Below are 57,671 nucleotides of genomic sequence, written 5' to 3' on the forward strand. Positions count from 1 at the left end.
GAAGTGAAACAAAACAGCGTCGATGATAGTGTGGATTACCCATGTGAAAGTAGAACATCGCCAGGGCCAAATAAGAGAAACCCGTTGCAGCAATGCGACGGGTTTTTTGCTGTTTGGGGTATAGAAAACCTCGCAAGCCAATTAAAACCTCTCGAGGTAAACTCGCTCCTACCACTGTATAAACATGTATCGTAGGAGGTGGTTCACCCGCCGATGGGTTGCAATGAAAATTTCGGTAAAAAAACCATGTATTTCAAAGCCAGTTTCAGCAATGTGATGGTTTTTTGCTATTTGAGAAACATAAAATCTCGCGAGACGCACTTCACTCCCACCATAAACACAGTAACGTGGGAGATCGTGGTAACTTAGAGAGAGTAAGGTGGTTAAATAACGCGAGAGAAGCGGGTGTTTTTGATTTGGTTTTGTAAGTAGGCATCAAAGCACATGCAAATGATACGAATAAATAAATTACCGCTACTGGTAACTTTTATGGTGTGTTCATTCAGCTCTACCAGTCCATCTGCTGCTAGCGGCTCGAGAGCGTTAAGAGCTTGAACGAAATATTCGTCAAAATTTATATCATAACGTTGCTCGAACACCTTTTTATCTAACTCAAAATGACAAATAAGCTGTTTGATCACAGCCGCGCGTATTTCATCATCACCACTTAAAGTTATCCCTTTAGTGATCGCACACCTTTTATCACTTAAAGCCTGATAATAAGGTTTTAACTCTTTTTCATTTTGCAAAATCATGTGACCAATTTGAGAAATGGATGACACACCAAGACCTAACAGGTCACACTCGCCATGAGTGGTGTAGCCTTGAAAATTACGATGTAGATGCCCTTCATTTTGCGCCATAGCCAGTTCATCGTCTTTTTTGGCGAAGTGATCCATACCGATGAATTGATACCCAGCAGAGGTCATCTGTTCCAGTGTTTGCTTAAAGATTTCAAGTTTTTCTCCCGCACTCGGCATGTCGGATTCTTTTAGTTTACGCTGTGCTGCAAATCTATCTGGAAGATGGGCATAGTTAAATACAGAGACTCTATCAGGAGAAAGCGCGATAAGTTGCTCAACCGTTTGCTTGTAGCTCTCTACTGTTTGAAATGGTAGCCCATAGATCATATCCATATTGATAGATTTAAAACCGAGCGTTCTCGCTTCCGTTAAGATAGCTAGAACTTCATCTAGATGCTGTGGGCGATTTACCGCAGCTTGTACTTCATCATTAAAATCTTGTACGCCAAAAGATACACGATTAAATCCGAGATCGTGTAGATGTCGCATCATATTTGGTGCAAGTGATCTTGGATCTATTTCAATACCACGCTGTGCACTTTGAGAGAAATTAAATGCACTATTCAGCATTTCGATTAGACGTGTCATTTGCTCGGTAGTTAAGAAAGTTGGTGTCCCACCGCCTAAATGAAGTTGTTCTACACGATACTCAGAAAATAGCGGCGCTTTTGCTGCTATTTCTTGTTCTAAGTAGTCTAGGTAAACGTCAGCTTTGGATTGATGACGAGTAATGATTTTATTACAGCCACAGTAGTAGCATAGTTGATGACAGAAAGGGATATGAATATACAGCGAGAGTGAGCGAGATTTAGAGCCCGTAATCGCCGCTTGTAACTCTTTTTGGCTGTAGCCAGATTCAAGCGACAAGGCCGTTGGATATGAGGTATATCTAGGACCAGATATATTGTACTTGTTGATAAGGGAATCATTCCAAATAGGTAAATTAATCACGATACGCACTCTCGAGTTTTATTAAGAGTGTCAGTGTACTTTTTACCGCTTGGGTTAGGTTTGCCTCAGATCAAAACACGCCGCGATTGCGACGTGTTTTAGTGTTTGATTAAAGCTTAAATTGGTTGACCGTTGAGTTAAGCGCCTTGGCTAAGTCGTTCAAGTCGCGGGCTTCATCTGCCAGTACATTGGCATGGTTGGCAGTGCTATTAACGAGCTCATTAATTTGGTTAAGGCTATTGTTAATATCTTCTGCAACAACGGTTTGCTGCTCTGTTGATGTGGCAATTTGATGACTCTGGTCTTGTACTGTCGTGACCGATTCCGTGATTTCTTTCAAGGCATCAAGCACGGCCTGAGTTTCCTCTACGGTTCCCTCTGCGCGGTCTTGACCTTGTTGCATCATCACTGAAGCTTGTTGTGCAATTTGCTGTAAACGAGAGATCATATTGCGGATGTCATCGGTAGACTCTTGCGTGCGGCTTGCAAGCGATCTTACTTCATCAGCAACCACCGCAAAGCCTCGACCTTGCTCGCCCGCTCTGGCGGCTTCTATGGCGGCATTGAGTGCCAGTAAGTTCGTCTGTTCAGCAATACCGTTAATCACATCGATAACAGCACCTATGTTGCTGGTTTCTTGTTCAAGCCCGGCAACCACTTTTGCGGCCTCACCAATATGAAGTGCAAGTTCAGTCATGACTTCTTGGGCTTGTGATGAACGTCCTGCACCTTCATTGGTAATACGTTGCACGACATCAGCGGCTTGGTTGGTCTGTTGTGCATTACGTGAGATTTCAGTCACAGTAGCTGCCATCTCGGTCACTGCCGCGCTTACGCTATCCACCTGTTCTTTTTCGCGCTGAATCTCACTGTTAGTATTGTTTGAGACTTCACGCAACTGGGCGGAAGCATTACTTAATTGCTCAGCTTGTGCTGCGGTATCGAGCATCATTGCTCTAAGTTTATCGATGAAGGTATTCATATGCAGCGCGAGTTGACCAACTTCATCTTTACTGGTGATATCGATACGTCTAGTTAGGTCGCCTTCACCCGATGCGATGTCTCGCATGGTTTCGGTAAGCGCTACAATCGGTTTGGTGATCATTTGCGTGGCGAGCAAGATCATTGCCACGATAATGGCTAAGATAATAATCAAGGCTGTGATTGTGCTCATGACGGCGTCATTTACTGGCGCTTCGATCAGCGACACCGGAATGAGTAGGCCAACGTGCCAATCCAATAGGGGGTTGTCTAATTTCACATTGTCATAAACAACATAATACGCTTCCCCTTTGAACGTGACCGTACTATTGCCAACGGGGTTACGCTTGATAGCGGCGTTTAGATCGTCAAAGCCTGATGTATTGGCAAACTGGGATTCAAGGCCATCTAGACCTTCTTTGCCTTTCTCGCCTTCATCTGTGGTAGAGAGTGAATGACCAGTACGCTTGGATAAATGCACAACATTTAAATCACCATCAAGCAAAAAGCCAAAACCTTTATCTTGAAACTTGATACGTTCAACCATATCGTTCAATTTATTGATCTGTAAGTCGACGCCACCCATGGCGACGAGTTTGCCGCCGTTATTGTAGATAGGTTGACGGATCACAGCAGACACCGCACCGGTATTGATATCGGTTGCAATTGGACCAACATACAATTTACCTACATCAAGCGTATCCTGCCACCATGGGCGTTTATAAGCATAGTAAGGTCGACCATCTGAATATGCTGATGTACGATCATTTTCTTTAAAATATTCACCGGTGTTTGCTGAGGCAATAAAAGCTGAGAGAATATTTTCATCACCTTTGGCGATTCTAACTAAGTCTTCATTGACCTCTTGATAGTCTTTATCTTTAGTCAGATCGGCGCCACGGGTATTATAATTTTCAAACCAATGAATGTTGTGAGGCGTAGAAACAAAGGTTTCAACTACTTTGCCGTATTGGCCAAAGAATGCTTCCATCGCCAATTTTTCGGCTTGAATATAGCTTTGCGTTTCTCGTTCAATTCCATCTCGAGAGAGTGTTGCAATATGGCTGACGAAAAAGCTTGATGCAATAATTAATAATACGGAAATGGTGCCGCCAATTAGCAGCAATATTTTCTTTCTAAGGGATAAATTCTCAAGCATGACACTTCTTATTTTTAGCTTATGCAAACGGTAATCAAACCATAGATAACAGGAGAACGCCACCGTTTGCGTTAACTTCTTTTACATTGATAATACAAGGTAACTTCATAGTTAAGGTAATATTCATATGAAAGTATTAAATCGCAGTCTGGTCGTACTGGGCGCGGGTTGGCTCGGTGAAGCGTTGTGTCGCGAAGCCGAGTTGCAAGGGTGGCAAATTGAAGGCACCAGAACTCAAGTTAATGAGGTGCATAGCTGGTCAAGGCAGCTGGTCTTAACTGAAAGCGGCACCTTAGCGCACTCAATTTCTTTACACAACGCGTATTGGGTGTGTGCGATCCCACCAAGAGCTAGGCATGTTGATAGTAACTATTTAAAAACGTTAGAACAGGCGTTGTTACTTGCAAAGAAGATGTCAGCAGCAGGCTTCTTATTGTGTTCTACCACTGGCGTTTATAGCACCGAAAATGGTGAGTATGATGAGCAAGGTAAGTTAGCTGATAAAGCCAACAGGCGTGTTGATATACTAAGAACTGCTGAAGAGATGGTGCTTAACGCAGGCGGCAAAGTTGTGCGCCTAGCAGGTCTTCAAGGTCCCGATAGGGAACCTGGGCGATTTGTAGCAGGTAAGGCTTTGTCTAGCTCAGCGAATGGTAGAGTGAATATGGTTCATCGGGGCGATGTTGTTACTGCAATAAATACCGTGATCGCACAGTGGCAGGATGCAGCAGACATTTATAATGTTTGCTATCCAGCACACCCCACGAGACAGGCGTTTTATCAATATCACTGTGAAAAGTTAGGGAGTGAGATGCCAAGTTTTGCTTCGTCAAAAGAAGAAGCGCGTATAATTAAAGCCGAGCGTATTACCGAACTCGGCTTTGCCTACCATCATCCGATTGTTAATGAATCTGAGTTAGGCTGAAGGTAAGAGTTGTGCTGGTAGTAGGTGCGCCAGTGCAGCTTGACCCAATAACGCATTGGCGCTTTCAATATCAGGTGCAAAATACCTATCTTTGTCATAAAAGCTCACGACTGCTCGTAATATTTGCTGAGCTGCAGCCACTTTGTCAGATGGCTTAAGTGGCGCTCTAAAATCTAACCCCTGCGCTGCAGCAAGATATTCAACTGCGAGTACACCTTGGGTGTTGTCAGCCATTTCCTGTAAGCGTCTTGCCGCAAAGGTTGCCATGGAAACATGGTCCTCTTGGTTTGCGGAGGTTGGGAGGCTGTCAACACTACCAGGATGTGCGAGTGTTTTGTTTTCAGAGGCCAGTGCTGCAGCGGTGACTTGCGCAATCATAAAGCCCGAGTTTACACCGCCATTGTTAACCAAGAAGGGAGGCAATTTTGATAAGCTCGAATCAATAAGCAGCGCGATACGACGTTCAGCCAATGCACCAATTTCAGCAATGGCAAGCGCTAGGTTATCAGCCGCCATCGCGATAGGCTCAGCGTGGAAGTTGCCGCCAGAAATAATATCCCCAGCATCAGCAAATACCAGCGGGTTATCTGTTACCCCGTTGGATTCTACGAGGATCACCTCAGCGGCTTGACGGATCTGAGTTAAACAGGCTCCAAGCACCTGTGGTTGACAACGCAAGCAATAAGGATCTTGTACCTTTTCACAATCAACATGCGCATCACTTATTTCTGAGCGAGTTTGTAAGATATCTCTAAACGCCATTGCGGTGTCAATTTGGCCTTGCTGACCACGGACTTCGTGAATACGCGCATCAAATGGTGAGCGACTGCCCATAGCCGCTTCAATGCTCATTGAACCAACGACACAGCTTTGCGCATAAAGATCTTCAGCTCTGAATAGGCCCTGCAGTGCAAAGGCTGTAGATGCTTGTGTACCGTTAAGTAGTGCGAGGCCTTCTTTTGCAGCTAAAGTAAGTGGTTCAAGTCCTGCTATTTTTAACCCATCGATGGCATCGATAAGCTCACCACGATAGCGAACCTGGCCTTCGCCAAGGATTGGTAAACACATATGCGATAGTGGGGCGAGATCGCCTGATGCCCCAACTGAGCCCTTTTTGGGCACGCAAGGATAGACTTCGGCATTAACCAAGGCTGCTAAGAATTCAATTACATCCAAGCGGATCCCAGAGAAGCCACGAGAGAGTGAATTGATTTTTAGCACCATCATGAGTCGAACGGTACTATCGTCCATTAACTCGCCAATACCGGCTGCGTGCGACAGTACAATAGAGCGTTGTAGCAACTCTAATTCGTCTTTTGCAATTTTGGTGTTGGCCAGCAAGCCAAAACCCGTATTAATGCCGTAAACGGTGCGCCCTTCTTTGATCACTTGCTGAACTGTGTCTGCACTGTTAGCAATAGCGGCTTTCGCTGATTCGTCTAAGCTGAGATGAACAGGCTGTTGATTGATTTTTCGTAACGTGTTTAAAGTCAATTGGCCTGGGATTAAATTTAGTGAGTACATACTTACTTTCCTTCCAGCATAGGTAAATCTAGTTTTTGTTCTTTTGCACAGTCTTTGGCTATGTCATAGCCGGCATCGGCATGACGCATTACACCGGTACCTGGGTCATTCCATAATACGCGAGATAAGCGAGCATCAGCTTCGTCTGTGCCATCTGCCACAATAACGACTCCCGAATGTTGGCTGAAGCCCATACCAACGCCACCGCCGTGATGCAGCGAGACCCAAGTTGCACCGCCAGCCGTGTTTAACAAGGCATTGAGTAACGGCCAGTCTGATACTGCATCTGAACCATCCATCATCGATTCCGTTTCACGGTTTGGACTGGCTACAGAGCCGGAATCTAAGTGATCACGACCAATCACAATCGGCGCTTTGAGTTCTCCATTTTTGACCATTTCGTTGAATGCTCGTGCTAAACGCGCTCTGTCCTTCAGTCCAACCCAGCAAATACGAGCAGGCAGGCCTTGGAATTGAATGCGCTCACGCGCCATGTCTAACCAATTGTGAAGGTGTGGGTCGTCTGGGATAAGCTCTTTAACTTTCGCGTCTGTTTTATAAATATCTTCAGGATCGCCAGACAGCGCAACCCAACGGAATGGACCTATACCTTGGCAAAACAGTGGACGAATATAGGCTGGAACAAAGCCTGGGAAATCAAAGGCGTTATCAACCCCTTCTTCTAAGGCCATTTGGCGAATGTTATTCCCGTAGTCAGTTGTTGCGGCCCCGCGCGATTGCAGCGTTAGCATGGCTTGTACTTGCACCGCCATAGATTGTTTTGCGGCTTTTACAACGGCTTGTGGATCACTTTCGCGAAGCGCGGCTGCCTGAGCCATTGTCCATGTTTGCGGCAAGTAGCCGTTTAATGGATCGTGCGCAGAAGTTTGATCTGTCACTACGTCAGGCGTGATATTGCGCTCAACCAATTCAGCATACACATCCGCAGCATTGCCCAACAGGCCAACTGATACCGGTTGCCCAGCAGCTTTAGCTTCATCAATGATAGCTAACGCGTCATCAAGTGTGGTTGCCTTTTGGTCAACATAGCGTGTGTTAAGGCGAAAATCGATTCGTGACTCATCACATTCAACAACGAGGGCGCTAAAGCCTGCCATAGTTGCTGCGAGTGGTTGCGCGCCACCCATGCCGCCAAGGCCACCGGTTAAGATCCACTTGCCTTTTGCCTCACCATTAAAGTGTTGCTTTGCCATTGCTACAAAGGTCTCGTATGTGCCTTGTACTATGCCTTGTGAGCCAATATAGATCCAAGAGCCAGCGGTCATCTGGCCGTACATCATCAGGCCTTTTTTATCGAGTTCGTTGAAGTGATCCCAGTTAGCCCAATGTGGTACTAAATTTGAGTTAGCAATTAATACGCGAGGAGCGTTGCTATGAGTTTTGAATACGCCAACAGGTTTACCTGATTGCACCAGTAAGGTTTCATCTTCTTCTAAGCGGTCTAACGTTTCGACAATTTTATCGAAGCATGCCCAGTCGCGAGCGGCACGGCCAATACCGCCATAAACTACTAGTGCATTTGGGTGCTCAGCAACTTCAGGGTCAAGGTTATTCATCAACATGCGCTTTGCGGCTTCAGTAAGCCAGTTCTTTGCGGTAATGTCTGTACCTCGTGGCGCACGGATCTCGCGGCTAGGGTCTAATCTTGGGTTGTCACTCATTCTGCTCTCTCCTGTTGTATATACAACCTAAGTGAAACGTCTAGTTGCAGCTATTGCTTAGTTTCGCTAGGTTGTTAGTTTATTTGTATTGCATGGCAGCCTAGGCCGCCAGGTCGTTTTGATTTACCTGCCGCGATGTTTGGCGACACTTTATGTGTTATGACCTTTGCTTAAAGGTGAGATGACCACCTAAGCGATATTTACTGCCTGGCGAAATTAACCTCGCGAAGCTAACAATGCCTTTTGCAGACCAAGTTCGGCGGATCATTTGTAAGCATGGTTCTTCATTATAAAGCCCAAGCCACTGGCAAACCTCTCGTGATGGCATAACAGCTTCAACGGTGTGTCTAGCCTCTGTGAGCGGCGCGACTTGAGATAAATATTCATGAGGGGTAGTCAGTTCAAAGTTTTGGTCTAAATACTCCGGTGCCAACTGTGGATTGACAAAGCGCTCTTCGACTTGCAGTGGTTGTTCATTTTCATTATGTACAATCACGCTTCTGTAGACTGGCGCGTCCGCTTCTACACCGAGTGCAATGGCGATAGGCGCTACTGCTGCAATAAGTTCAAGCGTTAGTACGGTACATGAGTATTTGCCATTGCGTGCGTTGACCTCGTCGGCAATATTGCGGATCTCAAGTAACGAAGACTGAGATTTAAAACTGGCAACAAAAGTACCTAGGCCTTGGCTACGAGTTAAAATTCCGGCTTCAGTTAGCTCGCTTAGTGCTCGTCTTGCGGTCATTCGGCTAACATTAAATTGGTCAGCTAACTCATTTTCCGACGGTACGCGCTCGTTTTCGAGCCAGCGCGCGGCGCGAATATTATCGATAATATATTGTTTTATCAGCGCAAATTTAGGAAGCTCAGGCACAATTGTTGTCTCGAGTTCATATTTATGTAAATAAAGATGGCACACTTCTCTTGTATATACAAGTATCCCTGATAGACTCAATGAATAAATCTCGCAGTGAGCGAGTTTCTTTCAATGTGTTGGCATATGGATTTGATTTAGATTAGGACAAGTATGATGTTAGAAGCCGATTTGCTTATTATCGATGTTAATATTGCAACTATGGATCCCAATTTGGATACCCCTTATGGTGCGATAGAAAACGCAGCGATCGCCATTAAAGATGGCAAAATTAATTGGTTAGGCCCTCGTAGTGAATTACCTGAGGTTGACGCCATTGCAACACCTATTCATAAAGCCAATGGCCAATGGTTGACCCCAGGGTTAATCGACTGCCACACGCATATTTTATTTGCAGGCTCTCGGGCCAACGAATTTGAGCAACGATTACTGGGGGCGTCATATCAAGAGATTGCCGCGCAAGGTGGTGGTATCGCAAGTACTGTTAAGGCGACACGATTGGCAGACAGAGAAACGCTGTATGTTAACGGTAAGAACCGCTTGAATAGTCTACTCAAAGAAGGGGTTACAACGGTTGAAAGTAAATCGGGTTACGGCCTCGACGTTGAAAATGAGCTAAAACTGCTAGAAATTAATCAACTACTTAATGAGCATCACCCGATTGATGTGCATAGCACGTTCTTGGGCGCACATGCATTACCCCCAGAATACAAAGATAATAGCCAAGCCTACATTGATTTAGTCTGTGATGAGATGCTGCCACAAGTTGCTTCGCGCCAATTAGCAACGGCTGTTGATGTATTTTGTGAGAACGTGGGATTTACCTATCAGCAAACTGAGCAAGTATTTACTCGAGCACAACAGTTGGGATTACAGGTTAAATGTCATGCTGAGCAGCTATCTAATCAGCATGGCAGCGAGCTGGTGGCAAAGTTTAAAGGGCTTTCAGCGGATCATATTGAATATCTTGATGAAGCAGGTGTGGAAGCAATGGCGAAAGGGGACGTTACTGCGGTGCTTTTACCTGGTGCTTTTTATTTCTTACGAGAAACGCAATTACCACCAATTGACTTGCTCAGAAAGCACAAAGTAGCAATGGCACTCGCGAGCGACTTCAATCCGGGTACTGCGCCTTTGTGCTCACTGCGATTAATGCTAAATATGGCATGCACATTATTTAGAATGACACCGGAAGAAGCGCTTTGCGGTGTTACGGTTAATGCTGCGAAAGCCTTGGGGTTGAGCGATCGTGGAGTATTGAAAGTTGGAACGCGGGCGGACTTAGCGTTATGGGGCATTACCCATCCTGCACAGTTAAGTTATCAATTTGGTGTAGCGGACCTGTCAAATTTGTGGATCTTAGGTAAACTTAATCAGTAATGATCCTTTTATAAGCAACAAATTATGCTTTCAATTTCAACAGCTAGTGGCGGAGCCACGGAATTATTGCTGTCTGAAGGAATAGCGATACTAATTACGCCAATGATGGCTGGCATGGCTGGAGCCATTGTAATGGGGGCGTTAGCATTAATGCTGCAGTGCCCCTCAGGTATGCTCAAGCTGGCTCACCTTAGCAGTGCAACACTTGCAATACTGCTCGCCTTTACGGGCAATATCACTACATTACATTTACTTACTCTGACGATACTCTTATATTTATTCCATGGCTTACAGGAGCACAAAAGTGGCTTATTGTTGATAAGTGCTGCGGCGATAGTCACTTTGGTAATGTGGACTGTGTCTGAATATCTATGGACATTTCCTGCCCAGCATGGCGCAATTGTCATTGTGTTTATGTATATTCTTTTCCTTGCCTATCAAGCGTATAGCAGCGCAAATGAATTTGAATTGAAAGAACACAATGATGACCACACCGAGCATGAAAGTTTGGGGTTACCTGGTCGGCAAAGTTTTAAACGTGCTTTTAATGAATATCGCCAAACGGAAGGGAGCCCTTGTATGCTCGTGCTAGTCCGTCTCATGGGTTTCGAGCAGGTAAATTTTCATTTGGGGCGTGAGTTTGGTGACTTGCTGTTAGCTCAATCGGCTAATCGTATTGCGCAATGTTTGCAATCCGGTGATGTTATGGCCATCACTCATGGCAATGAAACTGCGAAAATGGCGCATCTAGGTGGTCTTAACTTTGCGTTTATATGTTCGTTAAAGCATGGTAAGCACTTTCATGAGCAGCTGATAGAGGAAATATCAAACAGCACTTTAAAGCCATTCAATGTTGGTAGCTGTACGTTAGAGATCATGATGCGTGCGAGTTACGTAAATTGCGATGAAGAAATGGGGCAACTTGAGAACCTGATTTCTTGCGTGTTTTTAGCGCTAGATACACAATCAGAAGCGCATCAGCATAGCCATCAACAAGTCGTACCGTATCAACAACGTATGCAAATTCATCGACTGGAGCAACAGGTTAGGTTGTCGGAGTTAGCTAAAATCAACTTTCGATCTGAATTTGAGCTCTATTTTCATCCAGTCGTTCGTCATGAAGATAACAGTATTGAGTTTGTGGAATTACTGTTGCGCTGGCAGCATCCAAAGCAAGGGATTTTAAGTGCCAATGAGTTCATTGATGATATTCGTTTAGTTGGACTTGCTATTCCCGTTGCTGAATATGTACTAGAGCGCGCTTGCGAAATCGCATTGGCACTGAAAATGGAAGGGATCAGCGTTCCCATCAGTATAAATGTCTTTGGTGCTGAGCTGTTGAGCGAAAGCTTTATCGAGTTTATTGATTACACCATGCTCAACCATCAGTTAAGCCCCGGTGCTATCATTATCGAGTGTCCAGCTAGTATGCTTGCCGAACTAGATGAGCAAGAAATTGCGATGATCAGTCGTTTGAAGAACTTGGGTGTAAAAATGTGTGTCGATAGCTTTGGTGATGCACCGCTGGTGCTTGCTAAATTACCGGCACTGCGTTTTGAGTACGTGAAACTGTCGCGCAATATGACGCAAGAACCTGAGCATATGGGGCATACCAAATCCTTGGTAAAAGGCATTGTAGAGATGCATCAAGAAAAGCACTGTCGCGTGATTGGCGAGGGTATTGAATCTCTCGGGCAACTCGAGTTTGTAAAAAGCATTGGCACGGTGGCAGCGCAAGGGTTTTACTTTTCTCGACCACAGAACAGCAATATTTTGATCAGTTGGCTCAAACAAAGGCTGCCTCAATAATTAGGAGCGGCTTACCTTTACATTGGTTTTGGCTGTGACAGTGTTTAGCGTTTCTGTTGACGGGTACTTAAATAAGCGTTTGTAAGGTTTGTTAGTATTTGGCCACAATGTTCGATACCTGCCTGCTCACCAAGTGGGTGTCTAGCTGGGGCTGCTTCACATAAGTGCAAATATTTAGCATTTCGAGTCTGAGCCATACGGTAAACAAAATATTCGGCATCGCTAGTTGTGAAGCCTTGATAGGTCAGGGCACTTGCAGGCATACCGACGATGGCATCAACGTCTAACTCTACGCCTAATGGAATGTCACTTGGCATCGTCGCCAACGCTTTATCGAGTGATGCGGATAAGCTCTGAGTTTGTCTGGTTTTTATTGCTTGATAACTTGAAAATCCGAATCCAGCGTTTTGCAATTGAGTAAGGATTGTTTGGTTGTTTTTGTGCTCGTGCAAGCCAATGACATGATAATGTGACAAGCTACCAGCTTGATGCGCGTAACTGAAGCCATTACCGCTATGTCTACCTTCACAAGCTCTAAAGTCAGCGTGAGGGTCAAAGTTGATAGCACCTGCAGCACGCTTGCTGGCTTCAAAATGTGCCTGCAAAATACCAAAAGCATTATTGTGGCCACCACCGATGATGATCGGCTCTAAGCCTGCTGCAAAGATAGGTGCTAGGGTTGCAATAACTTGGTTGTCGAGGTCAGCACAGAGAGTGCGTAACTGTGCTAGCTGTTCGCTATTAGTATTATCGAGCGATAGTGCACGTGTTTGAATAGCGTGGGTATCCACCTCGCCTAGCAACAAAATCTTATCGCCCGACAAAAACTGGTTATCGGGCTGATTTAAAAAGCGTTTTAAGAAGGCTCGCCAACCGAGCTCGGCGCCGCCTTGCCCGCAATTGGCGCGCGGACCTATATCTTCAGGGATCCCCAACAACACATAACGGATCCCAAATTGGGCCGCGTCTCTAAGCGAAGCCGCGTAGTCATGATCACATTGTAAAAAGCTTATGCTTTGCCAAATTCTGGTTTCACCGGCTCTTGCACTGACAAAAGTGGCAATATCACTTTCATCATATATACGGACTGCTGTACTCATGACTGTTACTTCTAGCGCTTAATTGTCTTCGTTATCATCTTCTAAAACTAACTCTTCTGCAGAGATGATAATGCCGGTGGAATCGGCGTAAACAAAATCATCTTCGTAAAAAGAGACACCTGCGAAATTAACGGGAATGCCAACTTCACCGCTGCCACTGCTATCTGCTGCCACTGGGATAGAAGCGATCGCTTGAATGCCAATATCGCTTTCTTCTAGCTCATCAACATGGCGCACCGCACCGTAAACGATGATACCTTGCCAGTTGTTCTCGACCGCTAGCTCAGCTAAATCAATATCAACTAGTGCACGACGAGTTGAACCTCCACCATCAACAAGCAGCACACGACCAGTACCGTCTTGTTGTAGTACATCTTGGATTTGCTCATTGTTTTCAAAACATTTGACGGTAGTGATACGACCACTAAATGACGTCTGGCCGCCAAAATTGATGAACATAGGCTCTAGCACATCAACCACATCAGCAAAGTGGTCGCAAAGATCAGAAGTGCTGTATTCCATATTGAATCCTCGAATATTGATTGTCGATAACCAGTATACTCTCATACTTGTGCTTAGCAATGCTTTGATTCAACTTACATATTTGTGTCTTAAAAGTGTCACCCATTTGTTATTTTGCTCTTCTATGCTGATATTGTGAGCAATTAGGCGTGACTCGAATGATGAAAGCAAAACTAGCCGAGCTGGACGCTGCATTATACTTTGTGGTGTTTTGCCCTAAACCAAGAAACTGGTTTAGATTGATAGCATTAGGTCTATCCAAAAGTGGCAACGGTGGACTCTATGTGTTGGTCGCAATTGCGTGTGCTCTGTTTTTGGAGCAGTTAGGTCAGCAATTTGCACTCACCGTGATTTTGGCTTTTGCAATTGAAAGGCCGCTTTACTTCTATCTAAAAAATCGTTTTGCACGATTACGACCATGTGACTGCTACGCAGTGAAGGCCTTGTTGACGCCGAGCGACAAATTTAGTCTGCCCTCGGGGCATAGTGCTGGCGCTTGGCTATATGCGACTTGCTTGATGGAGCAAATTCCTCTGGCTGCGTTTCCGTTGATGATTTGGGCTTCAGGAGTGTCATTGTCACGCGTAATTGTAGGGGTACATTATCCACTTGATGTGGTGCTTGGTGCGGCAATGGGTGTCGCCTGTGCAAGTTTAGCGATAGTGATATTAGGAAGCGTATGAAAATACTATATGGTGTTCAAGGAACGGGAAATGGCCATACTACTCGGGCTCGGGTAATGGCAAATTGCTTTCGCAACATGGGAATTTCTGTTGACTACTTTTTTTCTGGACGTCCTTCGGAAAACTATTTCGATATGCATGACTTTGGTGATTATCGCAGTTGCCGAGGGTTGTCATTCGTTACCGAGCGTGGCCAGTTAAATCGTTTAAAAACTTTTCAGTCGCTCAAGTTTGGTGAGTTTATTCGCGACGTTAGAAAATTAGATGTATCAGGTTATGATTTGATCTTTAACGACTTTGAGCCTGTCAGTGCGTGGGCAGGAAAGCTGGCAAAGGTTCCAGTGATAGCAATGAGTCATCAAGCGTCATATTTATATGATGCTGTTCCACAATTTGCCGTACAGCCTTGGCACAAAGCCCTGATCCGGTATTTTGCACCAGCTGATATTCATCTTGGGGTGCACTGGCAACCGTTTGATAAGCATATTATTCCGCCTTTTATTCCTTATGAGGCTGAGCAGGAGCAATGTGCATCGATAATTAACAAAGTTTTGGTTTATCTGCCGTTTGAAGCATTGGATAGCATTATTGAGTTGTTAAAAGACTTCCCCGATAAGGAATTTTACTGCTATCACCCGGATGCCGACAATGCTTCGTTGCAACATATTCACCTGAGAAAACCGAGTCGTTCTGGGTTTATTCAAGACTTAAGAAATACCAGTGGCGTGATTGCAAATGCTGGGTTTGAGCTTTCTAGTGAAGCATTAAAACTCGGTAAGAAACTGCTACTTAAACCATTAGATGGTCAATTTGAACAGCAGAATAATGCGCAGACGCTAGCGGAGCTCGGTCATGCCCAAGTGATGAATTATCTCAATGCTGGCGCGCTGGAAGAGTGGCTGCAAACAGACGCGAAGGCATCGTTTTATTTTCCATCTGATCCTAGCTTGCTAGTGGAGTGGTTGATGGGAGGTCAATGGCATAATATTGATTTATTACACAATCAACTCTGGAACGGTGTTAATAATTTGTATGTAAAAGCGGCGTAAATATATTAATTTGTAATATGAACCCAGAATAATTACCTATTATGAGGCAAGGGCGGAAGGCTTCAGCTATACTTTAGCCAGTCTATTAACATTGTAGGTAAGCCGATGGCGGTATTAGAAAATCTGACTATCAGACGTCGTTTGCAAGTGAATGCATTAGTGGTAGGGATTGCCTTGGTTGTTATGTTAATTATGATCATGTACGAAGCTCGTACTATGCTGAAATTGAATGAAACCATTCAATATGCAGAAGAGCTCGACATTCATGAATTAGCAATGCGCAAACACGAGAAAAATTTCCTTTTTTACAAGCAGGTAGATTCACTCGATGAGTTTGAAAACGAGTATCGTGAGCTGCAAACTAAGCTTGCTTTGTTACAAGGTACTTTTTCTGATTTTGATATCGATTTAGGTCGGATCAACGAATTTGAACGCTTAGCAAAAAGTTATTACGATGACTTTCAAAAAGTGGTGCAATTACAAAAAACAATTGGTTTGCATCCAAAGGATGCTCTTTACGGTGAGCTTCGTGGTGCGGTACACGAGGTAGAAACACTACTAAAAGAGCAGCAGAATTATCAACTCCTTTCAACCATGCTGCAGCTTCGCCGAGCCGAAAAAGACTTTATGTTACGTTTTGATACCAAATATCTTAAGCGTTTTGACGAGCTTGTTGCACAGTTTTCACAGGAAATTCGTAGTGCTGGGTTTAACGCTCAATATCAATCTAAGTTGCTCAGCTTATTGAACACCTATCAATCCAAATTTGCGAGTTTAGTCCGAGCACAAGAAGCACTTGGCTTAGATTTGACGAGCGGTGCGCTAGGCAAAATGAAAGTTAGTGTTGAGAAAAGTGATGCTGTAGTCTCTGAGGTTGTTGAGCAGGCAAAGGCAGAGATCAAAGAAAACGTTGATAAAACTCAGATGCTCGCCATTGGTGTGTTTGTTGTAGCTGGCATTATCGTGATGACTTTGGTGTTATCGACTAGTCGCTCAATTATTCAACCTGTAGAGCGCGTTTATCAAACCATTGAGCGCATTCGTCGTGAAAATAATTTAAGTCTACAAATTGAACAAAGCGGTAATGACGAAATCACGATTATGACTCGTGATTTTAATAGCTTAATTTCTGACTTTAGAGATCTCATTGCAGATGTGAATGGAGCGTTGGCAACCATTAATGAAGCCACGGATCATTTAACGGAAACCACTGCCCAAACGAGTACTGGTATGGCTGAGCAGTTGCATGAAGCGGATATGGTCGCCACCGCAGCGACCGAGATGCAAGCGACGATCCAAGACATTTCTCATAATACGGGTGAAGCGGCGCATAAAGCCGAGACAACGAATGAAAATGCGCAACAAGGTCGCCGTGAAGTTACAGCAACAATTGAGCACATCATGCAGTTATCGGAATCGTTAGGTGGTGCTTCAAGCGTTGTTGCTCAGTTAGAGCGTGACGGTGAAACCATTGGCTCGGTATTGGATGTGATCCGTGGCATTGCAGAACAAACAAACTTACTTGCGCTAAACGCTGCTATTGAAGCTGCGCGCGCAGGTGAGCAAGGTCGAGGTTTTGCTGTTGTGGCGGATGAAGTTAGGTCACTTGCGCAGCGTACTCAAGACTCCACACAAGAAATCGAAAGCATCATTTCTACATTGCAACAGCGTACACGAGAAGTGGTGAACATCATGGAACAATGTCGTGAGCAAGGCAATGAAAGTGTGTCGCAAGCCGAAAAAGCAGGGGAGTTGCTCAGCATGATCACCCAAGATGTGCAAACGATTATGGAAATGAGCACACATATCGCGACGGCAATTGATGAACAAAACCAAGTTGCTTCAGAAGTGAATAAAAACGTGGTCAAGATCAGAGACATTGCGCAAGGTGCCTCAGAGCATGCTCACTCTAATGCGCAAAGTAGTGAAGAAGTCGCAGAGCAAGCGCGCGTATTACACGAAGCCGTGGCTAAGTATCAGGTATAAACACCAATTCAACCTGAGGTTCTTAATGTCAAAGCCCCACTTAATTTATAGTGGGGTTTTTTATTAAACCTGAGGCTCGGATAAGAAATGAGCTTGCTTATTATTTTTAAGGTTCAGGTTGATTGTCATTTTGAATATTGAGAAGCGTATTGCATTTAAGGTGACTCTATTCAACATCGTGAGTAATATGTACTGTTGCAGAAATTTTCCGGATCGTCTTAGGTAGGGGTTTGCATCTTTAAAAGGTATGTTTTATAAAGAGAAAATCACATGTTGAAAAGGAATATTTAAATGAAACTCTCCACACGTCATTCTTGTATCCGGGGGCTATTTTTACTTTTGGCTATGGGAAACTTTTCTGTTCAAGCTTCGATGTTATGTCGAGATAGCTTCGATACTGTACGCAATAACATGACTAATATGAATTATAAAAGCTTTGATCAAACACCTAACTCTGGGTGGCGAGTACTGTATAATCAGGGTTGTTATTTAGAAGCTGCAATGCTCATTGAGCAATATAAAACCATGACTGGAGAGCAGCAAGCAAGTTTGCAATGGCATTTATTTCAGAATTACGCTATGGCGGGAAAGCGAGAACAGGCGATAGAGGTTGGAGAGGCACTTCTGCTCTCTGCGAAGAATAATCCTGCCGAGTTCCTTTGGGTAGAGTATATAGCCGCGAGTGTTGCGTTTTTAAAAGAAGATCGAGTGACACTAATGAAGATGCGTAACAAGCTAGCGGCACAAGCCGATTTCTTCCCCAATAAGATGAATTTAAAGGTTTTAGATAGCTTGGTCGATAATGTCAAATCTTCGTATCAGGCTGCTTATCAACAGTAAATTTAAGGCACAAACTTGATAGGTACGCTGTCCTTTTGGGTTTTATACTCTTCTACAGCGTTTACATATTCCTGCCATAGCACATCGTGTTGTGTAGCTATAGTGTATAAGTATTGCCAGCTGTAGAGCCCTGAGTCGTGGCCATCATCAAAAACAAAGCGTGCAGCATAGTGACCAACGGGTTCAATTTTCTTTATGGCGACATTCTGTTTGTTTAGCACGAGTTGCTTTTGCGCCGGACTATGCCCTTGCACTTCGGCTGATGGTGAGTGTGTTCGCAAGAATTCGGCACTTAGCGTAAAACAGCGGCCGTCCTCAAAATAAACATCGAGCACTTTACTGAGCGTATGATAATGAAGTTTGGTGACTTGATACATAATTGGTATAACTCAAAAAGCGGAGCAAGGCTCCGCTTTTGATTTTCATTTACAGAATGAAGCGGCTTAAATCTTCATCCTGAACAAGCATGTCTAAATGCTGTTCAACGTAGGCGGCATCAATCGTCAAGGTATCACCGGCCTTTTCACTGGCATCGAATGAAATCTCTTCCATCAGTTTTTCCATCACAGTGTGAAGGCGACGCGCACCGATGTTTTCAGTTTTCTCGTTGACCTGATATGCAGCTTCAGCCAGTTTGGTGATAGCGTCATCGGTAAAGTCGATAGTGACGTCTTCTGTTTTCAGTAGCGCCTGTTGCTGCTCTGTAAGAGATGCATTTGGCTCAGTTAGAATACGTTTGAAATCACCCGCAGTTAGTGCTTCTAGTTCAACGCGAATAGGTAAACGACCTTGTAGTTCAGGGATTAAATCCGACGGCTTGGCCATTTGGAACGCACCTGACGCGATAAATAAAATGTGGTCGGTTTTTACCATACCGTGTTTAGTATTAACGGTTGAACCTTCGATAAGTGGTAGTAAGTCGCGTTGTACACCTTCACGGCTAACATCTGGGCCAGAAGATTCACCACGCTTACAAATTTTATCGATTTCATCAATAAACACGATACCGTTTTGTTCAACTGACTCAATAGCTTGCTCTTTAAGCTCTTCTGGATTAACAAGCTTTGCAGCTTCTTCTTCAATCAATAGCTTAAGTGCTTCTTTAATTTTCAGCTTACGATTCTTTTTCTTGTCACCCGACATGTTTTGGAACATGCTCTGTAGCTGGCTGGTCATTTCTTCCATACCAGGAGGTGACATGATCTCAACATGAGGCGCCGTTTCTGCGATGTCGATCTCAATTTCTTTGTCGTCTAACTGACCTTCACGTAGTTTCTTACGAAATACTTGGCGTGTTGACGAATTTTCATTTGGCTGCGACTCACCCCAAGCGTCTTTTGCTGGTGGCAAAAGTGCATCTAAAATACGCTCTTCGGCGGCTTCTTCTGCGCGGAATTTGAATTTCTTGGTTTGCTGTTCACGTGTTAGCTTAAAAGAAACTTCGACTAGATCACGGATGATGGTTTCAACTTCTTTACCAACATAACCCACTTCGGTGAACTTAGTCGCTTCGACTTTGATAAATGGCGCGTTAGCAAGCTTTGCTAAACGGCGAGCAATCTCAGTTTTACCCACACCCGTTGGGCCGATCATCAAAATATTCTTTGGTGTAACTTCTGCACGCAGCTCTTCATCAAGCTGCATACGACGCCAACGGTTGCGCAGTGCAATCGCGACGGCTTTTTTGGCTTTGTCCTGACCGATAATGTGTTGATCAAGCTCGTGCACAATCTCTCTTGGAGTCATAGCTGTCATGACGAGTCCTATTACAATTCTTCGATAGTTTGGAAATTATTGGTAAATACGCAGATATCGCCAGCGATCTTCAGGCTCTTTTCCACGATTTCTTTCGCACTTAAGTCTGTATTTTCAAGTAGTGCGGTTGCAGCCGCCTGTGCGAAGTTACCACCACTGCCGATAGCAATCAGGTCATGCTCTGGCTGCACCACATCGCCGTTACCTGTGATGATAAGCGAGGCGGTTTCATCGGCTACCGCAAGTAGGGCTTCAAGCCTTCTTAATGCTCTGTCGGTACGCCAGTCTTTTGCCATTTCTACGGCTGCTTTAGTGAGATGGCCTTGGTGCATCTCAAGCTTTGCTTCAAAGCGTTCAAATAATGTAAATGCATCAGCTGTACCGCCAGCGAAACCTGCCAGTACTTTACCATTGTATAGACGACGTACTTTACGCGCGTTGCCTTTCATAACTGTGTTACCAAGCGAAACTTGGCCATCACCGCCGATAACCACTTTGTCATCGCGACGAACACTAACGATGGTAGTCATAGTAATCCTTATCTGGGCCTGTGCCCGTGTAACTCTAGATTAGTAGGAAATATGGGTGGACTTATAAAAATCAAGTCCAGCCCCAAATCCCACAGCCAAATATCCCGACGCGCTGCAATTTGTTTTTATCGCTTTCCGCTAAACGCTTGGTATCGTAGGGGCCAAGACGGACACGATACCAGACACCGTTACTCCCTTCGGTACGACGGATCTCCGCGATTAACCCTGCAAACGCAACTTTGGCTTTCATGGCTTCGGCTTGGCTATGGGTTCTAAATGAACCACACTGCATTTGATAAGGACCTTTGCTCTCGATCTCTTTAACTTCGACCTTGATTTCATGATTTTTAATTTCTTCAATGAACTCAGGTGGGCGAGGCTTGGGTTTACTAACCTTTTGCTCGGCAACTGGATGCGGGTTTTTGGCTTGCTCTACTTCTTTAGGATCGGCATTGGTTTTTATAAACCAAAGACCGTAGGCAAATCCTCCGATCAGTAGAAATGCAAAAATAGCAGCAATAACAGGAAATTTTGCCGATTTTTCTGGCTTGTCTTTCCCTTTGCCTTTAGGTTTCTTATTGATGTAATCGTGCTGTGCCATAGGTTATTTGATTTTAATAGCTATCCATTGGATCAACATCTATGCTCCAGCGTACTCGATTGGCAGACTCATGCGTAGCGATATAGCGCGCAAGTTGCGAAAGATAGTCCCGCAGCACAGTGCGTTGTTGTGCGTGTATATGTAATTGGTATCTGAACTTTCCAGCTATTCGTTCAAGTGGTGCTGGAATTGGACCCAGCAATTGTATACCAGGATAGGGGGTAGCTGGAACCAAATCCGACAAAAAGCGCAATACTGTATTTATATTTGTTGCCTCGGCGCGGATGATAGCTAAGTGTGCGAAGGGGGGAAGCATTGCTTCTTCACGTTCTTGTAAGGCATATCGTGCAAAGTCACCGTAGCCGTTATTGATTAAATCTTGCAATAATGGATGTTCTGGAAAATGCGTTTGCAATAACACGGTTCCCGCTTCACCGGCGCGTCCGGCTCGTCCAGCAACTTGCGTAATAAGCTGCGCCATTTGCTCGGTTGCTCTAAAGTCGCAAGAGTAAAGTCCTGAGTCCACATCCAAGATAATCACAAGACTGACATCAGCAAAATGGTGGCCCTTGGCAAGCATTTGAGTGCCGACCAAAATTCGCGCACCACCTTGATTAATTTCGTCAAGTGCGCTCTCAAGGCTGCCCTTACGGCGTGTAGAATCTCGGTCAATACGAGTGACGGGAATATCAGCGAAGCGCTCACTTAAAAACCCTTCGAGTTGTTCTGTACCAAGTCCTGTAGGCATGATTTGGGTGCTGCCGCAATCAGGACACTGTCTCGGTACAAAGTCCTGTTCACCGCAATGATGGCATACCAAGCGGTTCATATTTTTATGGTACGTGGCGCTGGTAGAGCAATGTTTACAGGTATTAAGCCATCCGCATTCGTGACACATCAATGTTGGTGCAAAACCCCGACGATTTAGAAACACCATAACCTGCTTACCGCGAGCTAGTGTTTTTTCCATCCAATGTAAACTCATTGGTGAAAACCCGCCTTGTTCTGGCTGACCTTTCATGTCTACAAGATGAAATTGGTTGTCGTGCTGGGTCTGCGCTCGTTTACTCAGTGTGACGAGTTGATATTTGTTGGTTATGGCTTTGTGTAATGTTTCTAATGCCGGTGTTGCTGTTCCCAAAAGTAAAGGGCAGTGTGCCTGATGCGCTCGAAATGCAGCGAGATCTCTGGCGTGATAGCGCAGACCTTCTTGTTGTTTAAACGAGTTGTCGTGCTCTTCGTCAACGATGATCATGCCGAGATTTTGAAAGGGCAAAAAAATGGCCGAGCGCGTACCGATAACCAAAGCACTCAGACCCTTTTCGGCGCGACGCCAAGTATGTAGGCGCTCATTATCGGTTAGATTTGAGTGCCATAAATCAATGGGCAGGTTATTAAAGCGCTTTTTGAAGCGGTTGATCGTTTGTGGTGTGAGTCCAATTTCAGGCACCAAGATCAGTGCTTGCTTACCCGCTTTTATTATGTTTTCAAGGCTCTGTAAGTAGACTTCGGTTTTACCACTTCCCGTTACACCTTCGATTAAAAAGGTACGGTAACCGACTTGAGCATTGACGGCGCTGCAAATAGTCGCTTGTTGGTCGTTTAGGCGCGGCTTTTCGCCTAGCTGTAATTCGTTTTGCGACCAATCACTATCATGCTCAATAGATTGTGAGATAAGCGCTTTTTCTTCCAATGCTTTAATTGTTTGGCTAGCAAATCCGAGTGCTTTGAGTTCGCTTAATTTTATTGCACCACCTTCGTACAATTGAGAAAGCAGTGCTTGTTGCTTTTTGGCTCGCAGTGTTGGTAGCTTTTGCCCTTTTTCCGTTAATCTGACGATAGGGATCTGAGTTTTGTCTGGGCTTCCACCATCTCTAAGTACCGCCGGTAGTGCTGTGAATAAGGTATCGCCAATTGGATGACAGTAATACTGAGAGACAAAGTGTAAGAAGCTAAGTTGTGCTTGATTAAAGACTGGGTGCTCGTCCAACACCTCAATAATTTGCTTGAGCTTATCTTTTGGTACATCGGTGTCGTCTTTTTTAGCAAGCGCTATCGCAGTGCAGCGACGGTTGGCAAAATTGACGATGACTCTCATTCCTGCTTCAACTTGCATGGTTGGTGCTAGCAAATAGTCGAATGTTCGGTGCAGTGGCAGCTTTAAAGCTACTTCAAGAATGAGCATGTATTACAATTCCATAAAGTGAGCGCAGTGACGAAGTATATACCTAAGGTGGTACGAATTGAAAACGTACTCTACGACGGCGATAAAAAACTCTGAAATATTGCTTGTAGATTGTTCAGTTAGGCACTAAAATACGCGTCCACATTTTTGTATAACTACGTATGGTGCCAGACTTCGGGTTTGGAGAGCGATACGGCCTTAACTAGAGGTTGCTATGAAAGAAGGTATTCACCCTAATTACGAGACGATCACTGCATCGTGCTCTTGCGGTAACAAGTTCGAAACTCGTTCAACGCTATGTAAAGATATTCACCTAGACGTATGTTCTGCGTGTCACCCGTTCTACACTGGTAAGCAGAAGATCCTTGACACAGGTGGCCGTGTAGATCGCTTTAACAAGCGTTTCGGTGCACTTAGCAGCAAGAAGTAATCTTGTTGGTCTAGTCGAAAAAAGCACCTTAGGGTGCTTTTTTTGTGCCGGTTTGAAAATACCTTCCCGATTGATACATCCTATTCTGCATCAACAGACAAACCGTCAGTCATCACGCCTTCATTGTGTCTTTTATTCTTCTTAAATAGAAAACTTGCCAGTTTGGCAGCAAAACTTTACTGATCTCTTGGGTAGAGTAAAAACTCTATTTAGTAGATAAATACTGAACATTTACGAGCTTAAGTTGTGAAAATAATCAAAGCTCATATAGTAAATAGTATCAGTTATGAGCACTTTATATAAACTAAAATCAGTATATTGCGATTAAATGCGGGTATCTTGACGTTAAAATTAGTTAAGTTGCAAATTTCTTATTGTTTTTATAATTAGTGTGCATCTGTGCTAATTTTCTGCATTTTGTGCTGGTTTTTGCGTCTTGTTTTTTAAGTTTTAGTCACATTATTTGTGAAATATTTCTTAAAATTGAGCTTATCTTCTCGGAAAAGTATAGAAAATACCGTGCTAGTGGATAGACCTGATTTTACTTGAATAATGAGCAAAACTCGGTATTGTGTGAATACGGTCGATTAACTATATGTCCTATTGACATACCGCGACAGCAAAGCACAAACGCTTGTTGAGTGGTTGAATGTCGTCGCTCATATAGTTAATCGCACTGTGTGTTGCTGTAACCAGCATGATAGGTTGCCAACATTCAGAATGCGAACGTTTACCACACTCTCACATTAACTTCGTAGGAAAATATCGCGCCATGACAGATTTTCGTCAACAAGCTCTAGATTATCACGAGAAGCCCGTTCCAGGTAAAATCAGTGTTGAACTCACTAAACCTGCCGAGACCGTAAAAGACTTAGCACTTGCATATAGCCCAGGTGTTGCAGAGCCAGTACGTGAAATCGCGGCTGATCCGGCGAATGCATACCGTTATACGGGTAAAGGAAATATGGTTGCGGTGATCAGTAATGGTACGGCAATTCTTGGCTTGGGTAATTTAGGTCCTTTGGCGTCAAAGCCTGTTATGGAAGGTAAGGCGCTATTATTTAAGCGTTTTGCGGGTCTTGATTCAATCGATATCGAAGTTAAGCACAACACCACCGAAGACTTCATCAATACGGTGGCAAATATCGCAGACACATTTGGCGGTATTAACCTTGAAGATATTAAAGCGCCAGAGTGCTTTGAAATTGAGCGCGCGCTAATCGAACGTTGTGACGTTCCTGTATTCCATGATGATCAGCACGGCACCGCAATTGTAACCGCTGCGGGTATGCTGAATGCGTTGGAAATCCAAGGTAAAGATATTCATGATGCGATTATTGTGTGTCTTGGTGCGGGTGCAGCTGCTATTGCTTGTATGGAATTATTGATCAAGTGTGGTGCTCAACGAGAACACATCTATATGCTGGACAGAAAAGGCGTGATCCATACTCGTCGTGATGACCTAAATGAATATAAAGAGTTGTTTGCAAACAACACGGATAAGCGTACGTTACAAGACGTGATTGCGGATGCGGACGTATTTGTTGGTGTTTCTGGTCCAGACTTACTTTCTGCTGAAGATCTAAAGTTAATGGCTGACAAGCCAGTGGTATTCGCTTGTTCTAACCCAGATCCAGAGATCAGTCCTGAAGTTGCACACGGTGCACGTAATGATTTGATCATGGCGACTGGTCGCTCAGATTATCCAAACCAAGTAAATAACGTGCTGTGTTTCCCGTTTATCTTCCGTGGTGCGCTTGATGTACGTGCAACTGCTATCAATGACGAGATGAAGATTGCAGCAGTTGAAGCAATTAGAACGATTGCGAAAGAACCTGTGCCAGCTGAAGTGTTAAAAGCGGCTGATGTGGATAGTCTTGAGTTTGGTCCTGAGTACATTATTCCAAAACCAATGGATCCGCGTTTGTTACCTCGTATCGCAAAAGCAGTAGCGGTAGCTGCAATTGAATCAGGCGTGGCACAAATCGATATGCCAGCTGGATATATGGAATAATACCATTGGTATTATCCAAATAAAAAAGCCTCGATTGAGGCTTTTTTTGTGTCTGTATGTCCACAGAGAAAGAGTAGTTATCACTCTTCGTTTATTTCTGGGATCTCCAAACCGCGCTCTTCCATTATTTGTCTTACTTCTAATGGAATACGCTCTGGATTATCTTTTCTCAAGTCTTCATCGCTCGGCAGTGGCTGACCTGTGAAGGCATGTAGAAACGCCTCACATAAAAGCTCACTGTTCGTGGCATGACGTAAATTATTCACTTGGCGACGTGTACGCTCATCAGTTAGCACTTTGAGTACATTCAGAGGTATGCTCACCGTGATCTTTTTTACTTGCTCTGCTTTCTTACCGTGTTCTGCATATGGGTGAATATACTCACCGTTCCATTTTGCCATAATTGTGTACTTGCCTCAGTTACATCAATGCCAATATGACTGGGTTCTGGTCTACATTATTCACCAACCGCATGAATATAGGGATAACCTTACGAATTAAAGATAAATCCCAAACTCAAATAGATGAATAAACTAATCCGCCATAGCGAGATAGAAGAATCTCTGCCATAGTTTTCAATAACTCAGTCGTATTAGCAACGCCTAGAGTGGCGAAATTTTATCGGTTTAAAAAAGATAGTCAAATACTAGTTATTTAGCCATTTAGCAGTATAAATGTTTTGACTTCTAGTTTCTGTTGCTCTAACCTTTTAGACGTCTAAACATCCAACTATCTAGGTGACCTTATGAGTCAAGTTAATAAATCGACGGTTGCAGTGCGTCACGGTATAGAAGCTGATAAAGCACATGGGGCAGTAGTGCCACCGCTTTACCTTTCTACCACCTATTCTTTTGCCGATTTTGATACCAAACGCGACTACGATTATGGCCGCAGTGGTAACTTTAATCGTGATGTGCTTGCACAGGCACTGACTGAACTTGAAGGTGGTGCTCGTGGCATTATTACCGCCACTGGCATGGCTGCTGTTCACCTAGTAACTCAGCTACTTAACCATGACGATACGCTGGTTATTCCACATGACTGTTACGGTGGTAGCTATCGCTTGTTTACATCGCTTGCTAAGCGTGGACTGCTCAAATTAGCCGTGTTGGATCTCACGCAACCTGAAAGTCTTGCACAGCTGCAGCAGATCAAACCTAAATTAGTTTGGATTGAAACACCAAGTAACCCAATATTAAGGCTCACGGATATAGAAACTGTCGTAAATGCAGCACACGCTGTGGGGGCTTTGGTCGCCGCCGACAACACCTTCTTGTCTCCTGCACTACAAAACCCCATTACCTTTGGCGTGGATGTAGTCGTGCATTCAACTACTAAATATATCAATGGTCATTCTGATGTCGTGGGGGGCGCGGTGATCGCGCGTACACAGGAGTTGGGTGATGAGTTAGCTTGGTGGGCAAATAATATCGGTATTACCGGCGCACCTTTTGATAGTTATCTTACTTTACGTGGACTGCGCACCTTAAACGTGCGTTTACGCCAGCATCAAGAAAATGCTCAGCTGATTGCGGAGTATTTAGAAAAGTCGCCGTATGTTAGCCAAGTTTATTACCCAGGCCTTGAGTCGCATCCTCAACACGAACTTGCGAAAAAACAACAGCTCGGTTTTGGTGGTATGGTGAGCTTTGATATCAAAGGCGAACTGCAAACATCAGCGAAGTTTTTAACGTCTCTAACGCACTTCTCATTGGCAGAATCTCTAGGTGGGGTTGAGAGTCTTATTTGCCATCCAGCGACGATGACACACGCAGGTATGGATCCGCAAGCACGTTTAGAAGCGGGAGTGGGCGACACGTTAATTCGTATTTCTGTGGGCATTGAAGATGCACAGGATCTCATTGCAGATCTGGAATCGGGATTTGCATGTATTGATGAAAGTCAGGCGAGTGATGATGCTAAGTCATTCAAGTTAACGCCTGCACATACAGTAGCGTTGTGGTGAGTAAATGGCAAAAGTAGTACATAAGTTTGGTGGTTCGAGTTTAAGCTCGCCAGAGCGTTATCAGGCGGTTGCCAAGATAGTGTTAGAGCAATGTCAACTAGGTGACAGTGTTGTGGTTTCTGCTGCAGGAAAAACAACGAATACCCTAGTGAAGTTATGGCAAAGCTTTGAGCAGCAAGATGTTCGTGCATTCAACGATGTTTTATTACAAGTTGAAAATCATCAACGAGAATTAATTGATGCCCTGTTTGTAGGTGAACAACACAGTGTGTTACTCAAACAGCTTGTCAATGAGCTGCAAGCAATCGCTTTGGGAAGAGAAGAACAACATCTTCACTACGCGAGTTTACTTGCACATGGAGAGCTATGGTCGGCTCGTATATTAGCAAACTGCCTAAGTTCTCAAGGCATTGAAGCCAAAGCTATCGACGCTCGTACGTTATTTGTACAACAAGATGGAGTGTTACTACATGCCCATAACAAAGAAGCGTGTTATCGCACAATTGATGAACACGCTATCTATATCGTTACCGGTTTTATTGCCGCAAATGCACAAGGTGAAACGGTGACTTTAGGTCGAAATGGCAGTGACTATAGCGCGACTTTGTTGGCAAGTTATCTTGATGCCGCTCAAGTATCAATTTGGACGGATACAACTGGCGTATTCAGTACGGATCCACGTAAAGTCGCTAATGCCATAAAATACACTAAGGTATGTCGTGGCCAAGCTGAATTACTCGCACGATTAGGTAATCCGGTACTGCATGCAAAAACGCTGTCTCCACTTAAAGATACCGATATAAAACTACAAGTTCGCAGCAGCTTTGATGCCGATGCGCTTGGCACTGAGATAGTAAAGGCAGGCTATAGCAAAGAGAAGCGCTTTATTACCACTTTTGGACAACTTGACCTGTTACGCGTTGAGCAGCTAAAAAGTGGCGAAGTGAAGCAGCTAAGCCAGCTTATCCAGCATAGCATTCATCATTTTGTTAAAGGTGGAGAGGCACACTTACTGGTGCCATCTGAATTTAGCCATGTTGTGATCAAAGCGCTTGATTCACGTGCCAATATTATTGAGTCGCAAGTACAAGGCTTTGCTATTGTTGCCCCAAGTCAGGATGTTGCTGGGTTACATCAGCAGGCGCTGGAACTATTGGATGAACATGCGATTGTCACCCGTTTTGTGCTGCAAGAGCGTCATTACAGCTTAGTGTTAACCGATCAAGCAATTGATAGCGATCTACTTGCCATATTGCACGAACGTTTGGTGAATAAAGGCAGAGAGCTTGCAGTGATTGTGGCTGGTGTTGGCAATGTGGGTGAAGTGTTTATCGAACAATGCAAAAACCAAGTCGCTAAGCTGAGTGAGCACTTTGATCTTAAGTTGGTTGGCTTACTGCGTTCTAAGCAAATGTTGTTCTGTCCAAGCGGGTTGAACTTAGCATCGTGGCAACAGCAATGGCAAAATGAGGCCATCGAATACAATGAAGCCGAGCTATTCACTCGTATTAAAGAGCTAGATTACGAGCATAAAGTGGTGGTCGATATTACTGCGAGCGAGCGTTTCAGTGAGTTGTATCCACAGTTTGTTGAACATGACTGCCATTTGATCAGCGCTAATAAATATGCCGGCACGGCACAACAAGGTTGGTACTCAAAGCTGCGTCAGCAGTTGCAAGAGCGTAACCTGTTATGGCGTTACAACACCAGTGTTGGCGCAGGTCTTCCCATTAACTTTGCGTTGGCGGATCTGCAAAATAGTGGTGATGAAGTGGTGAGAATTGAAGGCGTCTTTTCTGGCACTTTATCTTGGCTTTGTAGTCGCTATGATGGCTCTGAAGCATTTTCTGAGTTAGTGCTTGGAGCGCAAGAGCTTGGTTTTACCGAGCCTGATCCACGCGAAGACCTATCTGGCCGAGATATGCAGCGTAAGCTTTTGATCTTAGCACGAGAGTTAGGCATTGAACTTGAGCTTGACGATATTGAATTAGAGGCGTTAATGCCTGAGTCCTTGAGTGTGGGTTCATGGCAAACGTTTTTAGAAAATCGCCAGCAACTCGATGACTTTTATGCGACACACTATGCAAAGGCCACAGCGAATGACGCTGCGCTTCGCTATACTGGTGCGCTTGAAATTGCAAGCAATGGCAAAGTGTCTGCAAAAGTAGGCATTGCACAGGTACCAAACGGCTCGGCAATCGCGAATTTAACACCGGGTGATAATATTTTTGTGATCCACACTAAATGGTATGAACAAAACCCACTGGTGATCCAAGGCCCAGGGGCAGGCAAAGAAGTGACAGCCGCGGGAATACATTCCGATTTATTCTGGCTGACGCAAAATCTAAAATAACGCTATTAAGAAAATAGATATAATACAACTGGTATAAGACAAAAATGCCGATACATCTGTATCGGCATTTCTATTTTAGAATAACTCTTCGTGAGTGGGTAGCGGGGCGGTATCGTCAAACGGTGTGCTGCTATCCGTATCTAATACGTATTTGGTTGGGGCTGTACCTTGCTCGAAATATTCAAACCGAGATGTGTAATCGTTCTTACGGGACAACAGCCCTGTCTTTAAATCAATCCGAGTTGAAATAAGCCCTGGAGGTGGCTCTATCGGGGCCAAAGGCTCATCTTTAAGTGCCTCACGCATAAAGTCTATCCAAGCAGGTTGTGCTGAAATCGCACCTGCTTCTGCGCCAACAAGTTGGTTATCACCAAGGTTAGCGTTGTAGGCCGCACGACCCAAGGATTTACTCGCATCGTCAAAGCCAACCCAAACTGTGGTGAGGACATTACGGTTAAAGCCCGTAAACCAAGTATCTACCGAGTCATTGGTGGTACCCGTTTTTCCAGCAAGATCACGACGTTTTAACCATTGACCACGCCAGCCTGTGCCGCTCCAGCCCGTGTCATGTTTCCAGCTACCGCCACCCCAGATTGCACTATGAAGTGCATCAGCAATCAGAAATGCGTTTTGCTCCGAAATCACTTGCGGTGCACAGCGCTCAGGTTGTTCTTCCAGCTGCTGTTCGTCGCAGACCAATAATGGCTCTGCCGAACCCAGCTCAGTGCCGAATGAGTCGGTAATTTTATCGATAAAGTACGGCTCAATCAGGTGACCGCCGTTGGCAAAAGTGGCCATGCCGCGCGCCATTTCAATAGGAGTCAGTGCAGCACTACCAAGCGCCAATGACTCACTGCGATTAATATCTGCGTCTTGAAAACCAAATTTAAGCAAGTGATCAGCAGCCTTATTTATGCCAACGCCTTTGATCAAACGAACAGATACCACGTTTTTCGATTGTGCAAGCGCTCGGCGAATACGGATTGGGCCGTTATACACTTCAGGGCTGTTTTTCGGACGCCAAGCCACGCCAACGCTTCTGTCCCAATGATTAATCGGGGCATCATTAAGAATGGTGGCTAGGGTATAGCCATTTTCTAAAGCGGATGAATAAATAAAGGGTTTGATGTTTGAACCCACCTGACGCTTAGCTTGGGTAGCACGATTGTATTGACTAAGTTCAAAACTGTAGCCACCTACAATCGCCTTTACACGCCCATCCTGCGGGTCGAGTGAGACAAGGGCACTGGATGCCCGTGGCAACTGACTTAACATCCAGCCGTTGTCTTGTTTACGGACAAACACTTGCATGCCCGGCGCGAGGATATCTGCGGTTGTTTTTGGCGGTAAGCTTTGACGCGTTTCACTGATGTATTGTCTGGCCCAACTTAAGCCTGGCCATTCCAATGTAATTTGCTCACCGGTTTTTAAGAGCAGGTCGGCCGTTTTCTCTGCAATGTTTAGCACCACAGCGGCTTTTAAAGGTCCAATTTCATTGACCTTTTTAAGGCGAGTAATAATGTCTTCATGGCTGAGCGGCGATTCCGTCTCAGCATGCCAATAGGTTTCTTCTGCGCCTCTAAAGCCGTGACGCATATCGTAGGCATGTAAATTATCAACTAATGCATGCTGAGCAGCCTGTTGCATGTCAGATTCCACACTGGTGTAAACTTTCATGCCAGAGTTATAGGCTTTATCAGTACCGTAGCGTTCGACCATATAGGCGCGAACCATTTCAGAAATGTAAGGTGCATACAGCTCAATTTCGGCACCATGGAATTTAGCTGTGATGGGAGCTTGTGTCGCCTCATCATATTCTGTGCGGGTAATATACTTTTCAGCAAGCATTCGTCCGAGCACAACATTCCGGCGCAATTGCGCGCGCTCTGGGTTACGAATTGGATTTAACGCAGAAGGCGCTTTTGGCAGGCCTGCAATCATTGCCATTTCTGCTAAAGTTAATTCTGATAGTGAGCGACCGTAGTAGACTTGTGCTGCTGCACCGATACCAAAGGCGCGATTACCCAGTTCAATTTTGTTTAAGTAAAGCTCAAAAATTTCGTCTTTCGTTAATAGCTGCTCAATATGCAACGCAATAAAGATTTCTTTCACTTTACGAATATAGGCTTTCTCTCTTGTTAAGAAAAAGTTTCTGGCAAGTTGCATGGTGAGCGTACTGGCTCCCTGCTTTTTTTGCCCTGTGGTGATAAGCACTAAAGCGGAGCGGACGATACCTATCGGATCAATACCGAAATGATCGTAAAAACGGTTATCTTCTGTCGCTAAGAATGCTTTTCGCATGGGAAGTGGAACATCCTGCAAACGTACAGGGATCCTGCGCTTTTCACCAAACTGATTGATGAGTTTTCCGTCTCGTGTAAAGACTTGCATGGGTGTTTGTAGTTGAACATCTTTCAAAACCTCTACACTTGGTATGTCAGATTTGACATAATAATAAAGACTGATAAGTGTCAACACGCCTAAAAGGGTACAAACAAAAACGAATTGTAAAAATCTTTTCAATAATTTCACGGAATTATCCCTAGTTAGACTCCCAATTACAGGTAGACACTGCTAGTATATCTTGATTAAAAAACGATTAATATTTTTGTGTGCTAAATTTTTATGGTACACAGTCTTAAAAGGAAACAGGCGCTTCACATGCTGAGCCAACTACTAAAAAAACAAGCACCTCTGATGATAGGGATCGATATCGGTTCCCATTGTGTCAAAGCGGTGTTGCTGTCGAAGACAAGTTCCAGCTACCGAGTAGAAGCCGTTGCGATTGAACCTATTCCGAAAGGAGCAGTAAATGAAAGGGCCATTCAAGACATTGAAGCGATCGGCAACGCGATAACTAAAATGAAGCGGCGCATTCCAAAGCTCACGCAATATGCAGCAGTTGCCGTATCCGGTCAGACCGTGATTACAAAAGTGATCTTTATGGATGTGTCATTAACTGATGCTGAACTTGAGTCCCAGATAGCTATTGAAGCAGATAGCCTGATCCCTTACCCGTTAGATGAAGTTAGTCTAGATTTTGAAAAAATTGGAGTAAACGAAGCCGATCCGTCAAAAATGAATGTTCTGCTCTCTGCGGCTCGTACCGAAAGCGTGCAAGCACGGGTAGGCGCATTGGAAGAAGCTGGTTTCAAAGCGAAAGTTGTTGATGTAGAAAACTACGCACTAAGTAGAGCCATGGATGTCATTTACCCTGAACTGCCAAATGATGCCTTTGATAAAATCGTAGCAATGATAGATATTGGCGCTGTGCTTACGTTGATAAGCGTTATTCAATCTGGGAAAACGATTTATACCCGTGACCAAGTGTTTGGTGGTGAGCAATATACCAACAGTATTGTTGCTTATTACAACAAAACCTACGATGAGGCAGAACTGGCAAAAACGACGGGGGATTTACCGCCAAACTATACCTTTGAAGTATTGGCTCCTTTTCAAACTTCTATGCTGCAGCAAATTCGTCGAGCAGTGCAAATGTTTATGACGACTAGTGGTAAAGATCATATTGACTACATCGTGTTGACGGGTGGAACAGCTTTGGTAGATGGCTTAGATAAACTGCTTATTGATGAGCTTGGGATCCACACAATAGTGGCAGACCCGTTTACAGACATGGAGATTGCACCAAAAGTAGATAGGCATGTGCTGCAAAAGCATAAAGCGCAGTTCGCCTTAGCGACAGGCTTAGCACTAAGGAGCTTCTCATCATGCCACATATAAATTTGCTACCTTGGCGCGAGCAGCAAAGGCAAGCGTCGCAACAAATCTTTTTGACTATCATTGCGGTGATCATCGCGGCTTGTCTGTTGTTAATGTACTTGCTTGGCAGCTTCTATGACGGCTTGAAAACCGGGCAAGAAATTAAGAACCGCTATCTCGAAAGTGAGATCTCTCAACTTGATTCCCGGATAGTTGCTATTAACGACTTGAATAAGCAAAAAGAAAACTTACAGCGCCGCATTCGGCTTATTGAAGAGTTACAGCTCAACCGTAGTCTCGGCACGCAAATTATCGATGAAATAGCACGAGTGGTTCCGGCTGGGGTTTATCTCACCAGTCTTGAACGGCAAGACAATATGATCAAAGTCATTGGTCGAAGTGAATCGAACAACCGTTTATCACAAATGCTACGACAAGTTGAATCGTCTTATTTATTAGAGCGACCTGTGATCCAAGGTATAGTAGCCGGTGAGCAAAGTTCAAAATTACTGAGTGATTTTACCATGCATTTTTATGTTAAGTCTCATGAAGACATCCACTTAGCCGATAAAGCGAAATAGGGCGGAGGCACAGTGCATGAATTTTGACTTAAACAGTTTAAAAGAAATCGATTGGAATGAGCTGGAGCTCGATAACATAGGTCATTGGCCTTTTCCTGTAAAAGTTTTATGTTCCATTCTCGTGGTTTTATTAATGATGGTATTGGGTTATAACCTGATGGTCTCAAGCTCAATTGACCGCTACGACCAAGCCGTTAAAAAAGAGCAGGAGCTAAGAACGAGCTACCGAATAAAATACGCAAGAGCAAACAACCTAGAGCTTTATAAACAGCAAATGATTGATATGGAAGCGCAATTTACAGAGCTGTTGAGACGACTGCCAAGTTCCAACGAAACGCCAGGGTTACTTGATGATCTGACTTACGTTGGTACTTCCAGCGGATTAACCTTCCTAAAAATTGGCTGGATGCCAGAGGTACGCAAAGAGTTTTATACTGAACTGCCTATTAAGTTAGAAGTGATTGGTAAATATCATGAATTTGGTCAGTTTGTGAGTAAAGTATCTGAGTTACCTCGAATTGTCAGCCTACACGATTTTAGAATCGAAAATGCAGGAAACGGCGAGCTGGTATTTAGTGTTGTGGCAAAAACTTATCGCTATGAGCAAGGAGGTCAGAAATGATCCGACTGATGCTCTGCGTGACCACATTGATGTTCATCTCAGGTTGTAATGATAGTACGGCAGAACAAAAAGAATTTATTGATCAGGTAAAGGCAAGCTCAACGCCAAAAATCGAGCCTATACCTGAAATGCAAAATTATGAACCGTTTAAGTATAGCGCTTCAGAGTTACGTAGCCCTTTTGTTGCGCCACAGCCCGAAGTGATTGAAAATAAACTCGTTCAAATTAAAAACTGCTTACACCCAGATCCAGATAGAGATCGCTATCCGTTAGAGAAGTTTCCATTGGATAATCTGCGTATGAAAGGCATTATCGCCAAATCTGACGGTCGTTGGGCGCTAATCGAAGCGGCAACGCAGGGGTTATATCGTGTTAAACGTGGCGAATATATGGGTTTATATCATGGCAAAGTGCTAAGTGTGCATGCCGATCATTTAGAATTATTAGAATTGATCCCAGATGGAACGGGATGTTGGAAAGAAAGGCTAACAAAAGTGGAAATGTTAGAAGCGGAACAAGGTGGCGCGAGTGAATACTAACAATAACGTTATAAAATCAACCATTAAAAGCACTCGAACACTATGGCGTTCTGTGCTCGGTGTTGCCTTAGTTGGCCTTTCGTCAATTGCGCATGCCATTCCTATGTTATATGACATTCGCTATAACCCTGTGCCAACAGGGGAAACCCAGCTACAACTGGTGTTTGACGAAAAACTCAATACAGAACCAAAAGTTCGAGTTGTTGGCGAAAGTGCTAGTATTGAATTATTTTTCCAGCAGGCTGAGTTCGAAGAAAGCTTAAAAGCATTGAGCATTAACAAGGCGGGTATTCAAGGCATTGCCAGTGAACTCAGAGATGGCGGTTTTGCCGTTTCCATCAACATGGATGAGCTGAAGCTATATAAAACCGAGGTTAAGAATAATCTTGTGATAGTGGAAGTATCTAACAAACCGATTGTCTCCGAACAAGATCAAAGTCAAAAAGTCACCGCATTTATTAACCAAATTCAAGCTATCGATTTTCGTCGCGGTGAGAAAGGTGAGGCGAAAGTACTCGCGTTTCTAGAGCACAATCAAGCGGCTATTGATGTACAAGAGCGCGGTGGCAAAATCATTGCGGACTTCCACCATATTGATATTGCAGAAGACCTGTTATATGAACTTGATGTGTTAGATTTTGGCACTGTAGTATCTCGTATCGAGACCTTTAAAGAAGACAATAAAAGCCGCATTGTGATTGAGCCAAATGCGGCATTCAAGTTTACCTATCAGCAGCTTGATAACATCTTTACGTTATCAGTTGAAAAAGACGAAGGTAATAAAACCTTTGGCGATAAAAAAGAGTATAAAGGTCAGCCAATCACGTTGAATTTTCAGGATATTCCAATTCGCTCCGTACTACAGATCATCGCCGATACAAACAACTTTAATCTGGTAACGAGTGACACGGTATCTGGCAATATAACCCTGCGTTTAGACGGTGTACCTTGGGATCAGGCGCTTGATGTTGTGTTACGTGTGAAAGGGCTAGATAAGCGTATGGATGGCTCTATTTTGATGGTTGCACCATCAGAAGAACTCGCAGCAAGAGAAGCCAAAGAATTACAAGCGCGTCAGCAAGTGGAAGAGCTAGAGCCATTATATAGCGAGTATATTCAACTTAATTACGCGAAAGCGGAAGAGTTTGCAGACTTACTCAAAACAGATATCAACTCTATTATTAGCCATCGTGGTAGTGTGTCCGTTGACAAACGTACCAATACTCTATTAATTAAAGATACTTCGCGCAGTATTGAAAGTGTGCGCCGGATGGTTGAAACCTTAGATGTGCCAGTAAAACAGGTGCGTATTGAGTCGCGTATGGTTACTGTGGATGATACCGTACAAGAAGACTTAGGTGTCCGCTGGGGCTTTAGCGACCAGCAAGGTAGCGATGCCATATCTGGTACGCTGGAAGGCGCTGATGCTTTGTCCAATGGTAACATCCCATCTTTGGAAAATCGCTTAAACGTTAATTTAGGCGTGAAAGGGGTTCCCGCTGGTAGTATTGGTATGCACATTGCCAAATTGGCGGATGGTACATTGATTGATCTCGAGTTGTCAGCTTTGGAACAAGAGAACAAAGGCGAGATAATCGCAACGCCAAGCATCACTACCGCTAATCAGAAAAAGGCGCGTATTGAGCAAGGTACAGAAATCCCTTACGTAGAGGCCTCGTCAAGTGGTGCCACAACGGTAAGCTTCAAAAAAGCGGTATTAAGCTTGGAGGTGACACCGCAAATCACACCCGATAATAAAATAATTCTCGACTTAGTGATTACACAAGACACTAAAGGTGATACCGTGCAGACGCCGAATGGCCCGGCGACAGCGATCAACACCCAACAGATCCAAACACAAGTACTGGTCGAAAATGGTCAAACTATCGTACTGGGTGGTATTTATCAGCAAGAAGTGAAAACAGCAGTAAGTAAGATCCCAATTTTGGGCGATATCCCATATTTAGGTCTATTGTTTAAGAACTCTCGTGATATTAACGAAAAGCGAGAATTGCTGATATTTGTGACGCCTAAGATCATTCAAGACAGTTTATAGGCCCGTTGACAGTAAAAGTATTACGCTTTTTGCGTGGTTTGACTTGAAATTGTTCACGGATTACTGAGATAATCCCCTCCTTAATTTTGGGGCCAGGTCGTTAGGCGGGGTTTTATTTCAAATTTTAGAGTTCGTTTGTACTAAAAAGATATGGCTGAGAAACGTAATATATTTCTAGTAGGCCCGATGGGGGCTGGTAAAAGCACGATTGGTCGTCACATTGCAGATCAATTACACCTTGAATTTTTCGATTCGGATCAGGAAATTGAGCGCCGCACAGGTGCGGATATTTCCTGGGTGTTCGATATTGAAGGCGAAGAGGGGTTCCGCAAGCGTGAAGAAAGTGTCATCTCTGACCTAACAGAAATGCAAGGCATTGTGTTAGCAACAGGTGGTGGCTCTGTGATCAGCAAAGAAGTGCGCAATAAGTTGTCTGCGCGCGGTATTGTTGTTTACCTAGAAACGCCGATCGAAAAACAGGTAGCTCGTACTCAGCGTGATAAGCGTCGTCCATTACTACAAACAAGTGAAGACTCACGTGACGTACTAGAGCGCTTAGCCGATGAGCGTGAACCACTATATAGAGAAGTGGCAGATCACGTTGTTCGTACGGATGAGCAAAGCGCTAAAGTAGTTGCAAACCAAATTATTGAAAAATTAGATTTCTAATAACAACACCGTAGGAGGGAAGCCATGCTTGAATTAAAGGTTGATTTAAACGAGCGAAGCTATCCCATCTTCATCGGTGAACATCTCTTATCAGATGAAGGACGACTTAAGCAGTATGTTGGGCAAAGTCGTCCTGTTATCATCACCAACACCACCATCGCACCTTTATATTTAGACAGTCTGTTAGCGATATTTGACGCTCAAAAACCGCTACATTTTGTTATCCCTGATGGTGAACAATACAAATCACTAGAGTGGTTTGAAAAGATCTCTGCCTTTTTGCTCGAGCATAATTGTGGTCGAGATACGTGTTTGATTGCCCTCGGTGGCGGTGTGGTTGGTGATTTGACTGGTTTTGTTGCGGCATGCTACCAGCGTGGTGTTCCGTTTATTCAGATCCCTACGACTTTGTTGTCACAAGTCGATTCGTCAGTTGGTGGTAAAACTGCGGTAAATCATCCGTTAGGTAAAAACATGATTGGTGCTTTCTATCAGCCAAAAGCGGTTTTTATCGACACCAAGACCTTAAGTACATTACCTGCAAGAGAGTTTGCTGCGGGTATGGCTGAAGTCATTAAATATGCGTTGATCTATGATGCATCTTTTCTTGATACATTAACGGATCAGCACCCTCAGCTCAGCGCACTAGATGCTGAAAGCCTTCAACAAGTTATTTATAAGTGTTGTGCAATAAAAGCTGAGATCGTCGCCAAAGACGAAACTGAAGCTGGATTGCGTGCATTACTTAATTTGGGTCACACCTTTGGCCATGCGATTGAAGCGCAAATGGGCTATGGTAATTGGTTGCACGGTGAGGCTGTTGCTGCTGGAATGATGATAGCTGCAAACTTGGCTTGCCAGCGTGGCGCGCTTAGTACTGCTGATGTTGAAAAGATCCGTCGCGTTATTGCGCTTTATCAATTACCGACAGAAGCGCCAAGCGAGATGACCGCAGCGCAGTTTTTACAACATATGCGCAAAGACAAAAAGAACAAACAAGGCAAAATTCGCTTTATTCTGCCAACGCAACTAGGTCAATGTGCGCTAGTGGATGATGTTAGCGATGAAACCGTGGTAACTCTAATAGGTCGTTAAATGCAGTCGCAAATTTTACCAAGCAGAGCTGCATTGGTAGATAGAATTGCTATGCAATTCGACTATGGCCAAAACCTGATAACCTTAGTCGGCTCTTCGGGTCTTGGTAAAAGCTACCTTGCAGAGTCGTTTCTTACCGATAAGTATCCAGACTTTAACAAAGCGTTTGTAAAGCTGACTGCAAATACTCAAGAGTTTGATGTAGTGCGGCAACTGCTTGAGCATAGCTTTCGCAGTCCTCTCATTGATCAGAAGTTATCTCTAAGTGAAAACTTCATGTTGCTCCATGATGAACAAGCTTGTGGACCATGCTTATGGGTTTTAGACAACGTTAGGCATTTAACCCAAGAGCTTGCGGAACAACTACAAAAGCTCGCAAAATCTTCTCGCGAAATAATTTACATACTCGCTACGGCGCAGCAGCCTCAGCTGATCCCTGAAAGTTTGGATATTCATATCGAGCCTTTATCCATGCTCGAGAGTAAGCGTTTGATGAGCATGTTTTACAAAGACTTACCACCTGATGAAGATCCTATTTTTAATACGTTTGTAGCTGAAGCTCGAGGTAATCCGAGTGTATTACTTTCTTGGCAGCCGCAGCAACAGAGTCTGAATTTACGTGAACAAAGTTCAAAAGTGAGTAGCAAATCACAATGGCAATGGTATGTCATTGCGCTTTGTTTGATACTGACCGCGTTAATGGTTGCTTTAGTGTATAAGCAAGAATTAAAACGATACTGGACGCCAACTCAAGATAATGAAGAAGCCGTCGCTACTGCTATTGATGCGCAAGCTGTGTTTGAAGCGCCAATTACTACAGTTGAAAAAGTTGAAGTTGAAAACAACGTACAACCAGAGTTGCCAGCCGAAGCGCCAACGCAAATTGAAACAGCGCCTGTTGGTAGTATTTTATCTGCATTAACTGAAGCAAAAGAAACTACTACAAACAACAATAACGCACTATCAGAGCAAGCGACTGAAGCTGAAGAAGCCAATGTTGGTAGTACTCCGGCCACTTTATCGCCAGTAAAAGAGCCTCAGTACGCAGAGCCTGAACCATTGACGGGAAACCCTTGGTATCTCAGTCGTTCAGATGATGAATGGGTTATCCAGTTACTTGCGGTGACAGAAAGTGAGATTGCGGCTGGGTTTATGGCGGAGCATAACGAGGTAGTGACACAGCAGTTTACTGTCTTAAGAAACGGCCGAACTTGGTTTGTAGTTACTACTGATGCTTATGAGAGTTTGGCCTCAGCGAAGCAAGCAAAGGCGGTATTGCCTGAGGCGCTACGAAAAGGTCAGCCATTTTTTAAGAGAATGAGTAAAATTAAACAAGAAATTACTCAGTCTCTCGGTAATTAGCCACATTTAGTGTAAAATCGCGCAACCACTCACGACATAGAACGAGCATGCAACAAAAGACTAGAGCCTTCTTAAAATGGGCAGGCGGAAAATACAGCTTAGTAGAAGATATTTCTAAGCGCCTACAAGCAGCAAGTAATGAAGCCGACACGCTAGTAGAACCTTTTGTTGGAGCGGGATCTGTGTTCCTTAACACTCAGTTTAAGCATTATGTCTTAAATGACATTAACGCTGATCTTATCAACCTGTATAAAGAGTTGAAGCGTATTCCTGATGAATTTATCAGTGATGCTAAAAGGCTATTCGTCGAGTTAAATAACCACCCAGATGCTTATTACGCGTATCGACAACAGTTTAACGAAAGCATTGATGTGTATGAGCGTGCGATTCTATTTCTATATATGAATCGCCATGGCTACAATGGTTTATGTCGTTATAACCTCAAAGGGATCTTTAACGTCCCTTTTGGTAAATACAAAAAGCCTTACTTTCCAGAGCGCGAGTTATATGTGTTTGCTGAAAAGGCTCAACAGGCTACTTTTACCTGTCAAAGTTACAGCCAAGTATTTGAAACCATGCCAAAGAATGCGGTAGTGTATTGCGATCCTCCGTATGTACCTTTGAGCAAAACTGCGTCATTTACTAGCTATGCAAAAGGTGGGTTTAACTTAGACGATCAAGCACAGCTGGCGAATCTTGCGGAAACCGCGGCTTTTGAAAAGCAAACGCCAGTGTTAATCTCCAATCACGATACAGTGTGGACTCGAAAGATTTATAATCAAGCGAAGCTAGATGTGATCAAGGTGAAACGTACAATTAGCCCTAAAGGTAATGGGCGGAATAAAGTTGACGAACTAATGGCGTTATATCACCGTCCGTAATTTGCGCGGCATAAAGGACTAAGCCAAAACCACACCATTTACAAACCAAATTAAGCCAATGACAAAGGCGGCGACAAAAACGATGCCCGCAAAAGCAAACGGCCAAAAATGCTTTTTGTTAAAGTCATATGCTTGTTTTTGACCACTCTGCACACCAAACATTGCTGCACAGACACTTTGAACTAACGCGAATTTACTATTGGAAGAAGCCATAGTGTTTACCTCTTACCAGTTGATTGGCTCAACTGGTATTAGTAAGGAGATGAAACTTTACTACTGCTTTGATTGTCTTTAGAGCCAAGTAATAGCTCAAGCAAATCCAAATAATGGAATTGGCCACTCGAACTACCGCCAGTCAACCACGCAGCCCAACTGGTGTGCGCTTCTTGCTGACATTCCACTGCATTTATTCGACTGCTCAAATTGCCAGTGCTACAAGTACATGCGGAGTAATTTGCGGCAAGACTTTCATCATTGTCGAAAGAAAATACCCCTGCCGACACGGCTAATACCGTCCCAAGCAGAGCAATCCGTGCTTTATATCTAGAAACCATAACCCTATCCCCAGAAGTTAGATATCACATAATGATACACAATGTTCGTTTATTGCACAATCATAAAGCGCCTTAAATCGCAGACATTTTGGGCAATTTACGGTACAGTATCGCGGTCTTACGTTTAGGGGAAAAGTATGTCTGATTTTTTAATTGCACCATCCATTCTATCCGCAGATTTTGCGAGGTTAGGCGAAGATGTTGAAAAGGTACTGACAGCAGGTGCCGACGTGGTTCATTTCGATGTAATGGATAATCACTATGTGCCAAATTTAACTTTTGGTCCAATGATTTGTGACGCATTAAGAAATTACGGAATTACCGCTCCTATCGACGTACACTTGATGATAAAGCCTGTAGATAGTCTAATTCCCGAGTTTGCTAAAGCCGGGGCGAGCATTATTACATTTCACCCAGAGGCCAGTGAGCATATAGACAGAAGCCTTGCTTTGATTAAAGAGTCAGGTTGTAAAGCTGGCTTGGTATTTAATCCGGGCACGCCGCTGCATTATCTCGATCATGTGATGGATAAAATTGATCAAATCCTCTTGATGTCGGTAAATCCTGGTTTTGGCGGCCAAAGTTTTATCCCACATACACTTGAGAAATTAAAAGAAGCGAGAGCACGCATTGATGCTTCCGGTCGCGATATTCGCCTTGAAGTGGATGGAGGAATTAAAGTAGACAACATTGCTGAAGTTGCAGCGGCAGGTGCAGACATGTTTGTTGCGGGTTCCGCTATCTTTAATCAACCCGATTACAAAGCGGTAATAGACGCCATGCGTCAAGAATTAGCAAAGGTAAAATAATGCGTTTTGAGGGTATTTTATTTGACCTCGATGGCACGTTAGTTGATAGCGTCGAGGATATGTACATGGCGCTCAATTTAACGCTGTCTGAGCTTGCTCACCCGATTGTTAGTCATGCTCTGGTGCGTGAATGGGTAGGTAACGGCATCGATATGTTAGTAAAAAGAGGTCTAAGCGGTAGCCATGAAGTTAGCGAAGACTTATCCGAAAGTTTAGCGCACACCGCCATTGAGCGTTTTAAAGTGCATTATGATGAATTAGTTGGTCAGTATGCTGGTTTATATCCGCATGTTGAGACGGGGCTATCTGCATTTGCCACAGTGCCAAAAGCCATCGTGACCAATAAAAATCGTACATTTACGCTAAAGTTGCTAGATAAATTAAATCTCACATCGCATTTTGATTGTATCGTCTGTGGTGATGACACTGACAAAAAGCCATCACCAGCTCCGCTATTGCTGGCTGCCGAGCGTCTTGGAATACCAGCGGATAAGTTAATCATGGTTGGGGATTCTAAAAGCGATATTTTGGCCGCTCAGGGCGCTAAGATACCTGTGATTGCGCTAAATTATGGGTATAATCAGGGATTCGATTTGAAAGAGTTCAATCCACAGTACCTTTGTGATGGATTCTTAGATATTATTCCCATTATCAATCAACGTTAATTCAATGAAGAAATAAAGGAACGACATGAGTAAACCTGTAGTATTAAGTGGTATTCAGCCAACCGGTGGTATGACAATAGGCAATTACGTAGGTGCCATTAACCAGTGGCTTAAACTACAAAACGATCATGATTGTTACTTTATGTTGGTTGACTTGCATGCCATTACGGTTCGCCAAGAGCCACAGCAACTACGCGATCGCGTATTAGATGGTGTAGCACTATATACCGCTTGCGGCATCGACCCAGATAAATCGTCACTATTTGTTCAATCACAGGTTCCTGAACATGCACAGCTAGGTTGGGTGCTGAACTGTTATGCACAAATGGGTGAACTAAACCGCATGACGCAGTTTAAAGATAAGTCAGCAAAGCACGCCAATAACGTAAACGTTGGCTTATTCGCCTATCCAGTATTGCAAGCTGCTGATATTTTACTGTATCAAGCGGATCAGGTACCGGTTGGTGAAGACCAAAAGCAGCACCTTGAGTTGACCCGCGATATCGCAACGCGCTTTAACAACTTGTATGGTGATGTCTTTAAGATCCCAGAACCTTATATTCCAGAGTTTGGCGCTCGTGTTATGAGCTTGCAAGATCCGAGCAAGAAGATGTCAAAATCAGACGAAAACCCAAATGGTTTTGTGATGTTGTTGGATGAGCCTAAGAAGATAGAGAAAAAGCTGAAAAAAGCGGTAACGGATTCAGATGAGCAAGCACGCATTTACTTTGATCGTGTTGAAAAACCTGGTGTATCCAACTTACTGACTCTACTTAGTGTTGCAACTAAACGCTCAATTGAAGAGTTAGTGCCAGAGTACGAAGACAAAATGTACGGTCATTTGAAGAAAGACACTGCCGATGCGGTAGTGAATATGCTTGAGCCTATTCAAGCGCGCTTTAAAGAAATCCGTGAAGATCAAACTCTGCTGGACGAGATCATGAAAAAAGGTGCGGAAAAAGCAAGTATTCGTGCCGAAAAAACACTGAAAGCTGTGTATGACGCCGTCGGTTTTATTCCTCGCGGTTAGTAAAACACAAAGAAAGACACCATTTATGGTGTCTTTTTGTTTTACAAGGGTCTATCGCCCCTTGGCTTAAAGCAGATACGAGATATAAGAAAACCCTCCTGTTGAGTTCGTGATAAAATAGACTTATAACGAAGATCTTTACCCTAGTGGCGAATAGGCCGCTTGGTTCTTTTAGTGGTACCTACATGCTGTTGATGATTGATAACTATGATTCCTTTACCTACAACCTAGTGCAGTATTTTCAGCGCTTAGATGTGGATGTGCTGGTAAAGCGAAATGATGAAATCAGCGCCTCGCAAATCAAGCAGCTTAATCCCAAATATGTTGTGCTATCTCCTGGTCCTTGCAGTCCTGATGAAGCGGGGATCTCGCTTGAAGTCGTAAAACGTCTACAGGGACAAATCCCTATTCTCGGCATTTGCCTTGGTCATCAAACTATTGCACAAGCTTTAGGTGGCAAAGTCATTCGCGCAAAACAAGTGATGCATGGTAAAACGTCTCAAGTCCACCATAACAATATGGGTGTATTTCAAGGCCTGCCATCACCGTACGAAGTATGCCGCTACCACTCTTTGGTTGTTGAGCAAAGTAGCTTACCAAATGCTCTAGCCGTAACGGCTTGGACACAGACACAAGAGGGTGAACGTGATGAAATTATGGGACTCTTAGCATCCGATAGAGCGCTAGAAGGTGTGCAATTTCACCCAGAAGCTATCCTCACGGAACACGGCTTAGCATTACTTGATAACTTTATAAAACGCTTCTAAAGTTTAAACAAAACCAACAGAGTTTCGCCTAGGTGTTATATATCCATATTCGCTGCGCTTTTGTTGGTTAGACTGGCTTTTGATATATAACTTTTTGATTCTATTGTGCGCAATATCAAATCATAATATTGCTTTTACTGGTATAATACTAATCAGTAAGACGATTCTGTTGAGTGCTTAACTCAGTGTTTTTCTTTTAGATAAGTAGCATGCATGACGCAAGAAAATAAGCAAATTAGAATGGCACAAGCGCTATCCGAGCGTGCCCATGACCTCCTTATCAGCCTCAACTTTGCGCAGAAGCAAATAGGCTATATCCATACATTTGATATTAGCTACGGTGAGAATATCGCACAGCGCACTATGCTAGAGGTGGAAATTGCTGCGGCTGCAAAACGCCAAGAAAGCAGCACAAGTCATCACAAATACATTGCCAAAGCGAGTAAGCATCTACATTCCGTTATCGAAGAAGCTATCACAAAGCAACTGCATGACCTTGATAATATCTATCATGAAGTCATTGGCATTCAAGACTCCGTTCCTGCGATTTTAGATATTCTTGCTGTGCGCTCAGCTTCAGTTGGACGTTTAGAGCCTTTGGTCAATGACTTAAGTTGGCTGGGTCGCGAGCTGGTTTCGCTTGTCAACTTGCCACAGTATCGCAAAAAAAACAGTAAAGGCACGTCCATTAAGGTCGACACGCCAGCATTAGCATTAAGGTATTTAGGCCTTGAGAACTTGCAAATGGTGATCCCGACAATGGCGGTGAGACATTGGATGCCGCATGCAACAGAGCCGTTTACTCTGATGAAACGTAAATTACGCGAATTGAGTATGAGTACGGCCATTGCGGCAAAAGAGCTGGCACCATTTTTTGGGGTAAAAGAACAGCATGCGTTTACTTTAGGCATGTTGTTAGAGCTTGGAAAAGTGGCCTTGATCCGTCTTTATTTACGCACCTTCGAAAAGGTGTGGCAAGCCAAGGTGCAAATAGCACGAGACAAAAAGCAAAAAGATCTACACACCGCATTAATGGAGTTGTCTCCTGATCCGTTATTTTTACGTAATTTGTTGATTGAACATTCGGCAGAGATTTCACGTAAGTTAATTGAAAAAATGGAGTTACGTTATTTACCCTTTAATGCTGTCATGGAAGAGTATGCGCAAACTTATCTACCAAACTCGCATAAAAACATTGCCGACCCATTACCACTGACGCAAGTGATGCAAAAAGCCTATGGCTACGCACAACTGCTTGTTTTAAAAGATAGCCAGTTAATTGAAGACGACGAAGCCGAGATTTTGCTCAATCATTTAGAACTTACCGAGGAAATGCGTCAGCAATTGGCAAAATGTGCGTTCCATAACCTGCAGTTGACGATTTTGTAAAAAAAATTGAAATTTTTTTTGCGACTATTCATTCAAAACCTAATCTTAAATGATCTGTGCAAGGCTGCACGGCGCTTGCTTTGCCCTAAATATCTGCCCTAGATAGTTATTCACTTGAGTTGAGAATATATGTTAAACCCTTGAATACTAAGGGCTGAGAACGTGGTATAAGTGAGACAAATGGCGCTTTTTCTGGAATAATGAGCGTATGAATTTTGTGCCATCAAGGGGCGGGTCAAAATACATAGCACCGAATTGGTGTGAATAAATATCCTATCAAGTGGCGGCAACGCGCCGACCTCCAAAAGGAAATGACTCCTTGTTTGCACTTTCACTCACCAAATATGAGGAAATAAAATGACTATCAATCGTGAATTGTTTGACGACGTAATGGTACCTAACTACGCACCTTCAGCGGTAATTCCAGTGAAAGGTGAAGGTTCTCGAGTATGGGATCAGGAAGGTCGTGAGTACATCGACTTTGCTGGTGGTATCGCAGTTAACTGTCTAGGTCATTGTCACCCAGCTTTGGTGGGCGCGCTTAAAGAGCAAGGCGAGAAAATTTGGCATCTGTCTAACGTGATGACCAATGAGCCTGCACTACGTTTAGCGAAAAAGCTAACTGATGCAACGTTCGCAGAGAAAGTCTACTTTGCAAACTCAGGTGCAGAAGCGAACGAAGCGGCGCTTAAACTAGCACGTCGTTGGGCACTAGATAAGTTTGGTGCTGAAAAGTCGCAAATCATCTCTTTCAATAAAGGTTTCCACGGCCGTACTTTCTTCACTGTGACCGTAGGTGGTCAAGCTGCATACTCTGATGGTTTTGGTCCAAAGCCGGGCGACATTGTTCATACAGACTATAACGATTTAGCGGCATTTGAAGCGCTTATCTCAGACAACACTTGTGCCGTGATGATGGAGCCGCTACAAGGTGAAGGTGGCATCATTTCACCAACTGCTGAGTTTGTAAAAGGTGTTCGCGAGCTGTGTGACAAGCACAATGCGCTACTTATTTTTGATGAAGTGCAAACTGGTGTTGGTCGTACAGGTGATTTGTATGCATACCAAGGTTTAAACGTAACCCCTGATATTTTAACAACGGCTAAAGCGCTTGGCGGTGGTTTCCCTATCGGCGCGATGATCACAACAACAGAGATTGCTGCGCACCTAAAAGTAGGTACTCATGGTTCTACATACGGCGGTAACCCGCTGGCGTGTGCGGTTGCAGAAGCGGCATTCGACACAGTAAACACAACAGCAGTACTTGATGGCGTAAAAGCAAAAGAGCAGCTGTTCCGTGAACTATTAAACGACATCAACGAAAAGTACAACGTATTCACCGAAGTACGTGGTAAAGGTCTATTGCTTGGTGGTGTAGTCACTGAAAAGTACGAAGGCAAAGCAAAAGAATTCTTGGTTGAAGGTATCAAGCAAGGCGTGATGTCACTTGTTGCAGGTGCAAACGTAGTACGTTTCACTCCATCTCTTGTTATTCCAGAAGGTGACATCCGCGAAGGGATGGCACGTTTTGAAAAAGCCGTTGCTGCGGTAGTTGCTAACAACGCTTAATACTGGTTGCAAGGTCACCTTTTGGTGGCCTTGTTGTTATCCACATTTTTGAGGAGTAAGCGGGCTCATGATGATCCTTCGCCCAATCCAAGAAAGCGATTATCCAGCGCTTTTAAACATTGCTCACGAATCAGGTCACGGTTTTACCTCTTTGCCTGTAAACGAAGAGCTATTACAGAAGAAGATTGCACGCTCTGTTGCTTCCTTTGGCAAGCAAGCAGACAAGCCTTTTGATGAAGGCTATTTATTTGTATTAGAAGATACTGAAACAGGCGAGGTGGTTGGTACCAGCGGTATCGAAGCTGCGGTTGGTTTAGATGATGCGTTTTATCATTATCACCTAAGCAAAGTGATCCACTCTTCACGCACACTCGATGTTTATAAAGCAGTGGATATTTTAACGCTATGTAATGACTACACTGGCGCGACGGAATTATGCACCCTGTTTTTGAAAGATGGCTATCGCAAAGGCGCAAACGGCAAACTGCTGTCTCGCTCTCGCTTTATGTTTATCAATCAACATCGTGATCGTTTTGCTGAAACCGTTATCGCGGAAATGCGCGGTGTTTCTAACGAGCAAGGCGAAAGTCCATTCTGGCAATGGCTTGAAGAGCACTTCTTCTCGATGGATTTCCCGACTGCGGATTATCTAACGGGGATTGGCCAAAAGGTCTTTATTGCTGAATTAATGCCTAAGTACCCAATCTACGTAAACCTGCTTAGTAAAGAAGCACAAGCGGTGATTGGTGAAGTTCACGACAATACGCGTCCTGCAATTGAGCTACTAAAAAGCGAAGGTTTCACATTTAATGGTTATGTTGATATCTTCGACGCAGGTCCAACGGTAGAAGCAAAAGTGGGGAATATCCGCACGGTTCGCAATAGTGAAACTCGTACTGTGAAAATAGGCGAAAGCAACGGTGGATTCCCTGTTATGGTCGCAAATGGTAAACTTGTTGATTATCGCGCGGCGGTAATCGAGTTAGCCCTGACTGATAGCAATGAAGTAACGCTTGCTCCACATGTTGCCGCGGCGCTAAAAGTTGAAGAAGGCGACCAAGTAAGCCTAGTAAAGATTTAAGATTGGGAACAGATTATGACAACACATGCAGCACAACTAATAAATGGTGAGTGGATTGCAGGACAAGGCGCAAGCTTTAGCTCTGTAAACCCAGCAAACAACGACGTTATTTGGAGCGCAAACGCAGCTACTGCTGAGCAAGTTGATGGCGCAGTAAAAGCGGCTCGTGAAGCTTTTTATTCATGGAGCGACATGAGCTTTGAAGCGCGTCTAGAAATTGTTAAGCGTTTCGCTGAAGTACTAAAAGAAAATAGCGAAGAGCTGGCTATCGCAATTGCTAAAGAAACGGGTAAGCCACTTTGGGAAACTCGTACAGAAGCGGGTGCTATGGTAGGTAAAATCGCGATTTCTGAGAAAGCCTATCAAGAGCGTACAGGCGTTGTGGAAAATCCAATGCCAGTTGGCCGTGCCGTGATCCGTCATAAGGCACATGGTGTAGTTGCTGTATTTGGCCCATATAACTTCCCAGGTCACTTACCTAATGGCCACATCGTACCTGCGCTACTTGCTGGTAACACGGTTATCTTTAAGCCATCTGAACTAACGCCATATGTTGCTGAGCTAACGCTTAAATACTGGCAACAAGCGGGTCTTCCTGCTGGCGTGATTAACCTAGTTCAGGGTGAAGTTGAAACAGGTAAAGCACTTGCGTCACATGCGGGCATTGACGGCTTATTCTTTACAGGCTCATCTCGTACGGGTCACTTGCTACATGAGCAATATGCAGGTCAACCGGGTAAGATCCTAGCGCTTGAAATGGGTGGTAATAACCCACTTATCGTAAAAGACGTAGCGGATACCAAAGCGGCAGTACACGACATTATTCAATCTGCGTTTATCTCAAGTGGTCAACGTTGTACTTGTGCTCGTAAACTATTCCTTCCTGCAGGTGAACAAGGTGACACAATCCTTGAGCAACTGATCAAAGCAACTAAAGCGATTAAAGTGGGTAATTTTGACGATGCAGATCAACCGTTCATGGGTTCAATGATCTCAAATGCTGCCGCCGCTGGCATGGTAAAAGCACAGCAACAGCTTGTTGAGCTTGGTGGTGAGTCGCTTATCGAGCTGACACACACAGAAGGTACAGGCTTTGTGACGCCAGGGATTATCGAATGTACTAACATTGCAGACTTTCCTGATGAAGAACACTTTGGTCCGCTGTTAAAAATATTCCGCTACACAGACTTTGACGCTGCTATCGAAAAAGCGAACGAGACAAGCTTTGGCTTATCTGCAGGTCTGCTTGGCGACAACGAAGCTGACTACGACCGTTTCTTACGTCGTATTCGCGCAGGTATCGTAAACTGGAACCGCCCAATCACTGGCGCTTCAAGTGCAGCTCCGTTTGGTGGTATCGGTGCATCAGGTAACCACCGTGCAAGTGCATACTACGCGGCAGATTACTGTGCATACCCAGTGGCTTCTGTGGAACTAGAAAAGGTAACTTTACCTTCTAGCTTGAGCCCAGGTTTATCTTTGGATTAAAATGCCAATATTGAGGTTTACTCAATAAAAATTGATAAGAAAAGCAGCTTCGGCTGCTTTTTTGTGTCTAGTTGACTACAAAAGTAGCAATCGAAAAAACTTTCTGCTTAAATCAATAGGAGATGTCTTTGATAGGTTCGGGTGAGCAAAGTATGGTTTTAGATAAACAAGGGTACGATGATTTAGTCATGTATTTGACGCAAAACTTAGCCTTGTTTGAGAAGTCTGGGACGGTTGAACCAGGGGCTCCAACAGTCATGGAATTAATCGAAGATGTGATCGCTGAAAACGTTATCCGTATATGCGAGCAGCACACTGAGTTATCTACAGAGCAGCGCAGCATGATCGTGCGTGAGGTAGATGGCATTGTGTACGACTTACAAGAAGTGCTATCAAGTGTTGTTGACAGACGTGTCACCGTAGAACAAAAAGAATTTATCGAAGAATTCGCAGGTTTGGTCAAAAACCTGTTTGATTCTGCTGTATAGCTTGGCACAATCACTATCGACAGTGTAGAAAACACACTTAGAGGCAATTCTAGGTTTAAGATACACCGCCATTTGGCGGTGTTATGCTTTATAGAGGATAACTATGTTAGCTAGCGTAAAATGGGTTGAAGGAGATACCTTTATCGGTCGCTCTGCGTCGGGACATAATGTGGTATTTGATGCCGGTTCTGATAGTGCTGCGCCAAGCCCAATGGAGATGGTATTAATGTCAGCGGGATGTTGTTCGTCAGTCGATGTAGTCAGCATTCTACAAAAGGCGCGTCAGGATATTAGCGACGTGGAAGTAAAATTAACCGCAGAGCGCGCAGAAAGCGCACCTAGGGTTTTTACCAAGATCAATTTACACTTCGTGGTGAAAGGGCGTAATGTCTCTGAAAAACACCTAGAAAGAGCCGTAAGTTTATCCGCTGAAAAGTATTGCTCAGTGGCATTAATGCTTGAAAAAGCAGTAGAAATTACACATAGCCATGAAGTGGTTGAAATTGACGAAAAATAACGCTTTTTCATAGCGCTATTTTCGTATAAAATCCGCGAACTTTTGTTTCTGCAGCGCAGATTTTTTGTATTAAGGTGGGTCTATCGTGAACAAGCCCTTTGATAAAATTAAACTCCATGGCTTTAACAACTTAACTAAGAGTTTAAGCTTTAGCATTTACGATATTTGCTACGCCAAGACCGAGCAGCAACGTAAAGAATATCTAGAATACATCGATGAGCAGTACAGTGCTGATCGTTTGACGGATATTCTAAAAGACGTAACGGATATCATCGGTGCAAACGTACTGAATATCGCACGTCAAGATTATGAACCACAAGGGGCGAGTGTGACGATATTAGTATCAGAAGAGCCTGTTGATCAACAGACTTTTGATAGTAATGAAGCACCAGGTCCACTTCCTGAGTCAGTGGTAGCACACTTAGATAAGAGTCACATCTGTGTTCATACTTATCCTGAAGCACACCCTGATGATGGCATTTGTACTTTTAGAGCGGATATCGAAGTTTCAACGTGTGGCATTATTTCGCCACTTAAAGCGCTTAACTTCTTAATTCACTCTTTAGAGTCAGATGTGGTAACGATCGACTATCGTGTTCGTGGATTTACTCGTGACGTTAATGGTGTTAAACACTATATCGACCACGCAATTCACTCGATCCAGAATTACATGACGGAAGATACTAAAGACGCATACCACATGGTAGACGTAAACGTGTATCAAGAGAACCTATTCCATACGAAGATGATGCTTAAGGAAACAGACCTAAATGCATATCTATTTGGAATTAGTACTGATGATTTAGACGCAGACGAAGAGGAAGAAATTCGTCTTAAGCTGAATCGTGAAATTCAGGAAGTGTTCTACGGTCGCAATTTACCAGAAACTGAATAATCAGCGGTAAATTGATGAATTAAAAAAGGCGCGCAAGCGCCTTTTTTAATGTCTGAAATTTGTAAGATATTCAGCCTACATTTAAATTAAATGTGGACAATATTTGCTCGCAATAAATAGCGGCTTAAGTGCTTATTCGGTAGGCAATAGTGCAGGCTGAAACCAGCTGGAAGAAGACACTAATTATCCGAGGCTCAGATTAGGTACTAACCTCTCATTTCATAACGCTATTAAAGGACTAAAAAATGGCATTTGATGATCTCATCTCGCGCTTAGGTGATAATCAGGAAAGCAGCAGTAATAGCACTGAGCATGAAGCGCCAAGTGAAGTACAACTTCTTGCTGCAACAGCGATGTCCTCCATTCAAAGACGAAAGCTTCCTATTGAAATCATGCATGTGCTTCATGGTCGTATTTGGAGCATCATTCCGTTTAGACAAGCACCGCTTTTTAGATATCACTCTCAGGCTCAATTTTGGATACTTGCAAGCAAGCGCTGGCAGCGAGTAAATTACTCTAGCTTTAGTCACCACAGTGGTGAGAGATATGCCTTTGTGCCATATCAATCACTTGATGTAAAAGATAAACCGACAAGCTATGGGGGAGGAAATCGCAGTGCGCAAGATTTTAATAGCTTGGTGCAAGCAGATATGCCTCGAGGACTTAGCCAAGCTGAAATTAATCGCGCCCTACTTGGTGGTAGCAAAGCAATAAAATCTGAAGTGGTACTCGAGCCAACAGTTTTTATTTCTAATCCAAATAACAATTCCAAAGTGGAACTAAAACGCTCTCAACAAGTTTATATGCGTTTTAGCGATCACATGTTTCGTGCTGGAGATACCGTAGAGTCCGTCGCTAACCAATATGCGGGTAGGCCCGATCCTAAGCTGATTTATGGTTACAACGACCATGTCAATCGCAACAATCCTCCAAAGGCTGGTGACCGTTTACGGGTACCGAGTGGTTGGGATACTAAAGTGGGTGGCTCGGTGAGTAATGCCCGCGCAGTAAGGTTGCAGTGGCAAGGTCCAAACAAGGGAAGCGCAGTGCTTGATGTACCAAAACTACCACCAGATCAATTACACTTTTGGGACACTCGACTTAAACTCGATCCCGGCGTTTATATTCTTACCGCGAGCGCAGGTTCAGCCAACCATAGTATTGACGTTGAAGTACTCGGTGTTAAGTCAAGTGCCGCATGGATAAAAGTGAGGGCGTATTACGATGATGAATGGCAGACCGCGCTTCCGCTTGAACAAGTCAATATTCATATAGGTAATACACTTATCCACGGAAAACTTAAACTCAATTCAAGTGGTGATAAAAGTACAGATGCAAATGCACTTGAACGAGCAGAGTCAACGGCAAATGAGGCTGGAGTTGTGGTAAAAAGCGACTTACCACAAGAGGGGCAAGTCACTGTAGAAGTTGCTCGTAACGAAACGCTAGAAGCGGAAATCAACAACCTCAAATCATCATTACAAATGCAGCTTGATGGTGCATATCGAGATACCGTATCGAATATGAGTGGATTTCAATCTGATTGGGACGAATATGGTTTTGCTGCAATTGCAATTAATGGCGCGCAAGGTGCATATCAAGGTGGAAGTAAGTGGCTTGAAGACCAAGCAGATTTGTTCGAAGCACAAACATGGATTGACTTAGGAAAAACCATTAAGTCCGTCGCAGGTAGCGCATATGATACCACCGCAGATTATGCTAGCGAGCGCTTTGAGCAATTGCGACAAAGTGCCAATGAAATGTCCAATTGGATTGAAGAGGATGCCAGTGAAGACTTGCTCAGTTGGAACTGGTATCAAGCCAATACACAGCGAGCATTAGATGCAGCCGAACAGGCTTATCGCGATGTACATCATGATACTACTCAGTACCTTAACGACGCTGCAGACGCAATTAAAAATACAAACCATTATGCAAGTGCGTTATACACGCATCGCCATGCAATTACCAACTTACTTGATGATATCGCGAAAGGAGAGGTCGCCAAAGTACAACAATTTGTTGATACCACTTTAGTTGATATTGACCCTGAATTAGCCGCTCGTATAAAAAACACTCCTGATTTCTATTTAGTGTTGGCGCTCATAGACGACCATGACAGTGCACTAACTTATGTTGCTTACGCGTCACTCTTTATGGAAGCTGTGCCTCCTAACTTTTATGCATACATTGGCGGAAAAGGCGGCGCTTATGTTGCGATAGAGGTTTGTTTGTTACTAGCAACGTCATTACTTACATTAGGAGCGGGTACAGCCGCAAGAGTAACAGCACTTGCTGCCAAGTTATCAGCCAATGGTGCCAGAGCCGCAAGTTCATCAGTAAAAGTTAAAAAAGCACAAGCGGCAATCAGCGCTTTTATCCGCACGCTTGAAGACTTTAACGACAGCACTACAACCTTAAAAAAACTCGGGAAAAAGCTTACAACCGCGCGTTCAAGTGGGTTGCTACTTAAAGGCAAAACCAACTCGACGCTAACTGCGAAAAAGCAAACAACAAAACGACAGACACGATGCCGCTTATGTGGCAAAACAGATCACACAACACCACGTAGTCTGCGTGGCATCGTTCATTATGAATAAGGAGTGATTCATGAGTGAAGAAATTGAAGAACAAATCGAAGGGATGGTTGATAAGGACAAAAAGTATAGAGATAGATTAATCGCAAATATTAAACACAAGAAAGATCATCCATTCCATAATGGTATTCATATGGCGGCTCATCACTTGATTTCGAAAGAGGCTGTCAATGTCGCTCAGTTAGGGAGCTTACTAATCCATAGAGGTTACAACATAAATTTAGTTGAAAACTTGGTCTTTTTACCCAGCACCTTACAAGGTGCTTGTCAGCTGAGAGTGCAATTGCATCGTGGCGATCACACATATGCTCTGCCTAAACAAGAGGCTTATCACGATCAAGTTGCTTCAGGTATAAACAAAATAAAATCAGATCTAAAAAAATGCACACCTCGAACTCAAAAAGATACAAGTGAAATTCAAAATATCTTGGATCTTGAAAGTAAGGCTATATTAAAAAAAGTCGCAGAGTTCAGAGTCCCATTAAGCTCGGTTTTTAGAAACTTTAAGCCTTCAAGCAAAATAGGTTGTTCTAATAATAATGAAATTGATGAGTGCGAAGAACAGGTAACGCGTTGTAACCATGAGAGGAAGCATGTAGGTCAGATAAATTATTTATACCCATATGGTAATGTTCGTAAGGTTCCTCAAGAAATTAAATATGAGAAATCTTACTATAAACTTAAAGTAGGGAATTAATGTGGATAAAAATTATAATGAAGAATACTATTTAATTTTAAAGGATTTTAATGATTATACCTTGTATCCGATGGCATTAGAAAAGTCGGCGGATAGAGACTTTGAATTTGAGCGATTAATTTGGGGACAAGAACCGCTTTTCTTTGAAAATAGCTACAAACAAGAAGATATCAAAAGAAATATCAAAAGGCCTATCCCAACCGTTATGCTAAACATGGTGACTCCTATAATTAGTAGCCAAATTAGAGAGCGGCTAAAATTTTTTAATTTTGTCGGGATGCAGCTATATCCAGCTGTGTACATTGACGATGGTGGTAACTATCACGAAGACTATTGGTGCATGAACTTTTGGCAAGAGCTGGATTGTTGGGATAGAGAAAAGTCTAAAACAGAGAAAGCGACGAAAGAAGAATTGGCAGATCCATACTTTATGTCGAGAATCGACGTTTATAAATACCACTTAGATAGTGAAGTCTTGGATAAAATCCCAGAAGAAGAGCGCTTGATATTTAAACAAGCAGGTGGTCTGAAGTATGTCTTTGTCCATCAAAAAATTGCAGATATCTTTTTTGAGGAGAAGGCGACGGGCGTTAACTTAGTCAAAGTGTCCGATTTTGAAGAAGGGATGCAGTTTTAGTTTTATATCTGAGTAGAATAAAAAATAAAACCCGCGGGAGCGGGCTTTATTTTTTACAAGCTATTGCCCTATTTGGGTTCGCTTTCTAATTCCTCATCTGGCGTATCAGGGCGCTGTCGTTCGACAAAAATGGTAGCTAATATGGTGGTGACTACGCAGGAAAGTAAAATCGACTTTAGGATTTCGTAGTTATAGTATATTAAGCCCCAGCTCCAGAATTGTTTGGCAAAGCTTTCATCTACGCCGAAATGTTCTAAATTACGAATAATATTTTCACCGAAGGCCGCGAGGTCAACTAGAATAAACGCAAAGTAAATGCCATATAGGATAGGGTCTGCATGAGTCATATATATGGAACGCCAATTATCAGGTGCTGTGCGTCTAACATAACGAAGAGATAATCGAACGCGATATTTCATTATCATTAGGATTGTTAGATCAACAAGGAAATGGGATCCAAACATCAAAAGGTTGCCTTGAAAAGGTGGTAGTCCCATACTATTTAACGAAACAACGTAACTCACTAAACCATATTCTATAGCTGTCATTATTAACAGTAGTGCCACAATGTGCTTTATATTTTCATGGTTTTTAGCCATAAAGCAAAATATAATAATGCAGGCAAGCATTACAGTATCTGCATAATGATTGAAATGGATATAAATTACTGAAAGTGAAGCTGCAATTGCTGCACAGATAAGTAAAAAGATCCAAGATGTTCGCATTTTATTTCCTTACAGTAAGCCCTATAACTTTCAGCTTTCGGTGGCTTAGTTTTAGATGCTAATAGTGATTGTAATTTTGGCCTATGGTTTTTCGGATGGTTCCAACTTCGGCTCATCTATTTTTGCGCCACCGGTT

The 57,671-nt window shown here is 43.7% G+C and carries 53 protein-coding genes (1 of these 53 running past the window's edge); 35 read left to right on the forward strand and 18 right to left on the reverse strand.

Annotation, left to right across the window (positions count from 1 at the left end; translation table 11 throughout):
- A partial coding sequence (locus NH462_RS11540; protein ID WP_253105767.1) for a hypothetical protein occupies positions 1-195 on the forward strand: 195 nt, incomplete at its 5' end.
- Positions 196-383: 188 nt separating this feature from the next.
- Here NH462_RS11540 and hemN read toward each other — a convergent pair.
- The gene (gene hemN / locus NH462_RS11545) at positions 384-1,754 is read right to left on the reverse strand and encodes an oxygen-independent coproporphyrinogen III oxidase (protein WP_026000932.1); all 1,371 of its coding nucleotides are present in this window, start codon (positions 1,752-1,754) and stop codon (positions 384-386) included.
- Positions 1,755-1,863: 109 nt separating this feature from the next.
- Positions 1,864-3,894, reverse strand: a complete 2,031-nt coding sequence (locus NH462_RS11550; RefSeq protein WP_253105768.1) for a methyl-accepting chemotaxis protein — start codon at positions 3,892-3,894, stop codon at positions 1,864-1,866.
- A 127-nt stretch (positions 3,895-4,021) separates the two neighbouring features.
- Between NH462_RS11550 and NH462_RS11555 the strand changes: the two genes are divergently transcribed.
- The gene (locus tag NH462_RS11555) at positions 4,022-4,819 is read left to right on the forward strand and encodes an NADP-binding protein (protein ID WP_253105769.1); all 798 of its coding nucleotides are present in this window, start codon (positions 4,022-4,024) and stop codon (positions 4,817-4,819) included.
- Here the strand turns inward: NH462_RS11555 and hutH are convergent.
- The 3 genes from hutH to hutC all read right to left on the reverse strand — a co-directional run bounded on the left by hutH (position 4,811) and on the right by hutC (position 8,944).
- Positions 4,811-6,343, reverse strand: a complete 1,533-nt coding sequence (gene hutH, locus NH462_RS11560) for a histidine ammonia-lyase (RefSeq protein ID WP_253105770.1) — start codon at positions 6,341-6,343, stop codon at positions 4,811-4,813. The two genes, NH462_RS11555 and hutH, sit on opposite strands and share 9 nt — an antisense overlap.
- Positions 6,344-6,345: 2 nt before the next feature.
- Positions 6,346-8,025, reverse strand: a complete 1,680-nt coding sequence (gene hutU, locus NH462_RS11565) for a urocanate hydratase (RefSeq protein ID WP_253105771.1) — start codon at positions 8,023-8,025, stop codon at positions 6,346-6,348.
- 157 nt (positions 8,026-8,182) lie between these two features.
- Positions 8,183-8,944 carry a histidine utilization repressor gene (gene hutC, locus NH462_RS11570; protein WP_010368955.1) on the reverse strand — a complete coding sequence of 254 codons (762 nt, stop codon included), beginning with the start codon at positions 8,942-8,944 and terminating at the stop codon, positions 8,183-8,185.
- Between the two features lie 111 nt (positions 8,945-9,055).
- Between hutC and hutI the strand changes: the two genes are divergently transcribed.
- Together hutI and NH462_RS11580 are read left to right on the forward strand one after the other, a co-directional pair.
- Entirely contained in the window at positions 9,056-10,279 is a 1,224-nt protein-coding gene (hutI, locus tag NH462_RS11575) for an imidazolonepropionase (RefSeq protein ID WP_253105809.1), read from the forward strand.
- Between the two features lie 24 nt (positions 10,280-10,303).
- Entirely contained in the window at positions 10,304-12,088 is a 1,785-nt protein-coding gene (locus NH462_RS11580; RefSeq protein ID WP_253105772.1) for a GGDEF domain-containing phosphodiesterase, read from the forward strand.
- A 44-nt stretch (positions 12,089-12,132) separates the two neighbouring features.
- Here the strand turns inward: NH462_RS11580 and NH462_RS11585 are convergent, their stop codons facing one another.
- Both NH462_RS11585 and rraA read right to left on the reverse strand, forming a co-directional pair.
- Positions 12,133-13,188 (reverse strand): formimidoylglutamase, encoded by a 1,056-nt coding sequence (locus NH462_RS11585; protein ID WP_010368948.1) that lies wholly within the window; start codon positions 13,186-13,188, stop codon positions 12,133-12,135.
- 18 nt (positions 13,189-13,206) lie between these two features.
- The gene (rraA, locus tag NH462_RS11590; protein ID WP_010368946.1) at positions 13,207-13,710 is read right to left on the reverse strand and encodes a ribonuclease E activity regulator RraA; all 504 of its coding nucleotides are present in this window, start codon (positions 13,708-13,710) and stop codon (positions 13,207-13,209) included.
- A gap of 158 nt (positions 13,711-13,868) precedes the next feature.
- Here rraA and NH462_RS11595 point away from each other — a divergent pair, with 158 nt between their 5' ends.
- From NH462_RS11595 to NH462_RS11610, 4 genes are all read left to right on the forward strand, one after another.
- Positions 13,869-14,393, forward strand: a complete 525-nt coding sequence (locus NH462_RS11595) for a phosphatase PAP2 family protein (RefSeq protein ID WP_010368944.1) — start codon at positions 13,869-13,871, stop codon at positions 14,391-14,393.
- Positions 14,390-15,442: an MJ1255/VC2487 family glycosyltransferase gene (locus NH462_RS11600; RefSeq protein WP_010368943.1), complete on the forward strand. Its 1,053-nt coding sequence runs from the start codon at positions 14,390-14,392 to the stop codon at positions 15,440-15,442. The genes NH462_RS11595 and NH462_RS11600 overlap by 4 nt, the downstream gene beginning before the upstream one ends.
- Before the next feature lie 105 nt (positions 15,443-15,547).
- Positions 15,548-17,428, forward strand: a complete 1,881-nt coding sequence (locus tag NH462_RS11605) for a methyl-accepting chemotaxis protein (protein WP_253105773.1) — start codon at positions 15,548-15,550, stop codon at positions 17,426-17,428.
- Positions 17,429-17,719: 291 nt separating this feature from the next.
- The gene (locus tag NH462_RS11610) at positions 17,720-18,268 is read left to right on the forward strand and encodes a hypothetical protein (RefSeq protein WP_253105774.1); all 549 of its coding nucleotides are present in this window, start codon (positions 17,720-17,722) and stop codon (positions 18,266-18,268) included.
- Between the two features lie 2 nt (positions 18,269-18,270).
- Here the strand turns inward: NH462_RS11610 and NH462_RS11615 are convergent, their stop codons facing one another.
- The 5 genes from NH462_RS11615 to priA form a co-directional block, all read right to left on the reverse strand.
- Positions 18,271-18,645, reverse strand: coding sequence for a DUF971 domain-containing protein (locus tag NH462_RS11615; RefSeq protein WP_010607050.1), 375 nt, complete (start codon positions 18,643-18,645; stop codon positions 18,271-18,273).
- Between the two features lie 49 nt (positions 18,646-18,694).
- Positions 18,695-20,023, reverse strand: coding sequence for an HslU--HslV peptidase ATPase subunit (hslU, locus tag NH462_RS11620; RefSeq protein ID WP_010607051.1), 1,329 nt, complete (start codon positions 20,021-20,023; stop codon positions 18,695-18,697).
- An 11-nt stretch (positions 20,024-20,034) separates the two neighbouring features.
- The gene (gene hslV / locus NH462_RS11625) at positions 20,035-20,553 is read right to left on the reverse strand and encodes an ATP-dependent protease subunit HslV (protein ID WP_010368932.1); all 519 of its coding nucleotides are present in this window, start codon (positions 20,551-20,553) and stop codon (positions 20,035-20,037) included.
- 70 nt (positions 20,554-20,623) lie between these two features.
- The gene (locus NH462_RS11630) at positions 20,624-21,154 is read right to left on the reverse strand and encodes an SPOR domain-containing protein (RefSeq protein ID WP_010368930.1); all 531 of its coding nucleotides are present in this window, start codon (positions 21,152-21,154) and stop codon (positions 20,624-20,626) included.
- A gap of 13 nt (positions 21,155-21,167) precedes the next feature.
- Positions 21,168-23,339, reverse strand: coding sequence for a primosomal protein N' (gene priA / locus NH462_RS11635; RefSeq protein WP_253105775.1), 2,172 nt, complete (start codon positions 23,337-23,339; stop codon positions 21,168-21,170).
- A gap of 214 nt (positions 23,340-23,553) precedes the next feature.
- Here priA and rpmE point away from each other — a divergent pair, with 214 nt between their 5' ends.
- Both rpmE and NH462_RS11645 read left to right on the forward strand, forming a co-directional pair.
- Positions 23,554-23,769 carry a 50S ribosomal protein L31 gene (rpmE, locus tag NH462_RS11640; RefSeq protein WP_010607053.1) on the forward strand — a complete coding sequence of 72 codons (216 nt, stop codon included), beginning with the start codon at positions 23,554-23,556 and terminating at the stop codon, positions 23,767-23,769.
- Positions 23,770-24,541: 772 nt separating this feature from the next.
- The gene (locus NH462_RS11645; protein ID WP_069020522.1) at positions 24,542-25,783 is read left to right on the forward strand and encodes a malic enzyme-like NAD(P)-binding protein; all 1,242 of its coding nucleotides are present in this window, start codon (positions 24,542-24,544) and stop codon (positions 25,781-25,783) included.
- An 80-nt stretch (positions 25,784-25,863) separates the two neighbouring features.
- Here NH462_RS11645 and metJ read toward each other — a convergent pair whose 3' ends face one another.
- Positions 25,864-26,184, reverse strand: coding sequence for a met regulon transcriptional regulator MetJ (gene metJ, locus NH462_RS11650; protein WP_010368921.1), 321 nt, complete (start codon positions 26,182-26,184; stop codon positions 25,864-25,866).
- A gap of 344 nt (positions 26,185-26,528) precedes the next feature.
- On the opposite strand from metJ, the gene metB reads away from it, so the two are divergent.
- Together metB and metL are read left to right on the forward strand one after the other, a co-directional pair.
- Positions 26,529-27,749: a cystathionine gamma-synthase gene (metB, locus tag NH462_RS11655; protein ID WP_253105776.1), complete on the forward strand. Its 1,221-nt coding sequence runs from the start codon at positions 26,529-26,531 to the stop codon at positions 27,747-27,749.
- A gap of 4 nt (positions 27,750-27,753) precedes the next feature.
- Positions 27,754-30,102: a bifunctional aspartate kinase/homoserine dehydrogenase II gene (metL, locus tag NH462_RS11660; RefSeq protein ID WP_253105777.1), complete on the forward strand. Its 2,349-nt coding sequence runs from the start codon at positions 27,754-27,756 to the stop codon at positions 30,100-30,102.
- A gap of 75 nt (positions 30,103-30,177) precedes the next feature.
- On the opposite strand, the gene NH462_RS11665 is transcribed toward metL, so the two are convergent.
- On the reverse strand, positions 30,178-32,634 hold the full coding sequence (locus NH462_RS11665) for a PBP1A family penicillin-binding protein (RefSeq protein ID WP_253105778.1): 2,457 nt from the start codon (positions 32,632-32,634) through the stop codon (positions 30,178-30,180).
- Between the two features lie 129 nt (positions 32,635-32,763).
- Here NH462_RS11665 and NH462_RS11670 point away from each other — a divergent pair, with 129 nt between their 5' ends.
- The 9 genes from NH462_RS11670 (at position 32,764) to NH462_RS11710 (ending at position 41,627) form a co-directional block, all read left to right on the forward strand.
- A complete protein-coding gene (locus tag NH462_RS11670; protein ID WP_010368913.1) occupies positions 32,764-33,843 on the forward strand; it encodes a pilus assembly protein PilM in 1,080 nt (359 codons plus the stop codon).
- Positions 33,831-34,403, forward strand: a complete 573-nt coding sequence (locus tag NH462_RS11675) for a PilN domain-containing protein (RefSeq protein ID WP_010368911.1) — start codon at positions 33,831-33,833, stop codon at positions 34,401-34,403. Before NH462_RS11670 ends, NH462_RS11675 begins: the two co-directional genes overlap by 13 nt.
- Positions 34,404-34,419: 16 nt before the next feature.
- Complete coding sequence (locus NH462_RS11680; protein WP_010368909.1) at positions 34,420-35,025, forward strand: type 4a pilus biogenesis protein PilO; 606 nt, start codon at positions 34,420-34,422, stop codon at positions 35,023-35,025.
- Positions 35,022-35,564 (forward strand): pilus assembly protein PilP, encoded by a 543-nt coding sequence (locus NH462_RS11685; RefSeq protein WP_010368907.1) that lies wholly within the window; start codon positions 35,022-35,024, stop codon positions 35,562-35,564. The genes NH462_RS11680 and NH462_RS11685 overlap by 4 nt, the downstream gene beginning before the upstream one ends.
- Positions 35,554-37,620, forward strand: a complete 2,067-nt coding sequence (locus NH462_RS11690; RefSeq protein WP_253105779.1) for a type IV pilus secretin PilQ family protein — start codon at positions 35,554-35,556, stop codon at positions 37,618-37,620. The genes NH462_RS11685 and NH462_RS11690 overlap by 11 nt, the downstream gene beginning before the upstream one ends.
- A 150-nt stretch (positions 37,621-37,770) precedes the next feature.
- On the forward strand, positions 37,771-38,289 hold the full coding sequence (aroK, locus tag NH462_RS11695) for a shikimate kinase AroK (protein WP_010607062.1): 519 nt from the start codon (positions 37,771-37,773) through the stop codon (positions 38,287-38,289).
- Between the two features lie 24 nt (positions 38,290-38,313).
- Positions 38,314-39,384 (forward strand): 3-dehydroquinate synthase, encoded by a 1,071-nt coding sequence (gene aroB, locus NH462_RS11700; protein WP_010368901.1) that lies wholly within the window; start codon positions 38,314-38,316, stop codon positions 39,382-39,384.
- Entirely contained in the window at positions 39,385-40,746 is a 1,362-nt protein-coding gene (locus NH462_RS11705; protein ID WP_253105780.1) for an AAA family ATPase, read from the forward strand.
- A 47-nt stretch (positions 40,747-40,793) separates the two neighbouring features.
- Positions 40,794-41,627 carry a Dam family site-specific DNA-(adenine-N6)-methyltransferase gene (locus NH462_RS11710; protein WP_010368897.1) on the forward strand — a complete coding sequence of 278 codons (834 nt, stop codon included), beginning with the start codon at positions 40,794-40,796 and terminating at the stop codon, positions 41,625-41,627.
- A gap of 18 nt (positions 41,628-41,645) precedes the next feature.
- Here NH462_RS11710 and NH462_RS11715 read toward each other — a convergent pair whose 3' ends face one another.
- Both NH462_RS11715 and NH462_RS11720 read right to left on the reverse strand, forming a co-directional pair.
- Positions 41,646-41,840 carry a DUF2970 domain-containing protein gene (locus NH462_RS11715; RefSeq protein ID WP_010368896.1) on the reverse strand — a complete coding sequence of 65 codons (195 nt, stop codon included), beginning with the start codon at positions 41,838-41,840 and terminating at the stop codon, positions 41,646-41,648.
- A gap of 38 nt (positions 41,841-41,878) precedes the next feature.
- Positions 41,879-42,181 carry a hypothetical protein gene (locus NH462_RS11720; RefSeq protein WP_010368894.1) on the reverse strand — a complete coding sequence of 101 codons (303 nt, stop codon included), beginning with the start codon at positions 42,179-42,181 and terminating at the stop codon, positions 41,879-41,881.
- A 137-nt stretch (positions 42,182-42,318) separates the two neighbouring features.
- On the opposite strand from NH462_RS11720, the gene rpe reads away from it, so the two are divergent.
- From rpe to NH462_RS11790, 14 genes are all read left to right on the forward strand, one after another.
- Positions 42,319-42,990, forward strand: coding sequence for a ribulose-phosphate 3-epimerase (gene rpe / locus NH462_RS11725; protein WP_010368892.1), 672 nt, complete (start codon positions 42,319-42,321; stop codon positions 42,988-42,990).
- The gene (locus NH462_RS11730; protein WP_253105781.1) at positions 42,990-43,655 is read left to right on the forward strand and encodes an HAD-IA family hydrolase; all 666 of its coding nucleotides are present in this window, start codon (positions 42,990-42,992) and stop codon (positions 43,653-43,655) included. The genes rpe and NH462_RS11730 overlap by 1 nt, the downstream gene beginning before the upstream one ends.
- 25 nt (positions 43,656-43,680) lie before the next feature.
- Positions 43,681-44,685, forward strand: coding sequence for a tryptophan--tRNA ligase (gene trpS, locus NH462_RS11735; RefSeq protein WP_010368888.1), 1,005 nt, complete (start codon positions 43,681-43,683; stop codon positions 44,683-44,685).
- 185 nt (positions 44,686-44,870) lie between these two features.
- Positions 44,871-45,452: an aminodeoxychorismate/anthranilate synthase component II gene (locus NH462_RS11740; protein WP_010368886.1), complete on the forward strand. Its 582-nt coding sequence runs from the start codon at positions 44,871-44,873 to the stop codon at positions 45,450-45,452.
- A gap of 213 nt (positions 45,453-45,665) precedes the next feature.
- Positions 45,666-46,841: an HDOD domain-containing protein gene (locus NH462_RS11745; RefSeq protein ID WP_010368884.1), complete on the forward strand. Its 1,176-nt coding sequence runs from the start codon at positions 45,666-45,668 to the stop codon at positions 46,839-46,841.
- A gap of 357 nt (positions 46,842-47,198) precedes the next feature.
- Entirely contained in the window at positions 47,199-48,410 is a 1,212-nt protein-coding gene (locus NH462_RS11750) for an aspartate aminotransferase family protein (protein WP_045962592.1), read from the forward strand.
- 67 nt (positions 48,411-48,477) lie between these two features.
- Entirely contained in the window at positions 48,478-49,491 is a 1,014-nt protein-coding gene (gene astA, locus NH462_RS11755) for an arginine N-succinyltransferase (RefSeq protein WP_010368879.1), read from the forward strand.
- A 15-nt stretch (positions 49,492-49,506) separates the two neighbouring features.
- Positions 49,507-50,979 carry a succinylglutamate-semialdehyde dehydrogenase gene (gene astD / locus NH462_RS11760; protein ID WP_010368876.1) on the forward strand — a complete coding sequence of 491 codons (1,473 nt, stop codon included), beginning with the start codon at positions 49,507-49,509 and terminating at the stop codon, positions 50,977-50,979.
- Positions 50,980-51,131: 152 nt separating this feature from the next.
- Positions 51,132-51,467 carry a DUF3802 family protein gene (locus tag NH462_RS11765; RefSeq protein WP_029215895.1) on the forward strand — a complete coding sequence of 112 codons (336 nt, stop codon included), beginning with the start codon at positions 51,132-51,134 and terminating at the stop codon, positions 51,465-51,467.
- Between the two features lie 103 nt (positions 51,468-51,570).
- Complete coding sequence (locus tag NH462_RS11770) at positions 51,571-51,984, forward strand: OsmC family protein (RefSeq protein ID WP_253105782.1); 414 nt, start codon at positions 51,571-51,573, stop codon at positions 51,982-51,984.
- Between the two features lie 85 nt (positions 51,985-52,069).
- On the forward strand, positions 52,070-52,879 hold the full coding sequence (gene speD, locus NH462_RS11775; protein ID WP_010607075.1) for an adenosylmethionine decarboxylase: 810 nt from the start codon (positions 52,070-52,072) through the stop codon (positions 52,877-52,879).
- Positions 52,880-53,124: 245 nt separating this feature from the next.
- Positions 53,125-55,479 (forward strand): hypothetical protein, encoded by a 2,355-nt coding sequence (locus NH462_RS11780; protein ID WP_253105783.1) that lies wholly within the window; start codon positions 53,125-53,127, stop codon positions 55,477-55,479.
- Positions 55,480-55,489: 10 nt separating this feature from the next.
- On the forward strand, positions 55,490-56,173 hold the full coding sequence (locus NH462_RS11785; RefSeq protein ID WP_017217242.1) for an AHH domain-containing protein: 684 nt from the start codon (positions 55,490-55,492) through the stop codon (positions 56,171-56,173).
- A 1-nt stretch (position 56,174) separates the two neighbouring features.
- Positions 56,175-56,810, forward strand: a complete 636-nt coding sequence (locus tag NH462_RS11790; protein WP_045962598.1) for a DUF1629 domain-containing protein — start codon at positions 56,175-56,177, stop codon at positions 56,808-56,810.
- Positions 56,811-56,878: 68 nt separating this feature from the next.
- Here the strand turns inward: NH462_RS11790 and NH462_RS11795 are convergent, their stop codons facing one another.
- Complete coding sequence (locus NH462_RS11795; protein ID WP_010368842.1) at positions 56,879-57,535, reverse strand: hypothetical protein; 657 nt, start codon at positions 57,533-57,535, stop codon at positions 56,879-56,881.
- 81 nt (positions 57,536-57,616) lie between these two features.
- Positions 57,617-57,671, reverse strand: partial view of a hypothetical protein gene (locus NH462_RS11800; RefSeq protein ID WP_253105784.1) — the 3' end only. 413 nt of this gene lie beyond the right edge of the window; the window shows 55 of its 468 coding nt (coding positions 414-468); its start codon lies beyond the right edge, outside the window — the gene reads right to left on this strand; it ends in the stop codon at positions 57,617-57,619.

Origin of the sequence: Pseudoalteromonas sp. OANN1 (assembly GCF_024124685.1) — a bacterium.
GTDB lineage: Bacteria > Pseudomonadota > Gammaproteobacteria > Enterobacterales > Alteromonadaceae > Pseudoalteromonas > Pseudoalteromonas piscicida.

Bases quoted from the DNA above. Each gene is read 5' to 3' on its own strand.
- NH462_RS11550 (WP_253105768.1), bottom strand. From the start codon at position 3,894: ATGCTTGAGAATTTATCCCTTAGAAAGAAAATATTGCTGCTAATTGGC.
- NH462_RS11555 (WP_253105769.1), top strand. From the start codon at position 4,022: ATGAAAGTATTAAATCGCAGTCTGGTCGTACTGGGCGCGGGTTGGCTC.
- hutH (WP_253105770.1), bottom strand. From the start codon at position 6,343: ATGTACTCACTAAATTTAATCCCAGGCCAATTGACTTTAAACACGTTA.
- hutU (WP_253105771.1), bottom strand. From the start codon at position 8,025: ATGAGTGACAACCCAAGATTAGACCCTAGCCGCGAGATCCGTGCGCCA.
- hutI (WP_253105809.1), top strand. From the start codon at position 9,056: ATGTTAGAAGCCGATTTGCTTATTATCGATGTTAATATTGCAACTATG.
- NH462_RS11580 (WP_253105772.1), top strand. From the start codon at position 10,304: ATGCTTTCAATTTCAACAGCTAGTGGCGGAGCCACGGAATTATTGCTG.
- NH462_RS11585 (WP_010368948.1), bottom strand. From the start codon at position 13,188: ATGAGTACAGCAGTCCGTATATATGATGAAAGTGATATTGCCACTTTT.
- rraA (WP_010368946.1), bottom strand. From the start codon at position 13,710: ATGGAATACAGCACTTCTGATCTTTGCGACCACTTTGCTGATGTGGTT.
- NH462_RS11595 (WP_010368944.1), top strand. From the start codon at position 13,869: ATGATGAAAGCAAAACTAGCCGAGCTGGACGCTGCATTATACTTTGTG.
- NH462_RS11600 (WP_010368943.1), top strand. From the start codon at position 14,390: ATGAAAATACTATATGGTGTTCAAGGAACGGGAAATGGCCATACTACT.
- NH462_RS11605 (WP_253105773.1), top strand. From the start codon at position 15,548: ATGGCGGTATTAGAAAATCTGACTATCAGACGTCGTTTGCAAGTGAAT.
- NH462_RS11610 (WP_253105774.1), top strand. From the start codon at position 17,720: ATGAAACTCTCCACACGTCATTCTTGTATCCGGGGGCTATTTTTACTT.
- NH462_RS11615 (WP_010607050.1), bottom strand. From the start codon at position 18,645: ATGTATCAAGTCACCAAACTTCATTATCATACGCTCAGTAAAGTGCTC.
- hslU (WP_010607051.1), bottom strand. From the start codon at position 20,023: ATGACAGCTATGACTCCAAGAGAGATTGTGCACGAGCTTGATCAACAC.
- hslV (WP_010368932.1), bottom strand. From the start codon at position 20,553: ATGACTACCATCGTTAGTGTTCGTCGCGATGACAAAGTGGTTATCGGC.
- NH462_RS11630 (WP_010368930.1), bottom strand. From the start codon at position 21,154: ATGGCACAGCACGATTACATCAATAAGAAACCTAAAGGCAAAGGGAAA.
- priA (WP_253105775.1), bottom strand. From the start codon at position 23,339: ATGCTCATTCTTGAAGTAGCTTTAAAGCTGCCACTGCACCGAACATTC.
- rpmE (WP_010607053.1), top strand. From the start codon at position 23,554: ATGAAAGAAGGTATTCACCCTAATTACGAGACGATCACTGCATCGTGC.
- NH462_RS11645 (WP_069020522.1), top strand. From the start codon at position 24,542: ATGACAGATTTTCGTCAACAAGCTCTAGATTATCACGAGAAGCCCGTT.
- metJ (WP_010368921.1), bottom strand. From the start codon at position 26,184: ATGGCAAAATGGAACGGTGAGTATATTCACCCATATGCAGAACACGGT.
- metB (WP_253105776.1), top strand. From the start codon at position 26,529: ATGAGTCAAGTTAATAAATCGACGGTTGCAGTGCGTCACGGTATAGAA.
- metL (WP_253105777.1), top strand. From the start codon at position 27,754: ATGGCAAAAGTAGTACATAAGTTTGGTGGTTCGAGTTTAAGCTCGCCA.
- NH462_RS11670 (WP_010368913.1), top strand. From the start codon at position 32,764: ATGCTGAGCCAACTACTAAAAAAACAAGCACCTCTGATGATAGGGATC.
- NH462_RS11675 (WP_010368911.1), top strand. From the start codon at position 33,831: ATGCCACATATAAATTTGCTACCTTGGCGCGAGCAGCAAAGGCAAGCG.
- NH462_RS11680 (WP_010368909.1), top strand. From the start codon at position 34,420: ATGAATTTTGACTTAAACAGTTTAAAAGAAATCGATTGGAATGAGCTG.
- NH462_RS11685 (WP_010368907.1), top strand. From the start codon at position 35,022: ATGATCCGACTGATGCTCTGCGTGACCACATTGATGTTCATCTCAGGT.
- aroK (WP_010607062.1), top strand. From the start codon at position 37,771: ATGGCTGAGAAACGTAATATATTTCTAGTAGGCCCGATGGGGGCTGGT.
- aroB (WP_010368901.1), top strand. From the start codon at position 38,314: ATGCTTGAATTAAAGGTTGATTTAAACGAGCGAAGCTATCCCATCTTC.
- NH462_RS11705 (WP_253105780.1), top strand. From the start codon at position 39,385: ATGCAGTCGCAAATTTTACCAAGCAGAGCTGCATTGGTAGATAGAATT.
- NH462_RS11710 (WP_010368897.1), top strand. From the start codon at position 40,794: ATGCAACAAAAGACTAGAGCCTTCTTAAAATGGGCAGGCGGAAAATAC.
- NH462_RS11715 (WP_010368896.1), bottom strand. From the start codon at position 41,840: ATGGCTTCTTCCAATAGTAAATTCGCGTTAGTTCAAAGTGTCTGTGCA.
- NH462_RS11720 (WP_010368894.1), bottom strand. From the start codon at position 42,181: ATGGTTTCTAGATATAAAGCACGGATTGCTCTGCTTGGGACGGTATTA.
- rpe (WP_010368892.1), top strand. From the start codon at position 42,319: ATGTCTGATTTTTTAATTGCACCATCCATTCTATCCGCAGATTTTGCG.
- NH462_RS11730 (WP_253105781.1), top strand. From the start codon at position 42,990: ATGCGTTTTGAGGGTATTTTATTTGACCTCGATGGCACGTTAGTTGAT.
- trpS (WP_010368888.1), top strand. From the start codon at position 43,681: ATGAGTAAACCTGTAGTATTAAGTGGTATTCAGCCAACCGGTGGTATG.
- NH462_RS11740 (WP_010368886.1), top strand. From the start codon at position 44,871: ATGCTGTTGATGATTGATAACTATGATTCCTTTACCTACAACCTAGTG.
- NH462_RS11745 (WP_010368884.1), top strand. From the start codon at position 45,666: ATGACGCAAGAAAATAAGCAAATTAGAATGGCACAAGCGCTATCCGAG.
- NH462_RS11750 (WP_045962592.1), top strand. From the start codon at position 47,199: ATGACTATCAATCGTGAATTGTTTGACGACGTAATGGTACCTAACTAC.
- astA (WP_010368879.1), top strand. From the start codon at position 48,478: ATGATGATCCTTCGCCCAATCCAAGAAAGCGATTATCCAGCGCTTTTA.
- astD (WP_010368876.1), top strand. From the start codon at position 49,507: ATGACAACACATGCAGCACAACTAATAAATGGTGAGTGGATTGCAGGA.
- NH462_RS11765 (WP_029215895.1), top strand. From the start codon at position 51,132: ATGGTTTTAGATAAACAAGGGTACGATGATTTAGTCATGTATTTGACG.
- NH462_RS11770 (WP_253105782.1), top strand. From the start codon at position 51,571: ATGTTAGCTAGCGTAAAATGGGTTGAAGGAGATACCTTTATCGGTCGC.
- NH462_RS11780 (WP_253105783.1), top strand. From the start codon at position 53,125: ATGGCATTTGATGATCTCATCTCGCGCTTAGGTGATAATCAGGAAAGC.
- NH462_RS11785 (WP_017217242.1), top strand. From the start codon at position 55,490: ATGAGTGAAGAAATTGAAGAACAAATCGAAGGGATGGTTGATAAGGAC.
- NH462_RS11795 (WP_010368842.1), bottom strand. From the start codon at position 57,535: ATGCGAACATCTTGGATCTTTTTACTTATCTGTGCAGCAATTGCAGCT.